This window comes from Pseudomonas sp. 6D_7.1_Bac1 (assembly GCF_025465945.1).
Taxonomy (GTDB): domain Bacteria; phylum Pseudomonadota; class Gammaproteobacteria; order Pseudomonadales; family Pseudomonadaceae; genus Aquipseudomonas.
In genome coordinates this window covers 56,725-114,395 of sequence record NZ_JANLNW010000006.1, presented here as the reverse complement: position 1 = coordinate 114,395, position 57,671 = coordinate 56,725, and the positions used below count along the sequence as shown (strand labels likewise).

Here is a 57,671-nt window from a genome sequence, read left to right as displayed (position 1 = left end):
GGCGGAACACTTGGCCAGCGAAGCGAACGACATCACCGTGGTCGACACCGACGGCGAACGCCTGCGCGACCTCGGTGACCGCCTCGACATCCGCACCGTGCAAGGACGCGGCTCGCTCCCGACAGTGCTGCGTCAGGCCGGCGCCGACGACGCTGACATGCTGGTGGCGGTGACCAACAGCGACGAAACCAACATGGTCGCCTGCCAGGTCGCCCACACCCTGTTCCACACGCCGACCAAGATCGCCCGGGTGCGCGAAGCCGCGTACCTGACCCGCGCCGGCCTGTTCGACAACGATGCGATTCCGGTCGACGTGTTGATCAGCCCGGAACAAGTAGTGACTCACTACATCAAGCGCCTGATCGAGCACCCCGGCGCCTTGCAGGTGATCGACTTCGCCGAAGGCAAGGCCCAACTGGTGGCGGTCAAGGCGTACTACGGCGGACCGTTGGTGGGGCAGCAACTGCGCCAGTTGCGCGAACACATGCCGAATGTCGACACCCGCGTGGCGGCGATTTTCCGTCGTGACCGGCCGATCCTGCCGCAAGGCGATACGGTGATCGAAGCCGACGACGAAGTGTTTTTCATCGCCGCCAAAGCGAACATTCGTGCGGTGATGAGCGAAATGCGCCGGCTCGACGAGAGCTACAAGCGCATCGTCATCGCCGGTGGCGGACAGATCGGCGAGCGCCTGGCCGAGGCCATCGAAAGCCGCTATCAGGTGAAGATCATCGAGATGAACCCGGCACGCTGCCGCTACCTCTCGGACACCCTCGACAGCACCGTGGTGTTGCAGGGCAGCGCCTCGGACCGTGATTTGCTGCTGGAAGAGAACATCGCCGACGCCGATATTTTCCTGGCACTGACCAACGACGACGAAGCCAACATCATGTCGTCGCTATTGGCCAAACGCCTGGGCGCAAAAAAGGTGATGACCATCATCAACAACCCGGCCTACGTCGACCTGATCCAGGGCGGTGACATCGACATCGCCATCAGCCCGCAACTGGCGACTATCGGCACCTTGCTGGCCCACGTGCGCCGTGGCGATATCGTCAGCGTGCACTCGCTGCGCCGCGGTGCGGCAGAAGCCATCGAGGCGATTGCCCATGGCGATGCGAAGTCGAGCAAGGTGATCGGCAAGGCCATCGAAAACATCGTCCTGCCGCCAGGGACTACCATTGGTGCGATCATTCGCGACGAAGAAGTGCTGATCGCCCACGACGACACGGTGATCGAGGCCGGCGACCATGTGATTCTGTTCCTTGTGGATAAAAAGCATATTCGCGATGTGGAGAAGTTGTTTCACGTGGGGTTGAGCTTTTTCTGATTCGGGCTCTGCGCTGGCCGGACGGGCCTCTTCGCGAGCAAGCCCGCTCCCACAGTGGATTTCTGCCGAACACAACATCTGGGTTCACTGAAGATCAACTGTGGGAGCGAGCCTGCTCGCAATAGCGGTCTCACTAAAACAGATCAATCCCTGACACCCCTCAACAAGGAATTCACCCATGCTCGAATCCCTCGAAAAAATGCTCGCCAAGGGTGTGGATAACTCACTGCTGCGCTTCGGTCTGGGCAAGGGTTATCTGGATCTTGGCGAAAACGCCAAGGCCGCCGAGCATTTCACCCGCTGCGTGGCGTTCGATCCGAAGTATTCGGCGGCCTGGAAGCTGTTGGGCAAGGCCCACCTGGCGTTGGCGGACCATGCCGCCGCCCGTCAGGCCTGGGAGCAGGGCCTGGAAGCCGCCCGCGCCCATGGCGACAAGCAGGCGGAAAAGGAAATGACGGTGTTTCTGAAGAAGCTTGACCGGCTGGGTAACTGATCAAAAAGCGCTCAATTCAAAGGTAACGCAGGCCGATGCCTTCGGCGTCGACCTGCACCACTTCCATGCGTACTCGCGGCGCGCCGCACGGTAAACCCTGCACCTGGCCATAGACCACCGCGCCTTCGGCCAATGCTGCCAGCGTCGGGTGCTTCACGTAGACGCCGCTGGCGGAAAGGTTGCGGGTCTGGCCCAGGCACTCGCCGAAGCTCTCGTGCTGGATCTTGATTCGAAATGACTTACGGTGTTCGGACATCTGCTGCGCCCTTGATTGAACGGTTGTGGATAACCCTTTGCCCAAAGTTATCCACAGATCGTGCCAAGTGGATCAATACCAGCGTTCTTCGCCCGGTGGGCGTTTCTTGAAACGCTTCATGCTCCACATGTATTGGCTCGGGTAAGCCCGAACGTACTTCTCGACGATCTGGCTCATGGCCGCGCAGGACGTCTCGGTATCGGTGCTGTACATATCCTGGGGCGCGGCTTCCAGGATCACTTTGTAGCCTGAACCGTCCGGCAGGCGCAGGGCGTGCAGGAACACCCCGACGGCTTTGCCGCCCGCGAGCATGTTCGGCACAAACTTGCTGGTCAGCGCCTGGGTGGCGAAGAAAGGCACGAAAATTCCAGCGGATTCGGCCGGTTCCGGGTCAGCGGGTATGCCCACTGCACCACCTTTGCGCACTTCCTTGATGACGCTGAGGATGCCTTCCTTGGTGGACGCCGCCACACGGTTGCCCAATTGCACGCGCTGCTTGCGCAGCAATTCATCCACAGCCTTGAGCTTGGGTGGACGGTAGAAAATGATCGGTTTGCACTGGCTGCAATAGAAGTGGTTCAACACTTCCCAGTTGCCCAGGTGGCTGGTGATGCCGACCACGCCTTTGCCCGAGGCCAATGCGTCTTTCAAAACATCGAGGCCTTCGACTTCACGCACCAGGTCGATCGAGCGCTGGGCCGGCCAGATCCAGGCGCAGGCGCTTTCGGTCAGCGATTTGCCGATGTCCATCAGGCTCTGCCCGACCAGACGCTCCCGCTCGGCGGCATCCATTTCGGGGAAACACTTGGCCAGGTTGATGCGCACCACGTCGCGGGAGCGGTTGGGGGTTTTCCACATGATCCAGCCAATCGCCGCGCCCACCGCTTGCACCGCCCGCCACGGGAGCAGGGCAAACAACCGCAGAGCACCTACCAGCAAGGCGCCTTTAAACTTATCCACAGGTCACTCCTGATCTTCTAATCCGACGTCATGATCCGTATCACGAGCCGGCTATTCTAACCGCCCACTGCTCAAGATGGCGTAGCGATCACAATCGGTGGTGTGATCCATGACCATGCCCGAGGCCTGCATCAGGGCATAGCAAATGGTCGGGCCGACAAAGGTGAAGCCGGCTTTTTTCAGACCTTTGCTCATCTCCACGGCGACCGGCGTCACGGCCGGCACTTCGCTGCGATCCTTGAAATGATTGATCATCGGGACGCCGCCGACATACGACCAGAGCAGCGCCACCGGATCTTCCAGCGCCTGCCAGGCTTGAGCGTTGCGCCGGGCGGCATTGAGTTTGAGACGGTTGCGGATGATCCCTGGGTCAAGCATCAAATCGTCGATTTCGGCGTCGCTCATCTGCGCCACGCGCTGCACGTCGAACTCGAACAATACCTTACGGTAATGCTCGCGTTTCCTCAGCACGGTGATCCACGACAGACCGGCCTGGAACCCTTCGAGCAAAAGCAACTCGAACAAGCGCTGCGCATCGCGTAGCGGTACGCCCCACTCTTGATCGTGATAAGCCATGTACAACGGATCTTCGGAACACCAAAAGCAGCGTGGCATAAGGCTCCAGGGGGCGTGCGGACCAACGAATCGGGTATACTCCCGCTCTTTAAATCGCAGCCCAAGAAACAGGTGAATTTCGTGAGCCAGCCTACGCCAGCCGTGCGTACCTTCCAAGACTTGATCCTCGCCCTCCAGCAATACTGGGCCGAGCAAGGTTGTGTGGTACTTCAGCCCTACGATATGGAAGTAGGCGCCGGCACTTTCCATACCGCCACGTTCCTGCGCGCCATCGGCCCGGAAACCTGGAACGCCGCTTATGTGCAGCCCAGTCGTCGCCCGACTGACGGCCGCTACGGCGAAAACCCGAACCGTCTGCAGCACTACTACCAGTTCCAGGTAGTCCTCAAGCCGAACCCGGACAACTTCCAGGAACTGTACCTGGGCTCCCTCAAGCACGTGGGCCTGGACCCATTGGTGCACGACATCCGTTTCGTCGAAGACAACTGGGAATCACCGACCCTCGGCGCCTGGGGTCTGGGCTGGGAAGTCTGGCTCAACGGTATGGAAGTGACGCAGTTCACCTACTTCCAGGCGGCGGGTGGCATCGAGTGCTACCCGGTGACCGGCGAAATCACCTACGGTCTTGAGCGTCTGGCCATGTACCTGCAAGGCGTGGACTCGGTTTACGACCTGGTCTGGGCTGACGGTCCGTTCGGCAAAGTGACCTACGGCGACGTGTTCCACCAGAACGAAGTGGAGCAGTCGACCTACAACTTCGAACACGCCAACGTCGAGAAGCTGTTCGAACTGTTCGACTTCTATGAAAGCGAAGCCAAGCGCCTGATCGAGCTCGATCAACCGCTGCCGTTGCCGAGCTATGAAATGGTGCTGAAGGCCTCGCACACCTTCAACCTGCTGGATGCACGCCGGGCGATCTCGGTGACGGCGCGTCAGCAATACATTCTGCGTGTCCGCACCCTGGCGCGTTCCGTTGCGCAAGCCTACCTGCTGGCGCGCGCCAAGCTGGGCTTCCCGATGGCGACCCCGGATTTGCGTGATGAAGTGTTGGCTAAGCTGGAGGCTGCACAATGAGTGCTCAAGATTTCCTGGTTGAACTGGGCACCGAAGAGCTGCCACCCAAGGCCCTGAACACCCTGGCCGACGCGTTCCTCGCCGGTATCGAGAAGGGCCTGCTGGCCGCTGGCCTGGGCTTTGAAGCCAAGCAGGTCTACGCCGCACCGCGTCGCCTGGCCGTGCTGATCACCAAACTGGCCACCCAACAGCCGGATCGCAGCATCAACCTCGACGGCCCACCACGTCAGGCCGCCTTCGATGCCGAAGGCAACCCGACCCAGGCTGCCCTGGGCTTCGCCAAGAAGTGCGGCGTAGAGCTGAGCGAAATCGATCAAAGCGGGCCGAAACTGCGTTACAGCCAAAGCATCGCCGGCAAGCCGACCGTCAGCCTGTTGCCGACCATCGTCGAAGACTCGCTGAACGACCTGCCTATCCCGAAGCGCATGCGCTGGGGCGCTCGCAAGGAAGAATTCGTTCGCCCAACCCAATGGCTGGTGATGCTGCTCGGCGACCAGGTGGTCGACTGCACCATCCTCGCCCAGAAGGCCGGTCGCGATTCCCGTGGTCACCGCTTCCATCACCCGGAAAGCGTACGCATCACCTCGCCAGCCAACTACCTGAACGACCTGCGCGCTGCCTACGTACTGGCCGATGCCAACGAGCGACGCGAGCTGATCAGCACCCGTACCGCTGAGCTGGCGACCCGTCAGGAAGGCACCGCGATCGTTCCGCCGGCCCTGCTCGACGAAGTGACCGCGCTGGTGGAATGGCCAGTGCCGCTGGTGTGCTCGTTCGAGGAGCGTTTCCTCGATGTGCCGCAAGAAGCCCTGATCACCACCATGCAGGACAACCAGAAGTACTTCTGCCTGCTGGATGCCGACGGCAAATTGCTGCCACGTTTCATTACCGTGGCCAACATCGAGAGCAAAGACCCGCAGCAGATCATCGACGGTAACGAGAAAGTGGTTCGCCCACGCCTGACCGATGCCGAATTCTTCTTCAAGCAAGACAAGAAGCAGAAACTCGAAGACTTCAACCTGCGCCTGCAGAACGTGGTGTTCCAGGAAAAACTCGGCAGCGTCTACGACAAGGCCGAGCGTGTTTCCAAACTGGCCGCATTCATCGCTCCACACATTGGCGGCAACGCTCAACGGGCGGCGCGTGCCGGCCTGCTGTCCAAGTGTGACCTGGCGACCGAGATGGTCGGTGAGTTCCCGGAGATGCAAGGCGTCGCCGGTTACTACTACGCCCTCAACGATGGCGAGCCAGAAGATGTCGCACTGGCGCTGAACGAGCAATACATGCCGCGCGGTGCCGGCGCTGAATTGCCGACTACCCTGACCGGCGCAGCCGTGGCGATCGCCGACAAGCTCGACACCCTGGTCGGGATCTTCGGTGTCGGCATGCTCCCAACCGGTAGCAAAGACCCGTATGCCCTGCGCCGTGCCGCGCTCGGCGTGCTGCGGATCCTGATCGACAAGAAGCTCGACCTGGACCTGACCGACGCCGTGGCCTTCGCCGTCGCCGCGTTCGGCGCCAAGGTCAAGGCTGTCGGCCTGGCTGATTCGGTGCTGGAGTTCATCTTCGACCGTCTGCGTGCCCGTTACGAAGACGAAGGCGTGGATGTCGCCACCTACCTGTCGGTACGTGCCCTGAAACCGGGTTCGGCCCTGGACTTCGATCAGCGCGTACAAGCCGTGGAAGCGTTCCGCAAACTGCCGGAAGCCGCCGCACTGGCCGCCGTGAACAAGCGCGTATCGAACCTGCTGAGCAAACTCGAAGGCAGCGTGCCGACCACCGTTGAAGCCAAGTACTTCGACAACGCCGCCGAGTTCTCCCTGTACTCGGCGATCCAGCAAGCGGATCAAGCGGTGCAGCCAATGGCTGCGGCCCGTCAGTACCGCGAATCGCTGGCGCGTCTGGCCGCCTTGCGCGAGCCTGTCGATGCGTTCTTCGAAGCGGTGATGGTCAACGCCGAAGACGCCAAGGTCCGTGCCAACCGTTATGCGTTGCTGGCACGTTTGCGCGGTCTGTTCCTCGGCGTTGCCGACATCTCGTTGCTGGGCTGAGGAGCTGCTGTTGAAACTGCTGATTCTCGATCGGGACGGAGTGATCAATTACGACTCCGACGCTTACATCAAGTCGGTGGAGGAGTGGATTCCGCTCCCCGGTTCGATCGAAGCCATCGCGCAGTTGAGCAAGGCCGGCTGGACGGTAGCCGTCGCTACCAACCAGTCGGGCATTGCTCGCGGCTACTACGATGTCGCCACCCTGGACGCCATGCACGAGCGCTTGCGCACGTTGGTGGCCGAGCAGGGTGGCGAGGTCGGGCTGATCGTCTACTGCCCGCATGGGCCGGACGAAGGCTGCGACTGTCGTAAGCCCAAACCCGGCATGCTTAAAACCATTGCCGCACATTACGACGTGGCGCTGACTGACCTGTGGTTTGTCGGCGACAGTCTCGGTGACCTGGAGGCGGCAAAAGCCGTCGACTGTCAGCCAGTTTTGGTAAAAACCGGGAAAGGCGAAAAGACGCAGGCCTTGACCCTTCCGGCAGGCACCTTGATTTTTGACGATCTGGCGGCGATTGCCGCAGAACTTATCAACAACTAGGCTCTTCTGACATCCTGATCAAGGACTGTTCGGGAAGCACTTTTAACAGGCGGGCACAGCCCCGCAACGGTAAATGCGGCCATGTCGATTTTGCAGGCAATCAGAACCTTTCTTTTTTACCTGCTGCTGGGCACCAGCTCGTTGCTCTGGTGCAGCCTGAGCTTTTTTATCGCGCCTTTCTTACCGTTCAAAGCGCGCTACCGATTCATCAACGTCTACTGGTGCCGCTGCGCACTGTGGCTGAGCAAGGTGTTCCTGGACATCCGCTATGAAGTCAAAGGCGCCGAGAACATCCCCGACCAGCCGTGCGTGATTCTGTCGAACCACCAGAGCACCTGGGAGACGTTCTTTCTGTCGGCCTACTTCGAGCCGTTGAGCCAGGTGCTCAAGCGCGAACTGCTCTATGTGCCGTTCTTCGGCTGGGCGATGGCCATGCTGCGACCGATCGCCATCGACCGCGACAACCCGAAAGCCGCACTCAAGCATGTGGCGAAGAAGGGCGATGAGCTGCTCAAGGACAATGTCTGGGTACTGATCTTCCCGGAAGGCACCCGCGTTCCATTCGGTACGGTGGGCAAGTTTTCGCGCGGTGGTACGGCGCTGGCGGTCAACGCGCAGTTGCCTGTACTGCCAATCGCCCATAACGCCGGCAAATTCTGGCCAAAAACCGGTTGGTTGAAAACGCCTGGCACCATCACCGTTATCATCGGTGCGCCGATGTATGCAGAAGGCAGCGGCCCACGGGCGATTGCCGAGCTCAACGACCGTGCCGCGGCCTGGAACGAGCAGACCCAACGGGACATGGGTTCGCTGCCACCACTGCCCGCGGCGGCGGATAAAGAGACTGTCTGAGATTCTGTGGATAACCTGTGTACCGTTTTTCTGAAAAGCGTCGTATTTGTTATCTAAATTTATGATTTATATAGATATTTCTTAAACTCATAAAACACAGAAAAACGTGCATAAGTTTTCACGGCGCTAAAAAAACCGGCTATTTGAGCCGGTTTTTTTATGCCTGTTTCAATCCCTGGATATCACACGATTCGTAGCAGCTGCCGAGCCTGCGAGGCTGCGTCCGAGGACGAAGTCCTCGCAAATCCTGTGTATGCGGTTTGCCTGAAAGAGTGCGTTGCCTGATTTTACGACTGCTTCGCAGCCGAACGCAGCCTCGCAGGCTCGACAGCTGCTACAAAAATATCGTTCACTCTTCCAGCAACGGCAGTTGAACGCTGAAGGTCGTGCCTTGCCCGATTAGGCTTTCACAGAAAATCCGTCCACCGTGGCGATCCACCACGGCTTTGACCATGGACAATCCCAGGCCCAATCCGTCACTGCCTTGAGACGATGCAAAGCGCCGGTACTGGCTGAACAACTCGGGCAGCTCCTCGGCCGTAATGCCTTTGCCCTGGTCGGTGATCTCGCAGGTCAGCCAACCCTGTGCACAACTCACCCGCACGCTGACCTGTGAACCGGCCGGACTGTACTTGATGGCATTTTCCAGCAGATTGAACAGTGCCCGGGTCAGCAATGACTGGTCGGCCAGGACCATGCCTTCAGCTTCTTCATCCAGATCATGAAACAGCTCGATCTGCTTGAGTTGCGCAATGCTCATCGCCTGATCGAACGCATCGAGCACCAGCATCGCAAACATGCTCGGCTCGAACTGGTACGCCTCGGACTCGGCTTTGGCCAGTTGCACAAAGGCCTCGGTCAGGCTCAAGGCTTTGCGCACTTGCAACTCGATCTGGCTGAACAGCTGCGTATCGCCCGTGCCTTGGTAATACTGGACGTCGAGCAAGGCCAGAATGGCCGAATGAGGCGCGCGCAGGTCATGGGAAAGGAACCGCAACAGCACCGCACGCTGTTCCTCGGCATCGCGCTCGAGGCTCAAATCCGTAAGGCTGAGCAGCCAGCCAATCGCCGCCCCACCCTCAGCCGGCAGCAACGGCGCCAAGTCCAGACGCAGGCTTCGCCCTTGAGTATCGCGAAACTCGCTGGTCTCAAGCGTCGACAACGCGGGACGTCCCTGCTCAAGCAGCCCCGGATAACCCAGATCCGAGAGCCGTTGCAGCAAGTCCTCACCGACCAGATCGCTGGCAAACAGACTTCGCGCATTGCGGTTGGCCAGCAGGATTCGATCGCCGGGATCGCTGATCAGTGTCGCCACCGGCAGATACTCCAGGCCGTCGGCGATGAACCGTCGGGTGTCGCGGGTCCGGCTCATGGCCTGTTCCAGCGCGACGATCTGTCCCTGCAATACATCGCCGGCCGGTGATGGTGTGCGGCGGCGCTCGGGGAACACTTTCGGCTCGTTATCGAGCCGCGCCAGTTCCCAGCCAAAATAGGCAAGCACCACGCTCAGACGTCGCCAGTTCCAGATCAGGTAACCCAACAGCATTCCGAGCAAACTGGCGGCAGGCGACCACCACCAACCTGCTCTCAACAGCAGAGCCGAGGCGAGCAGGGCAACTGCCATGCAACCCAGGGTCAACCACAAGGCGTGCCGTGGACGGAACAACAGCAAGGCCAGCAGCAACGCGACGATGGCCGTCGACAACCCGATCACCCAGCCATCGGCGAGCACCACGATGCTGCGTTGTTGCAGCAGACCGTTGAGGAGGTTGGCTTGAATCTCGATACCCGGTGTTGTGCCGATACTCTCCGATTGCGGTGTCACATAACGGTCGCCCAGCCCAGGCGCCGTGGAGCCAATCAGGATCAAGCGATCACGCAGCAACTCGGGCGGCACTTCACCGCGCAGCACGCTGACGTAGGGAACGCTGGGGAAACCCGCATTCGCGCTGATAAAGGGAATTCGAATGCCGTTGGTTCGTTGCCAGCCTTGAACCGTCAATGACGACGGCGAGCCGGGCAGGGTATCCGGGCGATCTGTGGTCATCTCGTAGAGCAACCAGGCTAGTTGCGCTCTCGGGTTGCGCTCAGGACCTTCGCGCAGGTACACGCTGCGCACGATGCCATCAGCGTCCGCTTCGGCGTTGATATGTCCGATACTTTTGGCACAGCGACTCAACGGTGCCACGGGTTCGATTTCACCCAGCGGCTGCCGAAAACGCGCAACCCCTTCGCGCAGCAAAGGCACGAACACGTTGCCGGCCCGGCACATCGCTTGTGCCAGCCGCAGGTCATTGTCGGGAAGCTTGTCGGGCTCGCTGAAGATGACGTCGAACAATACGCCCTTGACCTTCGCGGCCGTGAGCCGATCCAGCAGGTCAGCGTGCAAGGTCCGGGACCAGGGCCACTGACCGAGTTGCTGCAAGCTGTAATCGTCGATAGTGACGATGAGAATTCGCGGGTCGACCGGGAGCGGGCTCAGCCGACGCAGGTTGTCGTACAGCAGATTGCTCAGCGTCAGCCCATGGCTCAAGGACAGAATCGCGGTCAACGGCAGCAGGATCAGACTGACCCACAGCCATTCACGAACCATCCGACTAAACAGCCGCTGGGCCTGGGTCGGCTCGCGACCTTCCTTCCTTGGCCAGTGCTTCATCGGCAAATAGCCGAGGTGTTATTGGACACGCGTGGTCCTGGGGTAATAGAAGATGTCATATACCCCGGTCTCTCCCTCAAGCCCCTGCGCGTCATACGCCGAGAGTCGAACATGGTAGAAAAATGCCTTCAACCCACTGAAGTTGATCTCTGGCGTGCTGGAAAACTGTTCCTGCTTGATGTTCAGGAAAGCCGTGTCAGTCGCCACTTGCGCCCGGTAGCGTGTGGCCCCGTGCAAGGGTTTCATAATCAATTGCCAGACCGGGGCGGGGCCCGTCTGCCCCGTCTGCCCCAACAACTGCGGCGCGGGCAACAGCTCGATCGGCGTCAGCTTGCCTTCCTTCTGGATACGTAAACCCTGGCGAGCCATGACCTGTACTTCGTCATCGGCCGCTGCCTTTTCAGCTTTTTTGGCGAGCGGTTTGCCCGTGTGTTTTTTGGCGGGCGCGTCCGGGTCTTCACCACGATCGACGGCCACCTGGCCATTCAGCACTTCGATCAACGATTGCCCATTGTCGTCGTTGCGCACCCGAAAGTGTGTGCCACGGACCCCGAGCACGCCCACCGGCGTCACGATCTGAAAACGATCATAGTCGCTGGCGCGCTTGATTACATACGACTCGACCTGACCTTGCTCAAGAATCACCTGAGGGACAACGAGTTCTTCGTTCAAACGCAACGTGACCTGTGAGCTGGACGGCAGAACGATGCGTGATCCATCGCCCAGTGACAGACTGACAAACGCCGAAGGAGAGGTCTTCACGCCTTCCTGCTCGTCAATCGTCATCCCTTCTTCGAGCGCCACCTGCTTGCCCTTGCGGTCGAGCTTCCAGGCTTCGCCCGTCAGGTGCTCGACAGTGGCGGGCAGGGGTTGTCCACGGCATTGCTGATGGTCATCGATATACGGCAAGCGCTTTGAGTCGAGGAGCGCTGCGGATGCACTCTGCGTCAATGGGCTCACCAAACCAACGACTAGCAACAGGCAGGTACCCAGGTGGCGACAGTGCAAAGAAGTCATGTGGTTCATTGGATTCGCTTTTCACGCTTTTTCTTAGAATCTGGCCGACCAGCTGACTCATCAGCCTTACGCACCATACCTGACAGGACTCTGCGGCAGATAGCCCACGTCTATGCAAAACGCCATTACCGATTAGCCGTTGCGGCTTTCCATGAACGTAAACACATCAAAGATGGGTAGGAGGTGACACATCCATGTGTCGGAACCGAGTCAGCATCGATCCGGTTTTACAGCGTGAGCAGGCACTCCCTTTTTTCCCCTGAACTGCAGACCGCAAGCGAACCGGCGATCGGCGGTCCCGCCAGATTGGCGATGACACTCCCTGTGTCGGAGCACTTCCGAATGCTCCAGTGCCACTCAACGCTTGAGAATTTACCGACACCGACAGTCGATAAGGCAATTCTCCATATTTGTTCAGAATTGCCTGGGTCCATCGTTAAAACACCCAGCGCTGCTGCTCTTCACGAAGCAGCCGTGGAGCCGATTGCTCGCTGTCTTCGGGCGCGCTCACCGGTGCAAAGCCCCGTGAATCACTGAAGGCGACATTCACCACAGCGGGACTGAAGTAGCGCTGCGTCACAGGTTGATTCGGCGCCTCGCTACTTGAATTCACGACTAGCGAAGCGACCCCCGCATAGACCAGAAATGCCAACGACGGGCAACGTGTCAGTGCCATGCCCTTGGTCACCTTTGCGATCAGTGCACGAAGATTCAGCCTGTTCCCCATCGTTCCTTCCTCGAGTCTTCGAGCCGATATCCGCCGGTAAGCGGCCAACTGATATCAGCCTAACCAGACACAAAGAATCTGGAGAAAATCACCATAATTGTTCAGATTCAGACAATCAGCCTAAACTCGCACCGTAGGATCTTTTACCCCATCGCACTCTACGAGCTGAAGGAAACGCCCCGCATGCGTGTCGCAATACTGGATGACGAACCCGCCGAGCTGCGCCGGGTGGAACAGACACTGCGACAGATTCCCGGAACCGGGGAGCAAGCGTGGACCTTGCACAGCTTCGAGCGCGGTGAAGACCTGCTCCGCCAGCTTCGCCGCGAAACGTTCGACCTGTTGATACTCGACTGGCAGTTACCTGATCTGAGCGGTCTATCGCTCTTGCGCTGGACCCGCGAACACATGGAAGCGCCTCCCGCCGCCATCATGCTCACCAGTCGCGATGCCGAGAGTGACATCGTCCAGGCGTTGAACGCCGGCGCCGATGATTACGTCAGCAAGCCATTCCGTCCCAATGAGCTCAAGGCCCGCGTCAGTGCGGTACTGCGTCGACAGGGTTTGCAGCGCAACGCGGCCAGCGAAGTGCTGAGTTTCAACGATCTGAACTTCGACGACGCCGAACTGACGGTGACCCGCGCCGGCAACCCCATCAGCCTGACCGAACGTGAATACCGCCTGGCGCGCTGCCTGTTTGCCAACCTGGGCCGGCCGCTGTCACGGGAGTATCTCTACGAGCGTTTCTGGACCCATGAAGAAATGGTGTCTTCCAGGCCACTGGATACTCACATCTACCGCCTGCGCAACAAGCTCGGACTGACGGCCGATCGGGGTTGGCAGTTGCTGACGATCTACGGGTATGGGTATCGACTGGAAAGTGTCGCGGCGGCGATCGAGTAAACTTTCACAGGTTTCTCGTGAACAAAAAAAGGCCAACGCTTAAGCGTTGGCCTTTTTCATTACTGCAGGTTGAGCCGGGTGGGGGGGCTCAAAATTGATGCCCATTCAGCAGAAGCAAATTGGACTTAGCTACCAATCTGGTGGCTTACCGAATTTTCTTGCTGGTTAAGGCTCTTTTGCTCCTGCTTGGTGATGTGCCCTTTATTCTGGCTAGCCATGTCCCGTTCTTCCTGACGAATCTGGCGGTCTTCCTTATGCAGATTGGCCGCCTGTCCCTTGGTCATTTCACCCTCTTTGACTTCGTTATGGATTCGCTTGTTCTGGTTGGCCAGACGAGTATTTACTTCGGCTCGACGTGGGTGATCTTTTTTCCACTGGCCATCAGCAGCCATTGCATTACCGGCAACCATACCTACAACTGCGGACAACAAAACAGCAGCAAGCTTCTTAGACATGTTTGATTCCTACTGAACGCTTTAAGGGCTGGCCCGGTTGATTTGATCGCCACCGCCGGCCATGTAGTTACTGAATCGTCCCTGGTTTCATAGACACGATTCAGTCTCGGCAGTTCACTATCCCTGAAACCAAAGGGAAGCTGCGCGGCACAGGATCTCTAAGGAAGGTCGAGTCTCGATGTCCGAAAAATCCCCCTCAAAAAAAAGGCCAGCGCGGTGCGCTGGCCTTTTGTATGGTCTACCTCTCAGGGTGGGCCAGACTCATTTACTGGTGAAAATGTGCATCTTTTTTGCGAACCAACACCGGATCAGAAGTCCAGGTTAGACACTGCCAGGGCGTTGCTTTCGATGAAGTCACGACGTGGTTCGACCGCATCACCCATCAGGGTGTTGAAGATCTGGTCCGCGCCAATGGCGTCTTCGATGGTCACTTTGAGCATCCGGCGCGAGCCTGGGTCCATGGTGGTTTCCCACAGCTGATCCGGGTTCATCTCACCCAGACCTTTGTATCGCTGGATGGTGTGACGCTTGGTGCTTTCGGCCATCAACCACTCAAGGGCTTCCTTGAATTCGGTAACGGCTTTCTTGCGCTCGCCGCGCTGAATGTAAGCGCCTTCGTCCAGCAAGGTGCTCAGTTGAGCGCCCAGGGAGACAACGGTCTTGTAGTCGTTGCTACCGAAGAAGTCGCGGTTGAAGGTGACGTAGTTCGACAGACCGTGGGAGATCAACTCGACCTCTGGCAGCCAGACGTTACGTTCACGGTCCTCTCGCAGGCTGGCTTTGTAGACCAGGCCGGACTTCTCGACAGTGCGCAGGCGAACTTCGTACTGGGCCAGCCAATCCTGCATCGCTGCGTGATCGGACAGTTGATCCATGCTCACCGCTGGCAGGTATATGAAGTGCTCGGTCAGTTCCTGCGGGTACAGGCGCGACAGACGCTTGAGGGTCTTCATTACCAGACGGAAGTCATTCACCAGACGCTCGAGGGCTTCGCCGGAGATACCCGGCGCTTCCTCGTTCAGGTGCAGGCTCGCATCTTCCAGGGCCGACTGCGTCATGTACTCTTCCATGGCGTCGTCGTCTTTGATGTATTGCTCTTGCTTGCCTTTCTTCACTTTGTACAACGGTGGCTGAGCGATGTAGATGTAGCCACGCTCGATCAGCTCCGGCAGCTGACGGAAGAAGAAGGTCAGCAGCAGGGTACGGATGTGCGAACCGTCGACGTCAGCATCGGTCATGATGATGATGTTGTGATAACGCAGCTTGTCGATGTTGTACTCGTCGCGACCGATGCCGCAGCCCAGCGCAGTGATCAAGGTGCCCACTTCTTGCGAAGAGATCATCTTGTCGAAACGCGCCTTCTCGACGTTCAGGATCTTACCCTTGAGGGGCAGAATCGCCTGGGTCTTGCGGTTGCGTCCCTGCTTGGCGGAGCCGCCAGCAGAGTCACCTTCCACGAGGTACAGTTCGGACAGGGCAGGGTCTTTTTCCTGGCAGTCCGCCAGTTTGCCCGGCAGGCCGGCGATATCCAGCGCGCCTTTACGACGGGTCATCTCGCGAGCTTTACGCGCCGCTTCGCGAGCACGGGCCGCATCGATCATCTTGCCGACAACCAGCTTGGCTTCGTTCGGATTTTCCAGCAGGAAGTCGGAGAAGTACTTGCCCATTTCCTGTTCGACCGCGGTCTTCACTTCGGAAGAAACCAGCTTGTCTTTGGTCTGGGAGCTGAACTTCGGATCCGGTACCTTGACCGAAATGATCGCGGTCAGGCCTTCACGGGCATCGTCACCGGTGGTGGCGACTTTGTGTTTCTTCGCCAGGCCTTCCGCTTCGATGTAGGTGTTCAGGTTACGCGTCAGCGCGGAACGGAAACCCACGAGGTGAGTACCGCCGTCGCGCTGAGGAATGTTGTTGGTGAAGCACAACAGGTTCTCGTTGAAGCTGTCGTTCCACTGCAGGGCGATTTCCACGCCAATGCCGTCTTCACGCTGAATGTTGAAGTGGAACACCTGATTGACCGGGGTCTTGTTGGTGTTCAGGTATTCAACGAACGCACGCAGGCCGCCTTCGTACTTGAACAGCTCTTCCTTGCCGCTGCGCTCGTCCTTGAGGACGATACCAACACCGGAGTTGAGGAAGGACAGTTCACGAATCCGCTTGGCCAGAATGTCCCAGCTGAAGTGGATGTTCTTGAAGGTTTGATCAGACGGTTTGAAGTGAATCTGGGTACCGGTGGTTCCACTCTCACCAACGATCTTCATCGGTTCTTGCGGAACACCGTGAACGTAAGTCTGTTCCCAGATTTTGCCGCTACGGCGAACAGTCAGGACCAGTTCTTCGGACAGGGCGTTTACAACCGACACACCTACACCGTGCAGACCGCCGGATACTTTGTAGGAGTTGTCATCGAATTTACCGCCGGCGTGCAGCACGGTCATGATGACTTCGGCCGCCGAGACGCCTTCTTCTTTATGCACGTCTACCGGAATGCCACGACCGTTGTCGCGCACGGTGATGGATTCGTCCGGGTGGATGATGATGCTGATGTCGTCGCAATGGCCGGCCAAAGCTTCGTCGATCGAGTTATCGACCACCTCGAACACCATGTGGTGCAGACCGCTGCCATCGTCGGTGTCACCAATGTACATACCGGGACGTTTGCGTACGGCATCCAGGCCTTTCAGCACTTTAATGCTCGTTGAGTCGTACGTATTTTCTTCGCTCATGCCTTCACTCCCGATGGTCGTGGGTCTGGGTGATACGGCCCTGTTCCACGTGGAACAGGGCGACTGGCGTTTCCGTCTGCCAGCCTTCCCTCAATAATTCGTGATCTACACAGGTGATAAACACCTGGCAGCGTAAGTCTTCCAGCAAACGGCAAAGCGCACGGCGGTGCTGCTCATCCAGCTCGGACGGCAAGTCATCCACCAGATAAATACATTGGCCGCGCCGGGCCTGGCTGACCAAATGCCCTTGGGCAATCCGCAATGCACAGACCACCAACTTCTGCTGACCACGAGACAAGATGTCCGCGGCATTGTGTGCGCCCAATCTAAGACGCAAATCAGCGCGTTGTGGTCCGGCCTGGGTATGCCCCATTTGCTGATCCCGGTGAACGGACGCGGCGAGCACTGCACTCAGCTCTCGCTCTTTGTCCCAACCCCGGTAATAGCTAAGCGTTAAGCCCTCGAGTTCGACGAGTTCGCTCAAGGTCTGTTCAAAGACTGGTTTCAAGGCTTTGATATAAGCGCGGCGGTATTCATCAATTTCTGCGCTGGCCTGGCACAATTCTCTGTCCCAAACCGCTTGCGAAACGGCGTCAAGTGTACCATGCCGCAGCCAAGAGTTTCTCTGACGCAGGGCCTTCTGCAAGCGCTGCCAGGTGGACATGAAACGCGGTTCCACGTGGAACACACCCCAATCCAGAAACTGTCGGCGAATCTTCGGTGCGCCTTCCAACAGGCGGAAGCTGTCGGGGTTGATCAATTGCAGTGGCAGAATTTCTGCCAGTTGCGCAGCGCTGCGGGCGTTCTGCCCATCAATGCGAATCTGAAATTCCCCCTGGCGGTCTCGGGATATCCCCAAGGCGCTGTGCCCACCCTCGGCTAATTCGACCTGACCGAATACCGTGCACGCCAACTGCTCGTACTGGATGACCGGTAAAAGGCGGGTACTGCGAAACGAACGGGCGAGCCCCAGCAGATGGATGGCTTCCAGAACACTGGTTTTGCCGCTGCCGTTGGCGCCGTACAGGATGTTGATGCGGGGGGAGGGGGAGAAGGTCACCGGGTGCAGATTGCGCACCGCGGTGACCGAGACACGACTGAGGGACATCTAGCGTCTGCTAAGCATGTTTACAGGCGCATCGGCATGACAACGTAAGCCGAGTCGTCGTTGTCGGACTCTTGCACCAGCGCACTGCTGTTGGAGTCAGACAGGATCAAGCGCACTTGCTCAGTGGTCATCACGCCCAGCACGTCGAGCAGATAGCTCACGTTGAAGCCGATTTCCAGCGAGCCACCGTTGTACTCAACACCGACTTCTTCTTCCGCCTCTTCCTGCTCCGGGTTGTTCGCCTGGATCTTCAACTGACCGTTGGCCAGTTGCAGACGAATGCCGCGGTACTTCTCGTTGGACAGAATCGCGGTGCGGCTGAACGCTTCACGCAGTGCCTGACGATCACCCAGTACCAGTTTGTCGCCGCCTTTTGGCAGAACACGCTCGTAGTCCGGGAATTTGCCGTCGACCAGTTTCGAGGTAAAGGTGAACTCGCCAGTGGTGGCACGAATGTGGTGCTGGCCCAGAACGATGCTGACATTGCCGTCCGGCTCGGTCAGCAAGCGCGCCAGTTCCAGAATACCTTTACGTGGAACGATCACCTGGTGGCGATCCGGTTGGCCGATGTCAGCCTGCATCGAGCACATGGCCAGACGGTGACCGTCGGTGGCCACAGCGCGGATGATCCCGGCAGACACTTCCAGCAGCATACCGTTGAGGTAGTAGCGAACGTCCTGCTGAGCCATGGCGAAGCTGGTGCGCTCGATCAAGCGGCGCAGCTTGCTCTGCGCAAGACTGCAGGTCAGCGAGCCCGGGCCTTCTTCAACAGTCGGGAAGTCGTTGGCTGGCAACGTCGACAAGGTGAAGCGGCTACGGCCGGCTTTCACGACAAGCTTCTGCTCATCGACCTTGATGTCGATCAGCGCGTCGTTCGGCAGGCTCTTGCAGATGTCCATCAGCTTACGCGCCGGGACAGTGATTTCGCCCGGCTCGGCCGGCTCTTCGAGTTGCACACGACCGACCAGTTCGACTTCCAGGTCGGTACCGGTCAGCGACAACTGCTGGCCTTCTACAACCAGCAGCACGTTGGAAAGCACCGGCAAGGTCTGTCGGCGCTCGACGACGCCTGCGACCAGTTGCAGGGGTTTCAACAGGGCTTCGCGTTGAATGGTGAAATGCATGGTCTAGTCCCTTGCCTTAATAAGCTGCGCTGGTGTTCATCAAGTGGTCAGTGTACGCAGCAGGTTCTTGTAGTCCTCGCGGATGTCCGCGTCGGATTCCTTAAGTTCGTTGATCTTGCGGCATGCGTGCAACACCGTGGTGTGGTCGCGGCCGCCAAACACATCGCCGATTTCCGGCAGGCTGTGGTTGGTCAGTTCCTTGGACAGGGCCATGGCCACTTGCCGTGGACGTGCGACCGAACGCGAACGGCGCTTGGACAGCAGATCCGAAATCTTGATCTTGTAGTACTCGGCGACGGTGCGCTGAATGTTATCCACAGAGACCAGTTTGTCCTGAAGCGCCAACAAGTCCTTCAAGGATTCGCGAATCAACTCGATGGTGATATCGCGGCCCATGAAGTGTGAGTGGGCGATCACGCGTTTGAGCGCGCCTTCGAGTTCACGGACGTTGGAACGAATACGCTGGGCAATGAAGAACGCCGCGTCGTGCGGCAGGTCAACTTTAGCCTGGTCAGCTTTCTTCATCAGAATCGCGACGCGGGTTTCCAGTTCCGGCGGCTCGACGGCAACCGTCAGGCCCCAGCCGAAGCGCGACTTCAAGCGCTCCTCAAGGCCTTCGATTTCTTTCGGATAACGGTCACTGGTGAGGATGACCTGTTGGCCACCTTCAAGCAGGGCGTTGAACGTGTGGAAAAATTCTTCCTGGGAACGTTCCTTGCGGGCGAAGAACTGAATGTCATCGATGAGCAGCGCATCGACCGAACGGTAGAAGCGCTTGAACTCGTTGATCGCGTTCAGCTGCAAAGCCTTGACCATATCGGCCACGAAGCGCTCGGAATGCAGGTACACGACCTTGGCATTCGGGTTCTTCTTTAATAGGTGGTTACCCACAGCGTGCATCAAGTGGGTTTTACCCAAGCCTACGCCGCCATACAGGAACAGCGGGTTGTAGCCGTGCTTGGGATTGTCCGCTACCTGCCAGGCTGCCGCGCGGGCCAACTGGTTGGACTTACCTTCGACGAAGTTCTCGAAGGTAAAGGTGCGGTTCAGGTAACTGGTGTGCTTGAGCGCGCCCTCGACCTGCACCGTGCGCTGTTCGGCACGGACCGGGGCCTGTTGCGAGCTGGCGCCGGCCATTGGGTCGAAGCTGTCGCGGGACGGCTCTTCACTGACCTCGGCGACTTTTTGTGTTGCACGTTTGGTCGGCGCGGTGGACGCAGGAGCGCTGACCGGTGCCGGTGCGGCAGCTGCCTGGGCTTGAGACGCCGCCGCAGCCAACGGCGCATTCGGCGCAGCACGAGGGGCTGAACTGCGTTTGCTGCCTATTAATAAGGAAAGCGCCGGCGCCATGCCGTCGCCGTGCTCATCCAGCAGTTCGAGCACGCGGCTCAGGTACTTTTCGTTGACCCAGTCGAGAACAAAACGATTCGGTGCGTAGACACGCAACTCGTCGCCTTCGGCTTCGACCTGTAGTGGACGGATCCAAGTGTTGAATTGTTGGGCAGGCAGCTCATCGCGCAAAAGCTCCACGCACTGCTGCCAAAGTTCCACTGACACGGATATCCCCTAAGTTGAAAGCCGGTGAGGCAAAAACAAGCGGCCATTGTAGCGACCAGACGCCGACTTATCCACACGTAGGTTGCTCACGGGTGTCGAAGAATCAACGCTTTATACGTAAAAAAGACGACCAATGGTCTGTGCATAAGCTCTGTGGATAAGCCCACTTAAGGTCGTTGTACAAGTGAGGGGCAAACTCTGTGGGTAACCTGCCTGTGGATAACACCCCATTCCACACACAGCTTATCCGACAGCGCAGCACAGGCTGAACACCGTTTTCCACTGTAGTTGTCATTCTCTGTACAGCCCGTAGTAGAAGGCTTAAAGGTAGTTATCCACAGATGATCGTGTGCCTAGCTTTTATAAGCTTTACAGAAAAGCTTTAAATAATTCCCTTCTTTATTTTTATATCTAGCTGTCCACCTTTCAAGGACGAGCCTCCTGGATATCCATTTAAAGGAAACGTTGGTTGGAAATTGACCTAGAGGCTTGCTTTCTCTAGAATCCCCGGTCTCTTAAAACGGGGGCCATTCCGGCCCGTTGTGGACGAACCAGGTAACACGACATGAAACGTACTTTCCAACCAAGCACTATCAAACGCGCTCGTACCCACGGTTTCCGTGCTCGCATGGCTACCAAGAACGGCCGTGCCGTCCTGTCGCGTCGTCGCGCCAAAGGTCGTGCGCGTCTGGCAGTTTGATAATCCGGTACTGGAGGTGAGTCAGGACTTCAGTCGGGAAAAGCGTTTGCTTACCCCCCGGCATTTCAAGGCAGTCTTTGACTCCCCTACCGGCAAGGTTCCGGGGAAAAATCTCCTGCTCCTTGCACGCACCAACGATCTCGATCACCCCCGCCTAGGGCTGGTTATCGGGAAAAAGAGTGTGAAGCTCTCCGTTGAACGCAATCGCCTCAAACGTCTGATGCGCGAATCCTTTCGCCTCCACCAGGATTCTCTGGCTGGCTGGGATATCGTTATCGTCGCGCGCAAAGGTTTGGGCGACGTAGAAAACCCCGAATTGATTCAGCATTTCGGAAAACTCTGGAAACGTCTGGCACGCAGCACGCCGGTACCAGCAGTCAAAACCGAAACTGTAGGGGTAGACAGCACTGATGCGTAAACTGGCGCTCGTTCCGATCCAGTTTTATCGCTATGCCATTAGTCCTCTGATGGCCAGCCACTGTCGTTTCTACCCCAGTTGTTCCTGCTACGCGTATGAAGCCATTGAAAATCATGGCCTTCTGCGCGGTGGCTGGCTGACCTTTCGTCGTTTAGGTCGCTGTCATCCGTGGAATCCCGGTGGTTATGACCCGGTTCCGCCTATCCCTACCTCCCGTTCTTCTTCGATGGCCGAGTAATCATGGATATTAAACGCACGATCCTGATCGTCGCCCTGGCAATCGTGTCCTACGTTATGGTTCTGAAATGGAACCAGGACTATGGTCAGGCTGCCCTGCCGACTCAGAATGTTGCTGCCAATCAGGCTGCCCCGGCTATTCCGGACACGCCACTTGGTAACAATGCTGCCGCCAGTGCCGATGTACCCAGCGCGAATGCCGATACCAGCACCCCTACCGCAACTCCGGTAGTGGCCAACAAAGATCTCATCCACGTCAAAACGGATGTGCTCGAACTGGCTATCGATCCTCAAGGTGGTGATATCGCCCAGCTGATGCTGCCGCTGTATCCACGTCGTCAGGACCATCCGGAAATTCCGTTCCAGCTGTTTGATAACGGCGGCGAACGTACCTATCTGGCTCAAAGCGGCCTGACCGGTACCAACGGTCCGGATGCTCGCGCTACCGGTCGTCCGGTTTACTCGACCGAACAGAAGACTTATCAACTGGCTGATGGCCAGAACCAGCTCAACGTTGACCTGAAATTCAGCGACGCTGGCGTCAATTACATCAAGCGCTTCACCTTTACTCGCGGTCTGTACGATCTGAAAGTCACTTATCTGATCGACAACACCAGCGACAAGGCCTGGACTGGCAACCTGTTTGCCCAGCTCAAGCGCGATGCAAGTGCCGATCCTTCTTCCACGACAGCCACCGGTACTGCGACTTACCTGGGCGCTGCCCTGTGGACAAGTGCAGAGCCGTACAAAAAAGTGTCGATGAAAGATATCGACAAGGCTTCGCTGAAAGAAACCGTTAACGGCGGCTGGGTTGCCTGGCTGCAACACTACTTCGTGACCGCCTGGATTCCGGGCAAGAACGACAGCAACGTGGTGCAGACGCGTAAAGACAGCCAAGGCAACTACATCATCGGTTTCACTGGCCCGGCATTGTCCGTTGCGCCAGGTGCCAAGGCTGAAACCAGCGCTACTCTGTACGCCGGTCCAAAAAGCCAGGCAATACTGAAAGAGTTGTCCCCAGGTCTGGAACTGACTGTCGACTACGGCATTCTGTGGTTCATTGCCCAGCCGATTTTCTGGCTGCTGCAACACATCCACGCACTGGTCGGTAACTGGGGCTGGTCGATCATCTTCCTGACCATGCTGATCAAAGGGATCTTCTTCCCGCTGTCGGCTGCCAGCTACAAATCCATGGCACGCATGCGTGCAGTGGCTCCGAAACTGGCTGCGCTGAAAGAGCAGCATGGCGATGACCGGCAGAAAATGTCGCAAGCCATGATGGAGCTGTACAAGAAAGAGAAGATCAATCCGCTGGGTGGTTGCTTGCCAATCCTCGTGCAGATGCCGGTTTTCCTTTCGCTGTACTGGGTACTCCTGGAAAGCGTGGAAATGCGCCAAGCGCCGTTCATGCTGTGGATTACCGACCTGTCGATCAAGGATCCGTTCTTCATTCTGCCGATCATCATGGGCGCAACCATGTTTATCCAGCAGCAGTTGAACCCGACGCCTCCGGATCCGATGCAGGCCAAGGTGATGAAGTTGATGCCAATCATCTTCACCTTCTTCTTCCTGTGGTTCCCTGCGGGTCTGGTGCTGTACTGGGTTGTGAACAACTGCCTGTCGATCACTCAACAGTGGTACATCACTCGTAAGATTGAAGCGGCTACCAAAAAAGCCGCCGCATAACTTACTCTGTGGATAACCACTCAAAACGCCCCCTAGTGGGGCGTTTTGCTATCTGCCATTTTTATCTGGATATCGAATCATGAGCGCTCCTCGTGAAACCATCGCCGCCGTCGCCACCGCTCAAGGCCGTGGCGGTGTCGGTATCGTCCGCATTTCCGGACCGCTGGCAAGTAGCACGGCAAAAGCCATCAGTGGTCGCGAACTCAAACCGCGATTTGCCCATTACGGTCCGTTCCTCAGCGCCGAAGAAGAGGTGCTGGACGAAGGCATTGCCCTGTATTTCCCGGGGCCGAATTCATTCACCGGTGAAGATGTGTTGGAACTCCAGGGCCACGGTGGTCCCATCGTTCTGGATATGTTGCTGCAGCGCTGCCTGCAATTAGGTTGCCGTCTGGCCCGGCCGGGTGAATTCAGCGAACGCGCGTTCCTCAACGACAAACTCGACCTGGCCCAGGCCGAAGCCATCGCCGACCTCATTGAGGCAAGCTCTGCACAGGCGGCTCGTAACGCTTTGCGCTCGTTGCAAGGCGCTTTCTCCCTGCGTGTGCATAGCCTCACCGAGCAACTGATTGCGTTGCGGATCTACGTTGAGGCGGCAATCGACTTTCCTGAAGAAGAAATCGACTTCCTTGCCGATGGCCACGTACTGAAGATGCTCGATGCTGTACGCGATGAGTTATCCACCGTGTTGCGTGAAGCCGGGCAGGGCGCATTGCTGCGTGACGGCATGACCGTGGTGATTGCTGGTCGTCCGAATGCCGGTAAATCCAGCCTGCTCAACGCTTTGGCCGGCCGGGAAGCGGCAATTGTTACCGAGATTGCCGGCACCACTCGGGACATCCTGCGCGAACATATCCACATCGACGGCATGCCGCTGCATGTGGTCGACACGGCGGGCTTGCGCGATACCGATGACCAGGTCGAGAAAATCGGCGTGGAACGGGCATTGAAGGCCATCAGTGAGGCCGATCGGGTGTTGTTGGTGGTCGATGCCACTGCTCCTGAAGCGCTCGATCCTTTTGCCTTGTGGCCTGAATTCCTCGAGCAGCGCCCGGATCCGGCCAAAGTGACCTTGATCCGTAACAAGGCAGACCTCACGGGTGAGGCAATTGCTCTGGAGGTCAGTGACGATGGCCACGTGACTATCAGCTTGAGCGCCAGGTCGGCAGGCGAGGGGCTGGAGCTGCTGCGCGACCATCTCAAGGCCTGCATGGGCTATGAGCAGACCTCGGAAAGCAGCTTCAGCGCCCGCCGGCGTCACCTGGAAGCCCTGCGTCATGCCAGTGCCTCACTCGAACATGGCCGTGCACAGCTGACCTTGGCCGGTGCTGGAGAGCTACTGGCTGAAGATTTGCGTCAGGCGCAGCAGTCGTTGGGTGAAATTACCGGCGAATTCAGCTCCGACGACCTGTTGGGCAGGATCTTTTCCAGCTTCTGTATCGGTAAATAGCTTCACCTCTCCCTTTGTAGGAGCCGAGCTTGCTCACGAAACGGTTTGTTTGAGAAACCGCGTCGCTCAATCGCTGGCAAGCCAGGCTCCTACCCCCCACATTTTTCCACTTTCTTTAAGTAGCCGAGCGTCGTCAGACCGCTTCGGTGGTTTCCTCGTGGCTGGAATTTGCTCCGTTCAGCGCTTTTCTGTGGATTAAGCCCTGTGAATAACTGCCACTGAGCACAGTTGATAACAGGGCTTCAAAACTGAGGAAAACCACCTCTGTGGATAACCACCTCATTCATCCACAGGCTTACACCGGTTATCCAAGGGCCTCCTTGGCACATGACCACAGACTTTCAATCCTCTGTACACATTGAATATTAAGGGCTGTATCAATCTATCCACAGAAAGGTGCCTCAGTAGAAATAAACATAAAAACAAAGATTTAATAAATTTCTTTCTTTTTAATTTCTATTGTCCGTGACTTACCCACAACTGGTTAAATTTTGTGCAAAGGGTTCTTTAGGAAGGGTGAAGTCCCTATACTTGTCGACCAGGTCCAAAAACCTGAGCTCAAACTATTCCTGATTACCCAACTGAAGCAGGCACGAGGTGCGTGGTGGATTTCCCTTCCCGTTTTGAAGTGATCGTCATCGGCGGCGGTCATGCCGGTACCGAGGCAGCACTTGCGTCAGCACGTATGGGGGCAAAAACCCTGTTGCTGACGCATAACGTGGAAACCCTCGGAGCAATGAGCTGCAACCCCGCGATTGGCGGGATCGGCAAGAGCCATCTGGTCAAGGAAATCGATGCCCTTGGCGGCGCGATGGCCATGGCTACCGATAAAGGTGGTATTCAGTTTCGCGTCTTGAACAGCCGCAAAGGCCCAGCCGTGCGCGCTACTCGCGCACAGGCCGACCGCGTTCTGTACAAGGCCGCTGTGCGCGAGATTCTCGAGAACCAGCCGAACCTGTGGATATTTCAACAGGCGGCCGACGACCTGATCGTCGAACAGGAACAAGTGCGTGGTGTTGTCACCCAAATGGGCCTGCGTTTCTTCGCCGATTCCGTGGTGTTGACCACTGGCACCTTCCTCGGCGGACTTATCCACATCGGTATGCAGAACTATTCCGGCGGTCGTGCCGGCGATCCACCGTCGATCGCCCTGGCCCATCGTCTGCGTGAACTGCCTTTGCGTGTGGGCCGCCTGAAAACCGGTACGCCGCCGCGCATCGATGGCCGCTCCGTGGATTTCTCGGTCATGACCGAGCAACCCGGTGATACGCCGATTCCGGTGATGTCGTTCCTGGGTTCCAAAGAACAGCATCCCGCGCAGGTCAGCTGCTGGATTACCCACACCAACGCCCGTACTCACGAGATCATCGCCTCGAACCTCGACCGTTCGCCGATGTATTCCGGTGTGATCGAAGGCATTGGCCCGCGTTATTGCCCTTCGATCGAAGACAAAATCCACCGCTTTGCCGACAAGGAAAGCCATCAGGTCTTCATCGAGCCGGAAGGTTTGACCACCCACGAGCTGTACCCGAACGGGATATCCACATCCTTGCCGTTCGACGTCCAATTGCAGATCGTGCAATCGATTCGCGGCATGGAAAACGCCCATATCGTGCGCCCGGGCTACGCCATCGAGTACGACTACTTCGATCCGCGTGACCTGAAGTACAGCCTGGAAACCAAAGTCATCGGCGGTCTGTTCTTCGCCGGGCAAATCAACGGCACCACCGGTTACGAAGAAGCCGGCGCCCAAGGTTTGCTGGCCGGGGCCAACGCAGCATTGCGTGCCCAGGGCAAAGACAGCTGGTGCCCGCGTCGCGACGAGGCGTACATCGGTGTATTGGTCGACGACCTGATTACCCTGGGTACCCAGGAACCGTATCGGATGTTCACGTCCCGCGCCGAATACCGTTTGATCCTGCGCGAAGACAACGCCGACCTGCGTTTGACCGAAAAAGGTCGCGAATTGGGGCTGGTGGATGACGTGCGCTGGGCAGCTTTCTGCAAAAAACGCGAAAGTATCGAAGTGGAAGAGCAACGCCTGAAAAGCACCTGGGTTCGCCCCGGTACTGAACAGGGCGATGCAATCGCCGAAAAATTCGGCACGCCACTGACTCACGAATACAACCTGCTGAACCTGCTGACCCGTCCGGAAATCGACTACGCTGGTCTGATCTCGGTGACAGGCGCCGGTGCAGAAGATCCACAGGTCTCCGAGCAGGTCGAAATCAAGACCAAGTACGCCGGTTACATCGACCGCCAGCAAGATGAAATCGCTCGCCTGCGGGCCAGCGAAGACACCAAATTGCCTGTGGATATCGATTACACAAACATCTCCGGTCTCTCCAAAGAGATCCAGAGCAAGCTCGGTGCGACCCGTCCAGAGACCCTGGGCCAGGCATCGCGGATCCCGGGCGTGACCCCGGCAGCGATTTCGCTGTTGATGATTCACTTGAAAAAACGCGGCGCGGGCCGTCAGTTGGAGCAAAGCGCTTGAGTTCGATGGTCACCTCGCAACACGCCGAAGAGTTATCCACAGGTGCTCGCCAGCTCGGTGTCAACCTGACAGAAACCCAGCATGCACAGCTGCTGGGTTATCTGGCCCTGTTGATCAAATGGAACAAGGCTTACAACCTCACCGCCGTGCGTGATCCAGACGAAATGGTTTCACGGCATCTGCTCGACAGCCTGAGCGTGATGTCCTTCATCGAAAACGGTCGCTGGCTGGATGTTGGCAGCGGCGGCGGCATGCCGGGTATTCCACTGGCGATCCTGTTTCCCGAGTCGCAAGTGACCTGCCTGGACAGCAACGGCAAGAAAACCCGCTTCCTGACCCAGGTCAAACTCGAACTCAAACTGGATAACCTGCAAGTTATCCACAGTCGCGTCGAAGCCTTCACGCCTGAGCTGCCGTTCAACGGGATCATTTCCCGGGCGTTCAGCAGCATGGAGAACTTCAGCAACTGGACTCGCCACTTGGGCGATAGCGATACACGTTGGCTGGCAATGAAGGGCGTTCATCCCGCCGATGAGCTGGTAGCATTGCCGGCAGACTTCCACCTCGATAGCGAACACGCCCTGGCCGTACCCGGTTGCCAAGGCCAACGCCATCTGCTGATACTGCGCCGCACGGCATGATTGGGAACACAAGCAAGAATGGCTAAGGTATTCGCGATAGCGAACCAAAAGGGTGGTGTGGGCAAGACCACCACCTGCATCAACCTCGCAGCATCCCTGGTCGCGACCAAGCGCCGGGTGTTGTTGATCGATCTTGATCCACAGGGCAACGCCACCATGGGTAGCGGTGTGGATAAACACGGCCTGGAAAACTCGGTCTACGACCTGTTGATCGGTGAATGCGACCTGGCCCAGGCCATGCACTTCTCCGAACACGGTGGTTACCAGTTGTTGCCGGCCAACCGCGATTTGACTGCGGCTGAAGTCGTTCTGCTGGAAATGCAGATGAAGGAAAGCCGTCTGCGAAGCGCCCTGGCGCCGATCCGTGAGAACTACGATTACATTTTGATCGACTGCCCACCGTCGCTGTCGATGCTCACGCTCAATGCCCTGGTTGCATCCGACGGGGTGATTATCCCCATGCAGTGCGAGTACTTCGCGCTCGAAGGGTTGAGCGACCTTGTGGATAACATCAAGCGCATCGCTGAATTGCTGAATCCGAACCTGAAAATCGAAGGCTTGCTGCGGACCATGTATGACCCGCGCCTGAGCCTGATGAACGACGTGTCGGCGCAGCTCAAGGAACACTTCGGTGAGCAACTGTATGACACCGTGATTCCGCGCAACATCCGTTTGGCCGAAGCTCCCAGTTATGGCATGCCGGCGTTGGCCTATGACAAACAATCCCGTGGCGCACTGGCCTATCTGGCCCTGGCGGGCGAGATGGTTCGTCGTCAACGCAAAAATTCACGCATTGCCGCTGCTCAGGCAACTTAAGGAATCCCCATGGCCGTCAAGAAACGAGGTCTCGGACGTGGACTGGATGCACTGCTGAGTGGTCCGACCATCAGCTCGCTTGAAGAACAAGCGGTGCAGGCCGATCAGCGTGAGCTGCAACACCTGCCGCTGGACCTGATTCAGCGCGGCAAATACCAGCCGCGTCGGGACATGGACCCCCAGGCACTGGAGGAACTGGCGCAATCGATCAGGGCTCAAGGTGTGATGCAGCCAATCGTGGTTCGCCCGATCGGTGCTGGCCGCTTTGAAATCATCGCCGGTGAACGCCGCTGGCGTGCCAGCCAGCAGGCTGGTCAGGAAACCATTCCGGCGATGGTTCGCGATGTGCCGGATGAAACCGCGATCGCCATGGCGCTGATCGAGAACATCCAGCGTGAAGACCTCAATCCGATCGAAGAGGCGGTAGCCCTGCAGCGTTTGCAGCAGGAATTCCAGCTGACTCAGCAGCAAGTCGCCGAGGCTGTGGGTAAATCCCGCGTGACCGTCGCCAACTTGTTGCGCCTGATTGCATTGCCGGAAGTCATCAAGACCATGCTGTCCCACGGCGACCTGGAAATGGGTCATGCCCGTGCTTTGCTCGGTTTGCCGGAAAATCAACAGGTTGAGGGGGCGCGACATGTTGTCGCACGTGGCCTCACCGTGCGCCAGACTGAGGCACTGGTTCGCCAGTGGTTGAGTGGTAAACCAGCGGTCACCGAACCCGCCAAACCGGACCCGGATATCGCTCGCCTCGAACAGCGCCTGGCAGAGCGCCTAGGCTCTGCGGTGCAGATCCGCCACGGGAAGAAGGGCAAAGGGCAGTTGGTGATCGGTTACAATTCCCTCGATGAGCTTCAAGGTGTGCTCGCGCATATCCGCTGAAACATTTCCTCATGTAGCGTGCAATCGGAAATCACTACCTGACAGTTGAATAGGGGCAGAACCGCCCCTATACTCTGCGCGCATTTTGTCGGCACAAATTATGCCAAGTTATTGAATTCTGGCAGCCGGCCTTTGAGGAGTAAAAGTGATGGAAACCCGCACGCCAAACCGCTTGCCGTTCCATCGCTTGGCGGTTTTCCCCGTGTTATTGGCGCAATTTGTCGTTTTGCTGCTTGCCGCTTTGGCGCTCTGGCAATGGCATGGAGTCGTAGCCGGATACTCAGGACTCTGCGGAGGCCTGATAGCCTTGCTTCCCAATGTTTATTTCGCTCACAGGGCATTTCGGTTTTCCGGCGCCCGAGCAGCTCAAGCCATCGTCCGGTCTTTTTATGCCGGCGAGGCGGGCAAACTGATTTTGACGGCAGTGCTCTTTGCATTGACGTTTGCAGGTGTGAAGCCATTGGCGCCGCTAGCTGTATTCGGCGTCTTCGTGCTGACCCAACTGGTCAGCTGGTTCGCACCCCTGCTTATGAAAACAAGACTTTCGAGACCTTAGGGCGTTTGAGGCAACCATGGCAGCAGAATCCGCTTCGGGCTATATCCAGCACCACTTGCAGAACCTGACCTTCGGTCAGTTACCTACCGGCGGGTGGGGTTTTGCCCACACCGCAGCAGAAGCCAAGGCAATGGGCTTCTGGGCATTCCACGTCGATACCCTCGGCTGGTCTGTTGCGTTGGGTCTGATCTTCGTTCTTCTTTTCCGCATGGCGGCGAAGAAGGCGACTTCCGGTGTGCCGGGTGCTTTGCAGAACTTCGTTGAAGTATTGGTCGAATTCGTCGATAGCAGCGTGAAAGACAGCTTCCATGGCCGTAGCCCAGTGGTTGCACCACTGGCACTGACCATCTTCGTCTGGGTGTTCATGATGAACGCCATCGACCTGGTACCGGTCGACTGGATCCCGCAACTGGCCGCGGCCATTTCCGGCAACCACGAGATCCCGTTCCGTGCCGTATCGACCACCGACCCGAACGCAACGCTGGCCATGGCCTTCTCGGTGTTCGCGCTGATCATTTTCTACAGCATCAAGATCAAGGGCATCGGCGGCTTTATCGGCGAACTGACCCTGCACCCGTTCGGCAGCAAGAACATTTTCCTTCAAGCCCTGCTGATTCCGGTGAACTTCCTGCTGGAGTTCGTGACGCTGATTGCCAAGCCAATTTCGCTGGCACTGCGTCTGTTCGGCAACATGTACGCTGGCGAGCTGGTGTTTATCCTGATCGCCGTGATGTTCGGCAGCGGCCTGCTCTGGCTTAGCGGCCTGGGCATTGTGCTGCAGTGGGCGTGGGCTGTGTTCCACATCCTGATCATCACCCTGCAGGCGTTTATCTTCATGATGCTGACCATCGTCTACCTGTCGATGGCGCACGAAGAGAACCATTAAGACCAGTTTCGGCTGGTCTGATGTCCCTCTTGCCTCGGCGAGAGGGGGCCCGTACCGGGCTCGATGAAACGATTTGTTTTACCGCTTTAATCTAAAAAACCTAAACCATACGACGTAAAAGTCGGGAGGAAAGATGGAAACTGTAGTTGGTCTAACCGCTATCGCTGTTGCACTGTTGATCGGCCTGGGCGCACTGGGTACCGCAATTGGTTTCGGCCTGTTGGGCGGCAAGTTCCTGGAAGGCGCAGCGCGTCAGCCAGAAATGGTTCCAATGCTGCAAGTCAAAATGTTCATCGTTGCCGGTCTGCTCGACGCCGTAACCATGATCGGCGTTGGTATCGCTCTGTTCTTCACCTTCGCGAACCCTTTCGTTGGTCAACTCGCTCACTAATCACTCGGATTTTCGAGTTGAGCAAGTCTGATGGACAACGAACGAGCGAGGTGTTGGCGTGAACATTAATGCAACCCTGATTGGCCAGTCCGTTGCGTTCTTCATTTTTGTACTGTTTTGCATGAAGTTCGTGTGGCCTCCGGTCATCGCGGCTTTGCACGAACGTCAGAAGAAGATCGCGGATGGACTGGACGCTGCCGCCCGAGCAGCTCGCGACCTGGAATTGGCCCAAGATAAAGCGGGTCAACAACTGCGCGAAGCAAAAGCTCAGGCAGCCGAAATCATTGAGCAGGCCAAGAAACGCGGTAATCAGATCGTCGAAGAGGCTGTTGATAAAGCCCGTGTCGACGCTGAACGTGTGAAGGTGCAGGCTCAGGCCGAGATCGAGCAGGAACTGAACAGTGTCAAAGACGCGCTGCGTGCCCAACTGGGTGCTCTGGCCGTTGGCGGCGCCGAGAAGATCCTGGGTGCCACAATCGATCAAAACGCGCACGCGGAGCTGGTTAACAAACTGGCTGCTGAAATTTAAGCGAGGGCGATCATGGCAGAACTGACCACGTTGGCCCGACCTTACGCTAAGGCAGCCTTCGAGCACGCCCAGGCCCACCAGCAACTGGCCTCTTGGTCAGCCATGCTCGGCCTGGCTGCAGCAGTGTCGCAAGACGACACCATGCAGCGCGTGCTCAAGGCCCCGCGACTGACGAGCGCAAACAAGGCCACCACGTTTATTGACGTGTGTGGCGACAAGTTCGATGCCAAGGCACAGAATTTCATCCACGTCGTTGCTGAAAACGACCGTCTCCCGCTTTTGCCGGAGATCGCCGCTCTGTTTGACCTGTACAAGGCCGAACAAGAGAAATCGGTAGATGTGGATGTCACCAGTGCTTTTGCATTGAACCAAGAACAGCAAGACAAACTCGCCAAGGTTCTCAGTGCACGGCTCGGCCGGGAAGTGCGACTGCACGCTGCGGAGGATGCCACCCTTATTGGTGGTGTCATCATCCGCGCCGGCGACCTGGTAATCGATGGCTCGATTCGCGGCAAACTCGCGAACCTTGCCGAAGCATTGAAATCTTGAGTTTGAAGGGGCAGCAGAGCAATGCAGCAACTCAATCCTTCCGAAATAAGTGAAATTATCAAGGGCCGCATCGAAAAGCTCGATGTGACCTCCCAAGCCCGTAACGAAGGCACTGTCGTCAGCGTATCTGACGGCATCGTGCGGATTCACGGTCTGGCCGACGTTATGTACGGCGAGATGATCGAGTTTCCGGGCGGCGTCTACGGTATGGCCCTCAACCTGGAGCAAGACTCTGTAGGTGCCGTTGTATTGGGCTCTTACCAGACTCTGGCTGAAGGCATGAGCGCCAAGTGCACTGGCCGCATCCTCGAAGTTCCGGTAGGTAAGGAACTGCTGGGTCGCGTAGTCGACGCACTGGGTAACCCAGTTGACGGCAAAGGTCCGCTGAACAACACCGAGACCGATGCGGTCGAGAAAGTTGCTCCAGGCGTGATCTGGCGTAAGTCGGTAGACCAGCCTGTACAGACTGGCTACAAGGCTGTCGATGCCATGATCCCTGTCGGCCGTGGCCAGCGTGAGCTGATCATCGGTGACCGTCAGATCGGTAAAACCGCTCTGGCAATCGACGCGATCATCAACCAGAAAGACAGCGGCATCTTCTGCGTCTACGTAGCAATCGGTCAGAAACAATCGACCATCGCCAACGTGGTTCGCAAGCTGGAAGAAAACGGCGCCCTGGCTAACACCATCGTCGTAGCTGCCAGTGCTTCGGAATCGGCTGCACTGCAATTCCTGGCACCGTACTCCGGTTGCACCATGGGCGAATACTTCCGCGACCGCGGTGAAGACGCGCTGATCGTCTATGACGATCTGTCCAAGCAAGCAGTGGCTTACCGCCAGATTTCCCTGCTGCTGCGCCGTCCACCAGGCCGTGAAGCCTACCCAGGCGACGTGTTCTATCTCCACTCCCGTCTGCTGGAGCGCGCATCCCGCGTTTCGGAAGAATACGTAGAGAAGTTCACTAACGGTGCCGTGACTGGCAAGACCGGTTCCTTGACCGCTCTGCCAATCATTGAAACTCAGGCTGGCGACGTTTCCGCGTTCGTTCCGACCAACGTGATTTCCATCACCGACGGTCAGATCTTCCTGGAATCCGCCATGTTCAACTCCGGGATCCGTCCTGCAGTGAACGCCGGTGTTTCGGTATCCCGTGTGGGTGGTGCCGCTCAGACCAAGATCATCAAGAAGCTTTCCGGTGGTATCCGTACCGCTCTGGCTCAGTACCGTGAACTGGCTGCATTCGCCCAGTTCGCTTCTGACCTGGACGAAGCCACTCGCAAGCAGCTTGAGCACGGTCAGCGCGTTACCGAGCTGATGAAGCAGAAGCAATATGCGCCGATGTCCATTGCCGACATGTCGTTGTCCCTGTATGCCGCTGAACGTGGCTTCCTGGTCGACATCGAGATTCCAAAAATCGGTAGCTTCGAGCAGGCCATGATTGCTTACTTCAACCGCGATCACGCCGAATTGATGGCGAAGATCAACGTGAAGGGTGACTTCAATGACGAAATCGACGCTGGCCTGAAAGCCGGTATCGAGAAGTTCAAAGCCACCCAAACCTGGTAAGCCGCAGCGGGGGCCGAGAGGCTCCCGCTTGCTAACCTGATAGGTGTTACATGGCAGGCGCAAAAGAGATTCGCAGTAAGATTGCGAGCATCAAAAGCACGCAAAAGATTACCAGCGCCATGGAAAAAGTGGCGGTCAGCAAAATGCGCAAGGCACAAATGCGCATGTCGGCTAGCCGTCCTTACGCGGAGCGCATCCGCCAGGTTATTGGTCATCTGGCCAACGCCAACCCGGAATATCGCCACCCGTTCATGATCGACCGTGCTATCAAGCGCGTTGGTTATGTCGTCGTGAGCAGTGACCGTGGTCTGTGTGGTGGCTTGAACACCAACCTGTTCAAGGCTTTGGTCAAGGACATGGCGGTAAACCGCGAACAAGGCGTCGAGATCGATCTGTGTGTGATTGGTAGCAAAGGTGCGGCTTTCTTCCGCAACTTCGGCGGTAACGTCGTTGCAGCTATCAGCCACCTGGGTGAAGAGCCGTCGATCAATGATCTGATCGGCAGCGTCAAGGTGATGCTGGATGCCTACCTGGACGGCCGTATTGACCGCCTGTGCGTGGTGTCCAACAAGTTCATCAACACCATGACGCAACAGCCTACCGTGGAGCAATTGATTCCACTGGTGGCGACCCCGGATCAAGAACTCAAGCACCACTGGGACTATCTCTACGAACCGGATGCCAAGGAGCTGCTTGACGGCTTGATGGTCCGCTACGTGGAGTCGCAGGTGTACCAGGCGGTGGTCGAGAACAACGCAGCTGAACAAGCGGCGCGGATGATCGCAATGAAGAACGCTACCGACAACGCCGGTGATTTGATCAGCGATTTGCAGCTGATCTACAACAAGGCGCGTCAGGCTGCGATCACCCAAGAGATCTCGGAAATCGTCGGCGGCGCTGCCGCGGTTTAACGGTTCAAATATTCAGAGGATCCAGCTATGAGTAGCGGACGTATCGTTCAAATCATCGGCGCCGTTATCGACGTGGAATTTCCACGCGACAGCGTACCGAGCATCTACAACGCGCTGGAAGTACAAAGCGCGGCCGGAACTACGCTTGAAGTTCAGCAGCAGCTGGGCGACGGCGTGGTTCGTACCATTGCGATGGGCTCCACCGAGGGCTTGAAGCGTGGTCTGGAAGTCAAGGACTCCGGCGCAGCCATCTCCGTACCGGTCGGTAAAGCGACCCTGGGCCGGATCATGGACGTACTGGGCAACCCGATCGACGAAGCTGGCCCGATTGACACCGAAGAACGTTGGGGCATTCACCGTCCTGCGCCGTCCTTCGCTGAACAAGCTGGCGGCAACGACCTGCTGGAAACCGGCATCAAGGTTATCGACCTGGTTTGCCCGTTCGCCAAGGGCGGTAAAGTCGGTCTGTTCGGTGGTGCCGGTGTAGGCAAAACCGTAAACATGATGGAACTGATCCGTAACATCGCCATCGAGCACAGCGGTTATTCCGTGTTCGCCGGTGTGGGTGAGCGTACTCGTGAGGGTAACGACTTCTACCACGAGATGAAGGATTCCAACGTTCTGGACAAAGTGGCACTGGTTTACGGTCAGATGAACGAGCCGCCGGGAAACCGTCTGCGCGTAGCTCTGACCGGCCTGACCATGGCCGAGAAGTTCCGTGACGAAGGTAACGACGTTCTGCTGTTCGTCGACAACATCTATCGTTACACCCTGGCCGGTACTGAAGTATCCGCACTGCTGGGCCGTATGCCTTCGGCAGTAGGTTACCAGCCGACCCTGGCTGAAGAGATGGGCACTCTGCAAGAGCGCATCACTTCGACCAAAAACGGTTCGATCACTTCGATCCAGGCGGTATACGTACCTGCGGATGACTTGACTGACCCGTCGCCAGCGACCACTTTCGCCCACTTGGACGCCACCGTCGTTCTGTCCCGTGACATCGCTTCCCTGGGTATCTACCCGGCGGTAGACCCACTGGACTCGACTTCGCGTCAGCTGGACCCGAACGTGATCGGTCAGGACCACTACGACACCGCTCGCGGCGTACAGTATGTTCTGCAGCGTTACAAAGAACTGAAGGACATCATTGCGATCCTGGGTATGGACGAGCTGTCGGAAACTGACAAGCAGTTGGTATCCCGCGCTCGTAAGATCCAGCGCTTCTTGTCGCAGCCGTTCTTCGTGGCTGAAGTCTTCACCGGTGCTTCGGGTAAATACGTTTCCCTGAAAGACACCATTGCTGGCTTCAAAGGCATCCTCAACGGTGACTACGACCACCTGCCAGAACAAGCGTTCTACATGGTCGGCGGCATCGAAGAAGCGATCGAGAAAGCCAAAAAACTGTAATCCAGGCGCCCGGCGACGGGCGCTAATTTAGGTTGAGGCAAGCAGATGGCTATGACAGTCCATTGCGACATCGTCAGCGCGGAAGGGGAAATCTTCTCCGGTCTGGTCGAGATGGTGATTGCGCACGGTGAGCTGGGTGATCTTGGTATCGCTCTGGGTCACGCTCCGCTGATCACTAATCTGAAACCAGGTCCGATCCGCTTGATCAAGCAGGGCGGGGAAGCCGAGGTGTTTTACATCTCCGGTGGTTACCTCGAGGTTCAGCCGAACATGGTCAAGGTTCTTGCCGACACTGTGCAACGTGCTGCCGACCTGGACGAAGCCTCCGCTCAGCAAGCCGTAAAGGCTGCCGAGAAGGCCTTGCATGATAGAGGCGCCGAGTTCGACTACGGTTCCGCTGCCGCTCGTCTGGCCGAGGCGACAGCTCAGCTGCGCACCGTCCAGCAAATCCGCAAAAAGTTCGGCGGCTAACCGCCATCCGCTTTTTGTGTGATTGATTAAAAAGGGTAGCCTCGGCTACCCTTTTTCTTTTCCTGCAATTCATCTCTTGGTCGCAGCCGCTGACCACCCAGGATTGGTAGCCAGTCATGTCACTTGAAATCGTTATTCTCGCTGCCGGTCAAGGCACTCGCATGCGTTCGGCGTTGCCGAAAGTTCTTCACCCGGTGGCGGGCAATTCCATGCTTGGCCATGTTATCCACAGCGCCCGCCAACTTGATCCACAGCGCATTCACGTGGTGATTGGCCACGGTGCCGATGCAGTCCGCGAGCGTCTGGCTGCAGACGACTTGAACTTCGTTTTGCAGGACAAGCAACTCGGCACCGGTCACGCAGTGGCCCAGGCTGTGCCGTTCATCACCGCCGATACCGTGTTGATTCTTTACGGTGATGTGCCGCTGATTGAAGTTCCAACCCTGCAACGCTTGCTCAAGCTTGTGGCGCCGCAGCAGATGGGGCTGTTGACCGTCGAACTTGATGACCCGACGGGTTACGGTCGCATTGTGCGCAACGCTGACGGTCGGGTGACCGCTATCGTCGAGCATAAAGATGCCAGCGAAGCCGAGCGTACGATCACTGAAGGCAATACCGGTATTCTTGCGGTGCCGGCCAATCGTCTGGAGGACTGGATGAGCCGGCTCTCCAACAACAACGCTCAGGGCGAGTACTACCTGACAGACGTGATTGCCATGGCAGTCAGCGACGGCCTGATAGTAGACACCGAGCAACCTCACGACGCGATGGAAGTGCAGGGCGCCAACGACCGCAAACAGCTCGCAGAGCTTGAGCGTCACTATCAGTTGCGCGAAGGCCGTCGTCTGATGGCACAGGGCGTGACGCTGCGCGATCCGGCGCGTTTTGATGTGCGCGGTGAAGTGACAGTCGGCCGTGACGTGCTGATCGATATCAACGTGATTCTCGAAGGCCGCGTGGTCATCGAAGACGACGTGGTCATTGGTCCGAACTGCGTGATCAAGGACAGCACCCTGCGCAAAGGCGTGGTGATCAAGGCCAACAGCCATATTGAAGGCGCGGTATTGGGCGAGGGCAGCGATGCGGGTCCGTACGCTCGCTTGCGTCCGGGGACTGTGCTGGAAGCCCGTGCCCATGTGGGTAACTTTGTCGAACTGAAGAATGTCCATCTCGGTGAAGGCGCCAAGGCCGGCCACTTGACCTACCTGGGCGACGCCGAGGTCGGTGCGCGGACCAACATTGGCGCTGGCACCATTACCTGCAACTATGATGGCGTCAACAAGTGGAAAACGGTCTTGGGGGAAGACGTATTCATTGGCTCCAACAACTCGTTGGTAGCGCCTGTGGATATCTCGGACGGTGCGACCACTGCGGCAGGTTCGACGATTACCTCGAATGTGGATAAATCCCAGTTGGCCGTTGGTCGGGCTCGGCAGAAGAATATCGATGGCTGGAAGCGGCCGGTGAAAATCCACAAGAGCTGAGTTATCCACAGGTCAAACGATCGCAGTCTGCGGCAACTCCTACATTGATCGTTGTAGGTGCTGCCACAGGCGGCGATCTTTTTTATGGGTTATCCACAGATATATTTTTCATGCGCTGGCTTGACGAAGTTTCGCCGATAGGTTTTGATTGCTTCCGTTATCTTTCGAATCGAAACTTAAAAGTCATGTCGAAGCGCAATACACCACAACGTCGCCACAATATCCTTGCCCTGCTCAACGAGCAGGGCGAAGTCAGTGTGGATGAATTGGCCAAGCGTTTTGAAACCTCGGAAGTTACAATTCGCAAAGATCTGGCGGCTCTTGAAAGCAATGGCCTGCTGCTACGCCGTTACGGCGGTGCGATCACCATGCCGCACGAGTTGGTCAGTGATCCGAGCCAATCCGTCTCCCAGTACAAGCAAGCCATTGCTCGAACTGCGGTGATGCGGATTCGCGAACACGCGCGGATTATCATCGACAGCGGCAGCACGACCGCCGCGATGATTCCGCAACTGGGTCAACAGCCGGGGCTGGTCGTCATGACCAACTCCCTGCACGTTGCCAATGCGCTGAGCGAACTTGAGCATGAACCGGTGCTGTTAATGACCGGTGGCACCTGGGACCCGCATTCGGAGTCATTCCAGGGGCAGGTCGCCGAGCAGGTCCTGCGCTCTTACGATTTCGATCAGTTGTTCATCGGTGCCGATGGCATTGATCTGATGCGCGGTACCACAACTTTCAACGAACTGCTCGGTCTTAGCCGTGTGATGGCCGACGTGGCTCGTGAAGTGATCGTGATGGTCGAATCCGACAAGATCGGCCGCAAGATTCCAAACCTGGAGCTGCCATGGAGCAGCGTCCATACCCTTATTACCGATGATCGCTTGCCGCAAGAGGCACGCGACCAGATTCAGGCCCGCGGCATTAACGTGATTTGCGCGGCAGTCAGCCAGGAGATATAGCATGTGTGGAATTGTCGGCGCAGTCGCGGAACGTAACATCACCGCCATTTTGCTCGAGGGTCTCAAGCGCCTCGAATACCGCGGCTACGACAGCGCCGGTGTGGCGGTTTACACCAACGGCGAAAAACTCGAGCGCATGCGTCGCCCGGGCAAGGTCAGCGAGTTGGAACAAGCGCTGAGCGCCGAGCCGCTGCCCGGCCGTCTGGGTATTGCCCACACCCGTTGGGCGACTCACGGTGCGCCTTGTGAGCGTAACGCTCACCCGCATTTCTCCGGCGATCTGGCGGTGGTGCACAACGGCATCATCGAAAACCATGAAGCCCTGCGTGAGCAGCTCAAGGCCCTGGGTTACGTGTTCACCTCGGACACCGATACTGAAGTCATTGCCCACCTGCTGAACCATAAACTCAAGGACCACAGTGACCTGACCGTCGCCCTCAAGGCCACTGTCAAAGAACTGCACGGTGCCTACGGCCTGGCCGTTATCAGCGCGCAACAACCGGATCGTCTGGTTGCCGCTCGCAGTGGTAGCCCGTTGGTGATCGGCCTGGGTCTGGGCGAGAACTTCCTGGCGTCCGACCAACTGGCACTGCGTCAGGTCACCGACCGCTTCACGTACCTGGAAGAAGGCGATATCGCCGAAATCCGCCGCGACAGCGTGAAGATCTGGGATGTCGACGGCAAAGTGGTCGAGCGCGAAGCGGTGCAGTACCGCGATAACACCGAATCCGCCGAAAAGGGCGAGTTCCGCCACTTCATGCTCAAGGAAATCCACGAGCAACCATCGGTTGTGCAACGCACCCTGGAAGGCCGCCTTGGCCCGAACCAGGTGCTGGTTCAGGCGTTTGGTCCCAAAGCCGCCGAGTTGTTCGCCAAGGTCCGCAATGTGCAGATCGTTGCCTGCGGCACCAGCTACCACGCCGGTATGGTCGCGCGTTACTGGCTGGAAGAACTGGCCGGGATCCCGTGCCAGGTCGAAGTCGCCAGCGAATTCCGTTATCGCAAAGTGGTCGTGCAGCCAGATTCGCTGTTCGTGACCATCTCCCAGTCCGGCGAAACCGCCGACACCCTGGCCGCACTGCGTAACGCCAAAGAGCTGGGTTTCCTCGCCAGCCTGGCCATCTGCAACGTTGGCATCAGCTCGCTGGTGCGTGAGTCCGACCTGACCCTGCTGACCCAGGCCGGTCGCGAAATCGGGGTGGCATCGACCAAAGCCTTTACCACTCAACTGGTGGGTCTGTTGCTGTTGACCCTGTCTCTGGGCCAGGTGCGTGGCACTTTGGCCAAAGACGTGGAAGCCGAACTGGTGGAAGAGCTGCGTCGCTTGCCGGCTCGTCTGGGTGAAGCGCTGGCTATGGACAGCACCGTCGAAAAAGTCGCCGAGCTGTTCGCCGACAAGCATCACACGCTGTTCCTGGGCCGTGGCGCGCAATACCCGGTGGCAATGGAAGGCTCGCTCAAGCTCAAGGAAATCTCCTACATCCACGCCGAAGCCTACCCGGCCGGTGAGCTCAAGCACGGCCCGCTGGCACTGGTCGACGACGACATGCCGGTGGTGACGGTGGCACCGAACAACGAGTTGTTGGAGAAGCTGAAATCCAACCTGCAGGAAGTTCGTGCCCGTGGCGGTCAGCTGATCGTGTTTGCTGACGAGAAAGCCGGCATGAGCAATGGCGAAGGCACGCATGTGATCAACATGCCGCACATCCACGACATCCTGTCGCCGATCCTCTACACCATTCCGCTGCAGCTGCTCTCGTACTACGTCGCCGTGCTCAAAGGCACCGACGTTGACCAGCCGCGTAACCTGGCGAAGTCGGTGACGGTGGAGTAAGTCTTTGCGGCGATCCGGGTCTCAGCCCGGATCGCTTTTTTGACTGAACGAAAGACCCCCAACCCTGGGGGCTTTTCGTTTCTGGCTGTTCTGCTTTGGCACTGATTCAGTCAAAGGAAGGATGGCCATTCACAAATGCGTAAAAAATACGTCAAGTTTATGTTTCTGTAACATTTAGAAACGTACAATCCGCCCCGGAAAAGCTGCGTGTCGGCATCAATCTCGATTGCGTATGCCGCATTCAAAGTCTACCGGCCGGATGACGTCGTGCTTTTCCTGTCCAAATGTCCTTTTCACTCCCGTTCAGGAGACTCCAGCCATGGATCCTGCTGATTCTCGGCGGGCCACCCATTGGGATGCCAAGTGAGGCGCAGAGGGTAAATGGTGTGTTCGGATCTCCCGGATTTCTGAGCCACAGAACCATTTTCTGCATCGCCCCCGTAGCGTTCGTTTGTGTGGCCTCCCCCGTTGTTTTATTACCCCGCTAGAGTGTACTTAGCTGTGCTTCAACTGCTTATTGAGCCGTTCTTTGCGCGGTCGCTCTAGAAACTGTCGATCGGTGGTCAACGATCACCTCCAGAACGCTACTGGAATCTCTGAACATGAATAGGGTATTGCGTCATTACATTCCGGCAACGGCCCAGCGGTTGCTTCCCAATCGCTGGGACCTTATCGCCATGCCGCTGGTGATTGGCTTCTTGCTGTTCTTCTCCATTGGCGCGCATGAGACCTGGGCCCCGATCTCGACGTTGCAGACGCAAGTCATCTCTCTGGACCCGGCTGATTTGCCTGAATATGCGATTCGCACGACCTTGCGCATGCTTGCGGCCATGGTGGCGTCACTGATCTTTACCCTGGTTTACGGAACGTTGGCGGCCAAGAGCCGGCGGGCCGAGAAGCTGCTGGTGCCGGTGCTGGATATCCTGCAATCGGTGCCTGTTCTGGGCTATATCTCGTTCACCGTGACATTTTTCCTGCTGCTGTTTCCAGGACGTGTGCTGGGCGCGGAGTGCGCGGCAATCTTTGCCATCTTCACCGCCCAGGCCTGGAACATGACGTTCAGCTTCTATCAGTCGCTGCGCACGGTGCCTCGGGATCTGGAAGAGGTGTCCAGCAACCTGCAGCTTTCCGGCTGGCAGAAGTTCTGGAAGCTGGATGTGCCGTTCGCCATTCCAGGCCTGGTCTGGAACATGATGATGAGCATGTCCGGAGGCTGGTTCTTCGTGGTGGCCTCGGAAGCGATCACTGTGGGCGACAAGACGATCACCTTGCCGGGTGTCGGTTCCTACCTGGCGACGGCCATTGAGCAGCGCGACCTGCACGCCGTGGGTTACGTTATTCTGGCGATGATCGTGGTCATCCTGATTTACGACCAATTCCTGTTCCGTCCGCTGGTGGCCTGGGCTGACAAGTTCCGGATGGAAGACACCGCTTCACAGGCCGGGGCCCCCGAGTCCTGGGTACTGAATCTGATCCAGCGCACCCGGGTCGTTCAGCGCCTGTTGCGGCCTTTTATCCGTGCCGTCGTGCGCATCACCAACATGCGCCTGAGCCTGCCACGCTCTAAAACGGTGGTGGTTCATCAGGCCAGCCCGACGGTTTCAAGGGCTATCGATTGGGTCTGGGCTGCGGCGATTGCGGCGATGACTCTTTACGCGCTGTATCACATCGTGATCTACGTCGGCAGCGAAGTGACGCTGGACGAACTGTGGCATGTGATTGGTTTGGGAGCGATTACCCTGCTGCGGGTGGCCCTGTTGATTCTGTTGGCCTCACTGGTCTGGGTACCGCTGGGCGTGATGATCGGCTTGCGTCCGCATCTGGCGGAGAAGATCCAGCCGCTGGCCCAGTTTCTGGCGGCGTTCCCGGCGAACCTGTTGTTTCCGGTGTTTGTCATTGTGATTCTGCACTATCAGTTGAACCCGGACATCTGGCTCAGCCCGCTGATCGTGCTGGGGACGCAGTGGTACATCCTGTTCAACGTGATCGCCGGTGCCAGTGCATTTCCCAACGATTTTCGCGAGGCTGCGGCCAATTTCCATATTCGCGGCTGGCAGTGGTGGCGCAAGGTAATGCTACCCGGCATCTTCCCGTATTACGTGACGGGGGCGATTACCGCCTCGGGTGGGGCGTGGAACGCCAGTATCGTTTCCGAATTCGTTTCCTGGGGGCAGGATAAAGTGGTCGCTCACGGTTTGGGGGCCTATATCGCCCAGACCACGGCGGCTGGCGACTTTCCAAAAATTACGCTGGGCGTGGTAGTGATGTCGTTCTTTGTCGTGGCCTTCAATCGCGTGCTGTGGCGGCCGATGTACGCCATCGCTGAAAACAAACTCCGTCTGAATTAACAGGTGTCGATCTGATGAATGGCCAATCCGAAAAAACAGGCGCGCGCTCCGAAATTTACGCACTGAACAAAGTGAGTCGGGGGTTCGGCAAGGGCAAGGACGAGTTACAGGTACTCAGCGATGTCGATCTGTCTCTTCGCGAGGGCGAAATCGTCGGCATGCTGGGTCGCTCCGGCTCCGGCAAATCGACGCTGCTGCGGATCATCGCCGGCCTTATCCAGCCCTCTTCGGGCGAGGTTCACTACAACGGTTCATTGCTCACCGGACCTGCCAAAGGCGTGGCCATGGTCTTTCAGACCTTTGCCCTGTTTCCGTGGCTGACGGTACTGGAAAACGTAGAAGCCGGTCTTCAGGCGTTGCAGGTCGAACCCAAGGAAGCGCGCAAGCGTGCACTGGCGGCGATCGACCTGATCGGCCTCGACGGATTTGAAAACGCTTACCCACGGGAATTGTCGGGTGGCATGCGCCAGCGAGTGGGCTTTGCCCGGGCGCTGGTGGTCAATCCGACCTTGCTGCTGATGGATGAGCCTTTCTCGGCGCTGGATGTGCTGACGGCAGAAACCCTGAGAACCGATTTGCTGGACCTGTGGAGCGGCGGCCAGTTGCCGATCAAGTCCATCCTGATCGTGACCCACAACATCGAAGAAGCGGTGTTGATGTGCGACCGCGTACTGGTCCTGTCGTCGAACCCTGGCCGTGTGGTGGCGCAAATCAACGTGCCGTTCCCACACCCACGCAACCGTCTGGACCCGACCTTTCGCAAAATGGTCGATGACATCTATGCCTTGATGACCAACCGACGCAGTGCCGACGCCAAAACCGGCAAGGCCGAACTGCAATTGGGCAGCCCGTTGCCCGAAGTCTCGACCAACCTTATGGCCGGTTTGATCTCGGCGCTGGCGGCCGAGCCGTATTATGGGCAGGACAGCCTCTCCAATGTCGCCGAACGTCTGTTGCTGGAGGTCGATGACCTGTTTCCGGTGGCGGAGATGCTCGAGCATCTGGGATTTGCCGAGCTCAAGGGCGCCGACATCAAGCTGACCGACGCGGGCAAGCTGTTCGATGAATACGGCACCCAGGAACGCAAAACCATTTTTGCCGACCATCTGCTCCGGTATGTGCCATTGGCCTCGCGTATTCGCCAGGTGCTGCAGGAACGTCGCGGACACTGGGCGCCGCGTGTCCGCTTCGAGCAGGAGCTGGGGGACTCGCTCAATGATGCAGCGGTGGAAGAAACCCTGGAAAACGTGATCAGTTGGGGCCGGTACGCTGAAATATTCTCCTATGACGACAACACCGAGACCTTCAGTCTGGAAGATGTCGAAGGCAGTCTGTAACCGGCTCATTCACGGTCGGGCACGACATAGGTAGCCGATGGACAGACTCCAGGAAATGCAGGTATTCGTCGCCGTGGCGCAAGAGCAGGGTTTCTCTGCGGCGGCGCGGCGCCTGGGGTTGTCGGCGGCCAGCGTGACGCGGGCGGTGGCGGCGCTGGAGGCGCGGCTAGGCACTCAACTGCTGACGCGTACCACGCGCAGTGTGCATCTGAGCGAAGCTGGTCAGCGTTACCTGGAAGACTGCCGACGCATACTGGCGGACATTCAGGAAGCCGAGGCTTCAGTCGCTGGCAGTCACGCACAGCCACGCGGGCAACTGACGATCACCGCACCGGTGCTGTTCGGTGAGCTGTTCGTCACGCCGGTGATGGTTGGCTACCTTGAGCAGTTTCCCGATATCAGCATCAATGCGCTGCTGGTCGACCGGGTGGTGAGCATGGTCGAGGAGGGCATCGATGTCGCCGTGCGCATCGGTGATCTGCCTGACAGCAGCCAGCACGCCATTCTGGTGGGCGAGGTGCGGCGGGTTATCTGCGGGTCTCCCGATTATCTGCGGCAACAGGGTCGGCCATTGCATCCCAATGATCTGAGTCGGGCGCGGATCGTCGCCACCTCATCCATTGGGCAACAAAGGAACTGGCCCTTCATTGCGGCTGGCGAGTCGTTCAGTGTTCACCCTGAACCGCGTCTGGTGGTGACCGCGAATCAGGCGGCAATCACCGCCGCTTGCCTGGGGTTGGGGTTGACCCGGGTCCTGTCCTATCAGGTGGCTAGCAAGGTCGCCGCCGGTGAGCTGGAAATCGTCCTGCAAGACTTCGAACTTCCTCCATTGCCCATCCATGTGGTGTATCAGGGCGGGCGCAAGGCGCCGGCGCGGGTACGCAGTTTCGTGGACTATGCAGTGAAGGCGTTGCGTGAACATCCGGCATTACGCACTTGAGGCATTATTGCATTGGGTGAAATTATCGATTGTCTTTTCTGGTTATTCTGTTGTTTTGGTAGCAGGTGGAAGATAGCGCCACTCAGCGCGATTCTCTCCTGAACCGCGTAATCCACCCGCGGAGTCGACCATGCACGCCATCAAACTCTACAACTTCCCGCGTTCCGGCCACGCTCACCGCGTGGAGTTGATGCTGTCCTTGCTTGAGCTGCCAACGGAACTGATCTTCGTTGATCTGGCGAAAGGCGCGCATAAACAACCGGACTTTCTCGCACTCAACCCCTTCGGCCAAGTCCCGGTAATCGATGACCAAGGCGTGGTGCTGACGGATTCCAATGCGATTCTGGTGTACCTGGCGCAGAAATACGGCAAGGGCCGCTGGTTGCCCACCGACCCGGTCGGTGCGGCGAAGGTTCAGCGCTGGTTGTCGGTAGCGGCTGGGCCGATTGCCTTCGGCCCCGCCATTGCACGGCTGATCACGGTGTTCGGTGCGCCTTACAACGCCGAAGAAGTGATCACCCGCTCGCACAACCTGCTCAAGGTGGTGGATCAGGAACTGGCCAAGTCCGCCTACCTCGCCGGTGATCAGCCGACCATCGCCGATGTTGCTGCCTATAGTTACATCGCCCATGCGCCGGAAGGCAACGTGTCGCTGGCCGACTATGCCAACGTGCGAGCCTGGCTGGCACGGATCGAGGCGTTGCCCGGCTTTGTCGGCATGCCACGCACCGTGGCCGGTTTGCAAACCGCCTGAAGCACTTACGGCCCGGCATTGCCGGGCCGTTCACACTGCGCCGTGTGCGCAGGGGAGAACCGTGATGGAGCTTTCACCTTGGCATGCTGGCGAGAAACAGCTGCAGGCCCATGTCGGTGTTGCCGAGCGTATGGAAGCGCACGGGCGCAAGGTGATCCGCGGCGAAATGCCGGATCAACATCGGCAGTTCTATCGGCAACTGCCGTTCATGCTGTTTGGTGCAGTGGACGCCGACGGCAACCCTTGGGCGAGCATCCTCGAAGGCCAACCGGGTTTTGCCCATTCGCCCGAACCTGCTCTGTTGCAACTGGACAGCCTGCCCACCACCGATGACCCGGCGCAATTGCAGGTCGGGGCGGCGATTGGCTTGCTGGGGATCGAGTTGCACACCCGGCGGCGTAACCGGATCAACGGCCGGGTCAGCACAATGGGGGCACAAGGTCTGAGCGTCGCGGTTGAACAGGCCTTCGGCAATTGTCCGCAGTACATTCAATTACGTCAGTTCCAGTCGGTGCCATTGGCCGATCCATCGACCCGCATCGCCCAGCGTCTGAATTCGCTGGATGACGCGGCCACGGCGATGATTCGGGGCGCCGACACCTTCTTTGTCGCCAGCTACGTGGATGTGGATAACTCGCGCTCTGTGGATGTTTCTCACCGCGGTGGTCAGGCGGGTTTCGTTCAGGTCGAGGGCGACTGCCTGACCATCCCTGATTTTGCCGGCAACCTGCATTTCAATACCTTGGGCAACCTGCTGCTCAATCCGCGCGCCGGGTTGCTGTTTATCGATTTCACCACGGGCGATCTGCTGCAGGTCAGCGGTCGTACCGAAATCATCCTTGAAGGCCCGCAAGTCGAAGCGTTTCAAGGCGCCGAACGGTTATGGAGACTGCACGTGCAGCATGTCGTACGTCGGCCCGCTGCGTTGGCGTTGCGTTGGCGCTTCGACGGGGTTTCGCCCAACAGCCTGATGACCGGCACCTGGGAACAGGCGGCTGCCAGGTTGCAGGCCGCGGCATTGGGTGATCACTGGCGGCCCTTGCGGGTCAGCCGGATCGAGCAGGAAAGCCGGAACATTCGCTCGATCTATCTGCAACCGGCTGACGGCGCCGGGTTACCGCTGTTCCAGGCGGGGCAGCACTTGCCGGTGCGCTTTACCCTCGATGGCCAGGTGCACATCCGTACGTACAGCCTGTCGAGTGCGCCGTCCGATGAATTCTTCCGCATTAGCTTGAAACGTGAAGGGTTGGTCTCTACACACCTGCACCAACAGATTCGGGTCGGTGACCTGATTGAAGCCCGTGCGCCGCAAGGGCATTTCACGGTGGCCGCCCATGAACGCCGGCCACTGGTGCTGTTGGCGGCCGGGGTCGGCGTCACGCCGTTGTTGTCGATGCTGCGTGAAGTGGTTTACCAGGGCCAGCGCACCCGGCGTACCCGGCCGAGCTGGTTGATCCAGAGTTCGCGCAGCCTGGCCGATCAGCCGTTTCGCGCTGAGCTTGAGCGCTTGCTGGACGGTGCGGATGACGCCGTGCGGGTCGTACGCCTGCTCAGCCAACCGGAAAGCGAGGCCCGGGAGGGCGAGGATTTTGACCTGAGCGGGCGTATCGACCTCGCGCTGCTTCAAACCATCCTGCCGGTGGAAGACTACGATCAGGTGGATTTTGTCTTGTGTGGCCCGAGCAGTTTCACTCAAGGGCTGTACGACGGCTTACGTGGGTTGGACATCCGCGATGAACGGATTCACGCCGAGACCTTCGGTCCTTCAACGTTACGTCGGCTGCCGGATCCTGAAGCACCGGTTATCGAACAGCCTCCAGCGGCCACCACGTCGGTGGCGGTGGTGTTCCAGCGTTCGGCCATCGATGCGCGCTGGCAGCCGGACGGCGGCAGTTTGCTGGCGTTGGCGGAAAGTCGGGGGCTGCGGCCAGAGTTCAGCTGCCGCGGCGGTTCCTGTGGCACCTGCAAGACCCGTTTGATCAGCGGCCAGGTGAGTTATCCACAGCCCCCGGCGGAGTTACCTGGTGCGGGGGACGTGCTGATTTGCTGTGCGGTGCCGGCTCAGGACCAAGAGCCGCTGGTGCTCGACCTGTAATCAGTGTGGGAGCGGCTTGCTCCCACCAAAGGCGGTTACGCGTAGGACAGCGATTTTTCTTCCAGCAGTTCCTGATACAACTCGGTCCACTTGCGGCCCATTTCGTCAGCGGTGAACAACTGCCGGTAACGCGCTTCAGCCTTCATGCCCATTTCCGCTGCGCGGACAGGGTTTTCCCACAGCGTGCGCATGGCTTCGCGAAACGCCTGTGGATGACTTGGGGGCACCACCAGTCCGGTCTCTCCGTGAATATTGATGTAACTGGTGCCGGTGCCGATTTCGCTGGAGATCATCGGTTTGCCGTACATCGCCCCTTCGAGCAGGGAGATGCCAAACGCCTCCGAGCGCAGGTGTGACGGGAAGACAATCGCGTAGCTCAATTGCAGCAGTGCAGCTTTGTCTTCGTCGTCCAGGCGTCCGAGGAACTGCACGTTGCGCAGGCCCAGCGCGGCGGCCTGGGCGTGTAGCTCGTTCTCCAGAGGCCCGGCACCGACGATCACCACCGGATAATCGACGTCTTTGAGCGCATCGAGCAGGATGTGCAGGCCCTTGTAGTAACGCATGACGCCGACGAACAGAAAGAAACGCTCACCCAGGCGCTGGCGCCAATGGGCCATGCGCTCGGTGTCGGGTTTTGGATAAGCGGACTTGTTCAGGCCATAAGGAATGACCCGGGTTTTGTCCGGGAAGTTTTTTAGAACTTCACTGGTATGCAGGTAGTTCGGCGATGCCGCGACAATCCGATCGGCGCTGGCCAGAAAACGCGTCATCAACGGTCGGTAGAGTTTGAGCAGGTGCTTTTGCCGGATGATGTCCGAGTGGTACGTCACCACGCTGGGTTTGTTTATTCCACTGACGAAATGCACCACATCCATGAAAGGCCAGGGGAAGTGATAGTTGATGACGTCGGCTTCTGCGGCCAATTCCCGAAACTGTTTGAAGACGCTGTAGGAAAACCCGGTGGACGCGAATTGCACATCGAGTTTGGCGCGATGGACTTCGTGCTGACCAAACGGGATGACCGTAGGCGTCGGGTTGGCGCTTAACGTCAGAACCTGGCTTTCAATGCCATGCTGCGCGCCGCTTTCGCAGAGCTCAAACATGACATGTTCGATACCGCCGACGGTTTCTGACAAGTACGTTTTGTAGAAATGAAGAACACGCATTCAACCTCCCAAAGCCTGGCGGTAGGCGCGAACGGTCAGCTTCGCGCAACGCCCCCAGGAAAAAAGCTTCGCCCGTTGCAATCCCGCTTCCCGGCATACCTGCCAATGCGCTTCATCGTCGGCCAGACGGCTCATGGCCTCGCACAAACCGTGCACATCATCAGGCTCGATATAGTTGCCCGCGGCGCCCGCGACTTCGGGCATGGCCGAGCGTCGGGTCAATATCACGGGTGTGCCACTGGCCATGGCCTCCAGAACCGGAAGGCCGAAACCTTCATACACGGAGGGGAAAACCAGCGCCCGGGCGCCAGCCAACAACTGTGCGACCTGCTCATCAGGCAGATACCCCAGCAGGCGGACATGGCCGGCCGCCAAGGCCTTGTGCAGGTCATCACCGAGTGGGTTACCCCGCCACCCGGCCATGCCGACCACGAGCAAAGGAAAACGCTGACGCAGCGCCAGCGGCAGTTGCGTGTGGGCGCGCAACGCCAGCGAGAGATTCTTGCGCGGCTCCAGGGTTCCGACACACAGGAAGTAGCCCTGGGGATTTACGCCATGCGGGTGCAATGCCTGCTGCAATGATTCGTGGGTGCGCGGGTGGAAACGCGCCGCGACCCCCAGCGGCGCAACGACAAAACGCTCAGGCCCAAGGCCGAAATAACGCTGAGCCTCGTCGGCGACAAACTGCGAGTCGGTCAGGATCAGGCGCGCCTGTTGTACGCCCTGGCCCAGCCGCCGCTCAATCTCCCGCAACCGTGCTGCTGGCTGGGTCGACGGGTAGTGCAGATGGGTCAGGTCGTGCAGGGTGATGACGGTCGGGCCCTTGAATGCAAAGGGCCACAGACTCGGTTCGTGGTAGAGGTCGATGGCCGCAGAGCGCCCTCGGTCGAAGCGCCGTTGTTCCAGCCAGCGACGCGCCTGATAGGCCCCAGGGATCTGCCGCAAAAAAGGAGTCAGCCGCGAGTAACCGGGCATCACCGCCGTTGGCAGCGACGAGCTCCAGCCACGACCGTGGAACAACGACAGTTCCAGGCCCGGTTCATGAGTCAGGGCGCTGACCAGTTCGGCCAGGTAGTGGCCAATACCGGTTCGGGGTACCTGGAGAATTCGCGCGTTAAGGGCAATCCGCATGCTGCCTCTCAACGGTCACTGGGGTCTTCTTCAGGTTGCGCAGGACTCGCTTGACCAATTGCGCACTGGCTTCGCGCCAACCGAGCCAGCGCCATTCGCTCACTGTGCGTGCGGCCGGGAAGGTCCCGGTGTTTTCCATGTGGGTGACCAGATCGACCAGACTTTGCGGGGACGCGAGATCGAAATAGGCCATGAACTCACCGCCAATCTCGCGGAATACCGGAATGTCGCTACCCATCGCCGGCAAACCGCGCTGCATCGCTTCCACCAGCGGCAGGCCAAAACCTTCGACGTGGGACGGAAACACCAATGCACTGGCGTGGGAGTAGGCATGTTCGAGGCTGGTGTCGCTCAGGTCGTTAAACATGAACAGCCGTCGGTTCAGCTCCGGGTGTTCACGCACGCGGGCGAGCAGGGCGTCGCACTTCCAGCCGATTCGGCCGGCAATGCACAGTCGGGCCTTGGAGCCTGCGGCCCAGGCCAGCTCGAAGGCGTCCAGCAGATAGTCGTGGTTCTTGCGCGGCTCGATGGTGCTGACCATCAGGAACACCGGTTCCGGTGTTTCGAACATTCGCGTCAGGCGCGGTTCGACGGCGGCGGTCGCTTCGCTCAGGTCCAGTTCGGAGCCGAGGTGGAAATAGTCGAACCACAACCTGTCGGCTTTCGCCGGGCCGACCCGGCGATGCAATTCCTCACGCACCTGATCGCGCACCGTGGCGGAAATCGTCATGTAGCCGTCGGCAGTTTGGGTGATCCAGTCGAACCACTCGTTAAAGATCTGCACCAGCCGTGTGTCGTAGAACTGCGGGTGGGTCAGGGGAATCAGGTCGTAGATCACCGAAACAATACCCACGCCGTCGCGTTTGAGTTGTTCGGCAAACGGGAAAAAGTCGGTATGCCAGGACGAGTCCAGCAGCACCAGTTGATCCCCCGGCTGATGCTGCAGCGGCGAGCAACGCTTGGGCAGTTGATACTGGTTGAGGCCCTCGATCAGACGCAGCGGAATACTGAAACAGGCTATCGCCGTGACGCGGTAGGCCACGTGCAGCAAACGCTTGGCAATTCGCGAACGACTGCGCTTGTGGAGGCGTTGATGCAGTTGCCAGAAACGATGAGCCAACCGCCCCAGCCGCCCACCAAAGATCATCAACCCATCGAAAAGCGGAATGTTCAAAGGGGCCAGCTTCAGCACTCGGTAGAGCTTGCCGTTGAGCATCACTACGGGAATGCATTCCACGCCGTCGATGTTTTCCGACAGTTGATTGATGACGTTGCGCACCACCCGCTGAATGCCCGAATTGACCTTGGGATGCTGGAACACATGGGTGCATTCCACCAGCAGGCGAGTCATGGCGTGGTCTCCGAAACAGTCTGTGCGGTGGTGCGGGTGATGGTGGTTTTCGCGCCCAGCCACGAGCAGCCGACGAAGTCTTCATGGCGGTTATTGATGACGTGGAACACCAGGCCGTAGTCGCGCCATTCGAAATTGCGGTCCAGGTGCGAGTCCAGCCGAGACAAGCTCAGGGCCACGGAATAGTTGCCCTTGCCCAGGCCCATGACGAAGGCAAAGCGGTAGGTGACCCGCTCAAAGGCCTGCAGGTCGGTCAGCGCCTGATCCTGGCGATGGGTGTTGATCCCGTACATGGCCTGGCCCAGGCGATCCTTGATCATGAAGCCCAACACCAGCCGTTCGATGTCCTGGCGGACTTCGACCTGCACCTCCAGCACCACGGGCTGACCGACTTCGGCGGCGTCGATGGTGCGCTCGCGCTCGTCCAGCAAACGCACGCTGAGAATGCCGGCTTCGCCAGTGCCGGAAACGGTTTGCACTTGCCCGCCGGCGAGCATTTCCTGACGCACGGTCTGGCCTTCCCGTTCGGCGAGCAAGGCGTTGTAGTAATCCATGACCGCTTCGGGTTTGCCGTGCATGGCCATGCGGCCGCTTTCCAGGAGGATCGCCGAGTCGCATATCGACTGGATGGCCGAACGGTCGTGGGACACGATCAGCAGGGTGGTACCGGCTTTGCGAAAGCTGCGGATGCGGTCGAAGCTCTTGTGCTGGAAGTAGGCGTCGCCCACCGACAGGGCTTCATCGACGATCAGGATGTCCGGGCGCCGGGCGGTGGCCACGCTGAAGGCCAGGCGCATCTGCATGCCGCTTGAATAGGTGCGTACGGGGTGATCGATGGCTTCGCCGATTTCCGCGAAACGTTCGATCTCGGGCATCAGGGCTTCGATCTCTTCGATCGGCATGCCCAGCAGCTGCCCGGCCATGACCGCGTTCTGCCGGCCGGTGAAATCCGCATGAAACCCCATGCCCAGCTCCAGCAGCGCGGCAACCCGGCCTTCGAGCTGAATCTGTCCACAGGTCGGTTGGGTGGTGCCGGTGATCATCTTCAGCAAGGTACTTTTGCCGGCGCCGTTCACCCCGACGATACCTACCGCTTCACCGGGGGCAATCTCGAATTCCACACCTTGCAGCACCCAATGCTGGCGATGGCGGATCGGTGAAAACGGGATCAGCCATTCGGCCAGCCGGCTCCAGCGGGTGGGGTACTGCTTGTAAGCCTTGCCCAGGCCGGTAACGCGTATGTGTCCCATCAGAGTTCATCCACCATTTCGCCGACCCGCTGGCGAAACAGCCGCAGCCCGATCACACAGAACAACACACCGATCACCAGGATCGGCAGCAGGGAACTCCAGACCGGCCATTGGCCGTAGAGAAACACGTTCTGATAACTGGTGATCAGGTTGGTCAGGGGATTGAGTTGCAGCAGACGCTGGACCCACTCGGGCAGGATGCTCATCGGGTACACGATTGGCGTCAGCCAGAACCAGAATTGCAGGCAGATGCCGAAGAACTGCCCGACATCGCGAAAGAATACGTTCAGCACGCCAAGAATCATCCCCAGCCCGGCGCAGAAGATCACCTGCAAGGCCACCAGCGGCAGCAGCGCCAGCAAGGCCATGCCCGGCAGGCGCCCGGTGATCAGTAAGAAGCCCAGGAACAACCCGATGATGATCGCGAAGTTGATGCCGGCATTGAACAGCACGATCACCGGCAAACAGACTCTCGGGAAACTGATTTTCTTCAGCAGATTGGCGTTTTCCAGAAACATGTTCTGGCTGCGCAAGGTGATTTCCGAGAACAGGCCCCAGGTCAGCAATCCGGCACAGAGGTAGACGCTGTAGGCCATGCCGTCATCCACCCCCGGCAAGCGGGCGCGCATGATGTGGGAAAAGACCACCGTATAGACGACGATCATCGACAGCGGGTTGAGCACGGTCCACAAGGCACCGAACAGCGAGTTGCGATAACGCGATTGGAACTCTCGCTTGACGCTACCGAGGATGAAACCCCGGTAGCTCCACAGCGAGCGCAGATTGAGCAACATTCAGACCGTCCTGCCGTACTGATCTTCGAAGCGGACGATATCGTCTTCTCCCAGATACTCACCGCTTTGCACTTCAATAATGACCAGGTCGATCACCCCCGGGTTTTCCAGACGATGCTTGTGCCCGGCGGCAATGAAGGTGGACTCGTTCTTGGCCACCAAGTGCGACCCCGAGCCATTGTTGGTGACCTTGGCCATGCCTTCGACCACCACCCAATGTTCGTTGCGGTGATGGTGCATTTGCAGCGATAGCTTGGCGCCCGGTTTGACCACGATGCGTTTGATCTTGAAGCGCGGACCTTCTTCCAGCACGGTGTACGTGCCCCACGGACGACTGACGGTGCGGTGCAGGCGATAGCTTTCGTGCTCTTTTTCCTTGAGCTGTTTGACCACCTTGCGCACGTCTTGTGCGCGGTCGGCATGAGCGACCAGCACCGCGTCGGCGGTGTCGATGACGATCAGGTTATCCACGCCGACGGTCGCGACCATACGGCCATCGCTCTGGACGAAGTTGTTGTGGCTGTCGATGAACAGCGCATCGCCGCTGGCGCGGTTGTTCTGCGCGTCGGCTGGAACCAGGGCACTGACGGCGCCCCATGAACCGATGTCGCTCCAGTCGAAACCGGCAGGCACCACCACCACCTTGTCGGAACGCTCCATCAAGGCGTAGTCGATGGAGATATCGCTCATCTCGGCGAAATGCGTCGCCGATAACTCCTGTTGCAGGCAGCCGCCAGTCTCGACCGCGGCGCTGGCCGCCAGGCATGCGTCGGCCTGTTCGAGCAATTGCGGGGCATGGATCTGCAACTCCGCCAGCAAGGTGCCGATCGAGAAGCAGAACATGCCCGAGTTCCACAGGAAGTTACCGCTTTCCAGGTAATGTGTGGCGGTTTGCAGGTCGGGCTTTTCGACGAAGCGTGCGACCTTGGTCGCTCCCTGCTCGTCCAGTGGCTCACCGCGTTCGATGTAACCGAAACCGGTCTCCGGCGCCGTCGGGATCACACCGAAGGTCACCAGATGCCCGGCCTCGGCCAGTTTCACGGCATGCGTGATGGCGGTCTTGAAGGCGTCTTCGTTCTGGATCAGGTGGTCAGCGGGCATCACCACCAAAATCGCTTCGTTGCCGTGTAAAGCCTGCAGCGCCAGGGCGGCGGCGGCGATGGCCGGGGCGGTGTTGCGGCCCACCGGCTCCAGCACGAAGTGTCCGCGGTGATGACCCAGATGAGCGTCCTGGTAGTGATCCTTGCTTTGGAAGTAGTAGTCACGGTTGGTTACCGTGACGATATCACCGTGTGTGCCGAGCAGCCCGGCGGCGCGTTGATAGGTCTTGCCCAGCAGCGTCTGGCCGTCGGGCAAGGTCATGAACGGCTTGGGATGACCTTCACGCGAAACCGGCCACAGCCTTGTTCCGGCACCACCAGAAAGAATCACGGGAATCAGCATGGCCTACTCCTTGGCGACGCGTTTCATGTCCGCATCCATCATCATGCGGATCAGGGTCTGCAAATCTGTTTTTGGCTTCCAGCCCAATAGTCGTTGCGCCTTGGCCGGATTACCCAGCAGCACATCGACTTCGGCCGGGCGGAAAAACGCCGGGTCGATTTTCACGAAGTCGCGGTAGTTGAGGCCGACGTGTTCAAAGGCGATCTGGCACATCTCGCGTACCGTGGTGGTGACACCCGTGGCGACCACGAAATCATCGGCCTTGTCCTGTTGCAGCATCAGCCACATGGCTTCGACGTAGTCGCCGGCAAAGCCCCAGTCGCGCTTGGCGTCGATGTTGCCCAGGCGCAATTCCTGCTGCTTGCCCTGTTTGATGCGGGCGGCGGCGTCGGTCACTTTGCGGGTCACGAATTCGATCCCGCGCAGCGGTGATTCGTGGTTGAACAGGATGCCGCTACTGGCGTGCAGGTTGAAGCTTTCGCGGTAGTTCACGGTGATCCAGTGGCCATAGAGCTTGGCCACGCCGTACGGGCTGCGCGGATAGAACGGGGTGTTTTCGTCCTGCTGTTCGGCCTGGATCAGGCCAAACATTTCGCTGGTCGAAGCCTGGTAAAAACGGGTGTGCGGACTGAACTGACGAATGGCTTCGAGCAGGTGGGTCACGCCCAGCCCATCGACAATCCCGGTGGTCACGGGTTGGTCCCAGGACGCCGCGACAAAGCTTTGCGCGGCCAGGTTATAGACTTCGTCAGGGGCCGACTTGATGACTGCGCGCTGCACAGAGCAGGCGTCGGCCATGTCACCGTCCAGGTAGACGATGTCGCCCTCGACGCCCATTTCGCGCAGACGCCAGCGTGAGTCGCTGCTGCGCCGCGCTACCATACCGTGGACTTTATAGCCCTTGTCGAGCAGCAGCTTGGCCAGGTAGGCGCCGTCTTGACCGGTGATCCCCGTGATCAATGCACTTTTTGTCATTGTTGTCTTACCCGTGACTCCCAGTCGGACAGGATCGCCCGCAAGGATTGTTGTGTTGTAAGTTCAGGCGCCCATCCTGTGGTCTGGTGCAGCTTGGCATGGCTGCCACAGACACGACGCTGTTCTGCGCGGCGAAGGCGCGCGGGGTCTTGAATCAGTTGCATATCGACCTGGGCCAGATCCGCCAACTGCTCGATCAGGGAACGAATGCTCTGCTCGACCCCGGAGCAAATGTTGTAGACCTGTCCGGGCGCACCGCGTTCAAGCAAGGCCAGGTAGGCGGAGACGACATCGCTGACATCGAGAAAATCGCGCGTCACATCGATATCACCCACTTCAAGCTCAGGCGCTTGCAGACCCTGCTTGATCCGACAGATCTGCCGGGCGGCGCTGGCAATGACGAAGCTGTCCAGCTGTCCGGCGCCGATGTGATTGAAGGGCCGTGCGACCAGCACACGCCAGCCTTCGGTCATGCCCCATTGCAGGCACAGCATTTCCGCTGAAAGCTTGCTCACGGCATAAGGGTTGCGCGGGCAGGGCGGCTGGTGTTCGTCGATCGGCAAGGCGCTTTCGTTGACCTGACCGTAGACATCGCCGGAGCTGACATACAGGAAAGTACCGTTGAAGCCTCGTGCCTTGAGCGCTTGCAGCAGGTTCAGGGTGCCCAGCAGGTTGACCTGAAACGTCTTCGCCGGGTCACGAAAGGCTTCGGGGACGAAGGTTTGCCCTGCCAGGTGAATCACGGCGTCGGGTACGTGCGGCCACAGACCGTCGAGGCTTTTGGGTTCGCAAAGGTCATAACGGG

The 57,671-nt window shown here is 58.4% G+C and carries 52 protein-coding genes (2 of these 52 only partly in view); 33 read left to right on the top strand and 19 right to left on the bottom strand.

Features of this window, described 5'->3' with window-relative positions; genetic code table 11:
- Nucleotides 1-1,330, top strand: the 3' portion of a protein-coding gene (gene trkA / locus NTD87_RS01800) for a Trk system potassium transporter TrkA (protein WP_262111441.1). It extends 44 nt beyond the left edge of the window; only the last 1,330 of its 1,374 coding nucleotides appear in the window; its start codon lies beyond the left edge, outside the window; its stop codon occupies nucleotides 1,328-1,330.
- A 178-nt stretch (nucleotides 1,331-1,508) separates the two neighbouring features.
- Nucleotides 1,509-1,823, top strand: coding sequence for a tetratricopeptide repeat protein (locus NTD87_RS01795; RefSeq protein WP_262111440.1), 315 nt, complete (start codon nucleotides 1,509-1,511; stop codon nucleotides 1,821-1,823).
- Nucleotides 1,824-1,839: 16 nt separating this feature from the next.
- Here the strand turns inward: NTD87_RS01795 and NTD87_RS01790 are convergent, their stop codons facing one another.
- The 3 genes from NTD87_RS01790 to NTD87_RS01780 form a co-directional block, all read right to left on the bottom strand.
- Nucleotides 1,840-2,079 (bottom strand): PilZ domain-containing protein, encoded by a 240-nt coding sequence (locus NTD87_RS01790; protein ID WP_262111439.1) that lies wholly within the window; start codon nucleotides 2,077-2,079, stop codon nucleotides 1,840-1,842.
- Between the two features lie 72 nt (nucleotides 2,080-2,151).
- On the bottom strand, nucleotides 2,152-3,039 hold the full coding sequence (locus NTD87_RS01785; RefSeq protein WP_262111438.1) for a lysophospholipid acyltransferase: 888 nt from the start codon (nucleotides 3,037-3,039) through the stop codon (nucleotides 2,152-2,154).
- A 51-nt stretch (nucleotides 3,040-3,090) separates the two neighbouring features.
- Nucleotides 3,091-3,654, bottom strand: coding sequence for a DNA-3-methyladenine glycosylase I (locus NTD87_RS01780; protein WP_262111436.1), 564 nt, complete (start codon nucleotides 3,652-3,654; stop codon nucleotides 3,091-3,093).
- Between the two features lie 81 nt (nucleotides 3,655-3,735).
- Here NTD87_RS01780 and glyQ point away from each other — a divergent pair, with 81 nt between their 5' ends.
- The 4 genes from glyQ (at nucleotide 3,736) to NTD87_RS01760 (ending at nucleotide 8,136) form a co-directional block, all read left to right on the top strand.
- Nucleotides 3,736-4,689 (top strand): glycine--tRNA ligase subunit alpha, encoded by a 954-nt coding sequence (gene glyQ / locus NTD87_RS01775; RefSeq protein ID WP_031319418.1) that lies wholly within the window; start codon nucleotides 3,736-3,738, stop codon nucleotides 4,687-4,689.
- The gene (gene glyS, locus NTD87_RS01770) at nucleotides 4,686-6,740 is read left to right on the top strand and encodes a glycine--tRNA ligase subunit beta (RefSeq protein ID WP_262111433.1); all 2,055 of its coding nucleotides are present in this window, start codon (nucleotides 4,686-4,688) and stop codon (nucleotides 6,738-6,740) included. Before glyQ ends, glyS begins: the two co-directional genes overlap by 4 nt.
- Before the next feature lie 4 nt (nucleotides 6,741-6,744).
- The gene (gmhB, locus tag NTD87_RS01765) at nucleotides 6,745-7,284 is read left to right on the top strand and encodes a D-glycero-beta-D-manno-heptose 1,7-bisphosphate 7-phosphatase (RefSeq protein ID WP_262111584.1); all 540 of its coding nucleotides are present in this window, start codon (nucleotides 6,745-6,747) and stop codon (nucleotides 7,282-7,284) included.
- A gap of 81 nt (nucleotides 7,285-7,365) precedes the next feature.
- Entirely contained in the window at nucleotides 7,366-8,136 is a 771-nt protein-coding gene (locus NTD87_RS01760) for a lysophospholipid acyltransferase family protein (protein ID WP_262111431.1), read from the top strand.
- Nucleotides 8,137-8,485: 349 nt separating this feature from the next.
- Here the strand turns inward: NTD87_RS01760 and NTD87_RS01755 are convergent, their stop codons facing one another.
- The 3 genes from NTD87_RS01755 to NTD87_RS01745 all read right to left on the bottom strand — a co-directional run bounded on the left by NTD87_RS01755 (nucleotide 8,486) and on the right by NTD87_RS01745 (nucleotide 12,536).
- Nucleotides 8,486-10,792, bottom strand: a complete 2,307-nt coding sequence (locus tag NTD87_RS01755) for a CHASE2 domain-containing protein (protein WP_262111430.1) — start codon at nucleotides 10,790-10,792, stop codon at nucleotides 8,486-8,488.
- Nucleotides 10,793-10,810: 18 nt separating this feature from the next.
- Entirely contained in the window at nucleotides 10,811-11,818 is a 1,008-nt protein-coding gene (locus tag NTD87_RS01750) for a FecR domain-containing protein (protein WP_410017448.1), read from the bottom strand.
- 427 nt (nucleotides 11,819-12,245) lie between these two features.
- Nucleotides 12,246-12,536 (bottom strand): hypothetical protein, encoded by a 291-nt coding sequence (locus tag NTD87_RS01745; protein ID WP_262111428.1) that lies wholly within the window; start codon nucleotides 12,534-12,536, stop codon nucleotides 12,246-12,248.
- Between the two features lie 183 nt (nucleotides 12,537-12,719).
- Here NTD87_RS01745 and NTD87_RS01740 point away from each other — a divergent pair, with 183 nt between their 5' ends.
- Entirely contained in the window at nucleotides 12,720-13,439 is a 720-nt protein-coding gene (locus NTD87_RS01740; RefSeq protein ID WP_262111425.1) for a response regulator transcription factor, read from the top strand.
- Between the two features lie 125 nt (nucleotides 13,440-13,564).
- On the opposite strand, the gene NTD87_RS01735 is transcribed toward NTD87_RS01740, so the two are convergent.
- From NTD87_RS01735 to dnaA, 5 genes are all read right to left on the bottom strand, one after another.
- The gene (locus NTD87_RS01735; protein WP_262111424.1) at nucleotides 13,565-13,894 is read right to left on the bottom strand and encodes a hypothetical protein; all 330 of its coding nucleotides are present in this window, start codon (nucleotides 13,892-13,894) and stop codon (nucleotides 13,565-13,567) included.
- 308 nt (nucleotides 13,895-14,202) lie between these two features.
- Entirely contained in the window at nucleotides 14,203-16,620 is a 2,418-nt protein-coding gene (gene gyrB, locus NTD87_RS01730) for a DNA topoisomerase (ATP-hydrolyzing) subunit B (protein ID WP_262111422.1), read from the bottom strand.
- 4 nt (nucleotides 16,621-16,624) lie between these two features.
- Nucleotides 16,625-17,728 (bottom strand): DNA replication/repair protein RecF, encoded by a 1,104-nt coding sequence (recF, locus tag NTD87_RS01725; protein ID WP_019694407.1) that lies wholly within the window; start codon nucleotides 17,726-17,728, stop codon nucleotides 16,625-16,627.
- A gap of 20 nt (nucleotides 17,729-17,748) precedes the next feature.
- Nucleotides 17,749-18,852, bottom strand: coding sequence for a DNA polymerase III subunit beta (gene dnaN / locus NTD87_RS01720; RefSeq protein ID WP_262111420.1), 1,104 nt, complete (start codon nucleotides 18,850-18,852; stop codon nucleotides 17,749-17,751).
- Between the two features lie 39 nt (nucleotides 18,853-18,891).
- Entirely contained in the window at nucleotides 18,892-20,409 is a 1,518-nt protein-coding gene (dnaA, locus tag NTD87_RS01715; protein ID WP_262111419.1) for a chromosomal replication initiator protein DnaA, read from the bottom strand.
- A 565-nt stretch (nucleotides 20,410-20,974) separates the two neighbouring features.
- Between dnaA and rpmH the strand changes: the two genes are divergently transcribed.
- From rpmH to NTD87_RS01585, 26 genes are all read left to right on the top strand, one after another.
- The gene (gene rpmH / locus NTD87_RS01710; protein ID WP_003213577.1) at nucleotides 20,975-21,109 is read left to right on the top strand and encodes a 50S ribosomal protein L34; all 135 of its coding nucleotides are present in this window, start codon (nucleotides 20,975-20,977) and stop codon (nucleotides 21,107-21,109) included.
- Between the two features lie 16 nt (nucleotides 21,110-21,125).
- A complete protein-coding gene (gene rnpA, locus NTD87_RS01705; RefSeq protein WP_262111582.1) occupies nucleotides 21,126-21,527 on the top strand; it encodes a ribonuclease P protein component in 402 nt (133 codons plus the stop codon).
- Nucleotides 21,520-21,765, top strand: coding sequence for a membrane protein insertion efficiency factor YidD (yidD, locus tag NTD87_RS01700; protein WP_010465488.1), 246 nt, complete (start codon nucleotides 21,520-21,522; stop codon nucleotides 21,763-21,765). The genes rnpA and yidD overlap by 8 nt, the downstream gene beginning before the upstream one ends.
- Before the next feature lie 2 nt (nucleotides 21,766-21,767).
- A complete protein-coding gene (yidC, locus tag NTD87_RS01695) occupies nucleotides 21,768-23,450 on the top strand; it encodes a membrane protein insertase YidC (protein ID WP_262111416.1) in 1,683 nt (560 codons plus the stop codon).
- A gap of 79 nt (nucleotides 23,451-23,529) precedes the next feature.
- Nucleotides 23,530-24,900, top strand: coding sequence for a tRNA uridine-5-carboxymethylaminomethyl(34) synthesis GTPase MnmE (mnmE, locus tag NTD87_RS01690; protein ID WP_262111415.1), 1,371 nt, complete (start codon nucleotides 23,530-23,532; stop codon nucleotides 24,898-24,900).
- A 604-nt stretch (nucleotides 24,901-25,504) separates the two neighbouring features.
- Nucleotides 25,505-27,397 carry a tRNA uridine-5-carboxymethylaminomethyl(34) synthesis enzyme MnmG gene (mnmG, locus tag NTD87_RS01685; protein ID WP_262111413.1) on the top strand — a complete coding sequence of 631 codons (1,893 nt, stop codon included), beginning with the start codon at nucleotides 25,505-25,507 and terminating at the stop codon, nucleotides 27,395-27,397.
- 5 nt (nucleotides 27,398-27,402) lie between these two features.
- Nucleotides 27,403-28,038 (top strand): 16S rRNA (guanine(527)-N(7))-methyltransferase RsmG, encoded by a 636-nt coding sequence (gene rsmG / locus NTD87_RS01680; protein ID WP_185015445.1) that lies wholly within the window; start codon nucleotides 27,403-27,405, stop codon nucleotides 28,036-28,038.
- A gap of 18 nt (nucleotides 28,039-28,056) precedes the next feature.
- Nucleotides 28,057-28,854 carry a ParA family protein gene (locus NTD87_RS01675; protein ID WP_019694399.1) on the top strand — a complete coding sequence of 266 codons (798 nt, stop codon included), beginning with the start codon at nucleotides 28,057-28,059 and terminating at the stop codon, nucleotides 28,852-28,854.
- Between the two features lie 9 nt (nucleotides 28,855-28,863).
- Nucleotides 28,864-29,736, top strand: a complete 873-nt coding sequence (locus NTD87_RS01670; protein ID WP_262111410.1) for a ParB/RepB/Spo0J family partition protein — start codon at nucleotides 28,864-28,866, stop codon at nucleotides 29,734-29,736.
- 148 nt (nucleotides 29,737-29,884) lie between these two features.
- Entirely contained in the window at nucleotides 29,885-30,292 is a 408-nt protein-coding gene (locus NTD87_RS01665; protein ID WP_262111408.1) for a F0F1 ATP synthase subunit I, read from the top strand.
- A 16-nt stretch (nucleotides 30,293-30,308) separates the two neighbouring features.
- Nucleotides 30,309-31,178, top strand: coding sequence for a F0F1 ATP synthase subunit A (gene atpB, locus NTD87_RS01660; RefSeq protein ID WP_123427106.1), 870 nt, complete (start codon nucleotides 30,309-30,311; stop codon nucleotides 31,176-31,178).
- 133 nt (nucleotides 31,179-31,311) lie between these two features.
- Complete coding sequence (gene atpE, locus NTD87_RS01655) at nucleotides 31,312-31,569, top strand: F0F1 ATP synthase subunit C (RefSeq protein WP_019694395.1); 258 nt, start codon at nucleotides 31,312-31,314, stop codon at nucleotides 31,567-31,569.
- A gap of 58 nt (nucleotides 31,570-31,627) precedes the next feature.
- On the top strand, nucleotides 31,628-32,098 hold the full coding sequence (locus NTD87_RS01650; protein ID WP_019694394.1) for a F0F1 ATP synthase subunit B: 471 nt from the start codon (nucleotides 31,628-31,630) through the stop codon (nucleotides 32,096-32,098).
- A gap of 12 nt (nucleotides 32,099-32,110) precedes the next feature.
- Nucleotides 32,111-32,647, top strand: a complete 537-nt coding sequence (locus NTD87_RS01645; RefSeq protein ID WP_033059683.1) for a F0F1 ATP synthase subunit delta — start codon at nucleotides 32,111-32,113, stop codon at nucleotides 32,645-32,647.
- A 21-nt stretch (nucleotides 32,648-32,668) separates the two neighbouring features.
- A complete protein-coding gene (atpA, locus tag NTD87_RS01640; protein WP_054594853.1) occupies nucleotides 32,669-34,213 on the top strand; it encodes a F0F1 ATP synthase subunit alpha in 1,545 nt (514 codons plus the stop codon).
- A gap of 50 nt (nucleotides 34,214-34,263) precedes the next feature.
- The gene (gene atpG, locus NTD87_RS01635) at nucleotides 34,264-35,124 is read left to right on the top strand and encodes a F0F1 ATP synthase subunit gamma (protein ID WP_019694392.1); all 861 of its coding nucleotides are present in this window, start codon (nucleotides 34,264-34,266) and stop codon (nucleotides 35,122-35,124) included.
- Nucleotides 35,125-35,151: 27 nt separating this feature from the next.
- Nucleotides 35,152-36,531 carry a F0F1 ATP synthase subunit beta gene (gene atpD / locus NTD87_RS01630; protein ID WP_019694391.1) on the top strand — a complete coding sequence of 460 codons (1,380 nt, stop codon included), beginning with the start codon at nucleotides 35,152-35,154 and terminating at the stop codon, nucleotides 36,529-36,531.
- A 45-nt stretch (nucleotides 36,532-36,576) separates the two neighbouring features.
- Nucleotides 36,577-37,002 (top strand): F0F1 ATP synthase subunit epsilon, encoded by a 426-nt coding sequence (locus NTD87_RS01625; RefSeq protein ID WP_262111406.1) that lies wholly within the window; start codon nucleotides 36,577-36,579, stop codon nucleotides 37,000-37,002.
- 116 nt (nucleotides 37,003-37,118) lie between these two features.
- A complete protein-coding gene (gene glmU / locus NTD87_RS01620; RefSeq protein ID WP_262111405.1) occupies nucleotides 37,119-38,486 on the top strand; it encodes a bifunctional UDP-N-acetylglucosamine diphosphorylase/glucosamine-1-phosphate N-acetyltransferase GlmU in 1,368 nt (455 codons plus the stop codon).
- 185 nt (nucleotides 38,487-38,671) lie between these two features.
- Nucleotides 38,672-39,448, top strand: a complete 777-nt coding sequence (locus NTD87_RS01615) for a DeoR/GlpR family DNA-binding transcription regulator (RefSeq protein WP_262111403.1) — start codon at nucleotides 38,672-38,674, stop codon at nucleotides 39,446-39,448.
- Between the two features lies 1 nt (nucleotide 39,449).
- Nucleotides 39,450-41,282 carry a glutamine--fructose-6-phosphate transaminase (isomerizing) gene (gene glmS / locus NTD87_RS01610; protein ID WP_262111402.1) on the top strand — a complete coding sequence of 611 codons (1,833 nt, stop codon included), beginning with the start codon at nucleotides 39,450-39,452 and terminating at the stop codon, nucleotides 41,280-41,282.
- Between the two features lie 602 nt (nucleotides 41,283-41,884).
- Nucleotides 41,885-43,630 carry an ABC transporter permease gene (locus tag NTD87_RS01605; RefSeq protein ID WP_262111400.1) on the top strand — a complete coding sequence of 582 codons (1,746 nt, stop codon included), beginning with the start codon at nucleotides 41,885-41,887 and terminating at the stop codon, nucleotides 43,628-43,630.
- Between the two features lie 14 nt (nucleotides 43,631-43,644).
- Nucleotides 43,645-44,967, top strand: coding sequence for an AAA-associated domain-containing protein (locus NTD87_RS01600; RefSeq protein ID WP_262111398.1), 1,323 nt, complete (start codon nucleotides 43,645-43,647; stop codon nucleotides 44,965-44,967).
- A gap of 37 nt (nucleotides 44,968-45,004) precedes the next feature.
- Entirely contained in the window at nucleotides 45,005-45,907 is a 903-nt protein-coding gene (locus tag NTD87_RS01595; RefSeq protein ID WP_262111397.1) for a LysR family transcriptional regulator, read from the top strand.
- 130 nt (nucleotides 45,908-46,037) lie between these two features.
- Complete coding sequence (locus NTD87_RS01590) at nucleotides 46,038-46,661, top strand: glutathione S-transferase family protein (protein ID WP_262111396.1); 624 nt, start codon at nucleotides 46,038-46,040, stop codon at nucleotides 46,659-46,661.
- 64 nt (nucleotides 46,662-46,725) lie between these two features.
- Nucleotides 46,726-48,756: a pyridoxamine 5'-phosphate oxidase family protein gene (locus NTD87_RS01585; protein ID WP_262111395.1), complete on the top strand. Its 2,031-nt coding sequence runs from the start codon at nucleotides 46,726-46,728 to the stop codon at nucleotides 48,754-48,756.
- Nucleotides 48,757-48,791: 35 nt separating this feature from the next.
- Here the strand turns inward: NTD87_RS01585 and NTD87_RS01580 are convergent, their stop codons facing one another.
- The 8 genes in view from NTD87_RS01580 to NTD87_RS01545 are tightly spaced (at most 3 nt apart) and all read right to left on the bottom strand, a layout consistent with a single transcriptional unit that may run on beyond the window.
- Nucleotides 48,792-49,922 carry a glycosyltransferase family 4 protein gene (locus NTD87_RS01580; protein WP_262111394.1) on the bottom strand — a complete coding sequence of 377 codons (1,131 nt, stop codon included), beginning with the start codon at nucleotides 49,920-49,922 and terminating at the stop codon, nucleotides 48,792-48,794.
- Nucleotides 49,923-51,053: a glycosyltransferase family 4 protein gene (locus tag NTD87_RS01575; RefSeq protein ID WP_262111393.1), complete on the bottom strand. Its 1,131-nt coding sequence runs from the start codon at nucleotides 51,051-51,053 to the stop codon at nucleotides 49,923-49,925.
- The gene (locus NTD87_RS01570; protein ID WP_262111392.1) at nucleotides 51,037-52,404 is read right to left on the bottom strand and encodes a glycosyltransferase family 4 protein; all 1,368 of its coding nucleotides are present in this window, start codon (nucleotides 52,402-52,404) and stop codon (nucleotides 51,037-51,039) included. Before NTD87_RS01570 ends, NTD87_RS01575 begins: the two co-directional genes overlap by 17 nt.
- Nucleotides 52,401-53,654, bottom strand: coding sequence for an ABC transporter ATP-binding protein (locus tag NTD87_RS01565; protein ID WP_262111391.1), 1,254 nt, complete (start codon nucleotides 53,652-53,654; stop codon nucleotides 52,401-52,403). The genes NTD87_RS01570 and NTD87_RS01565 overlap by 4 nt, the downstream gene beginning before the upstream one ends.
- Nucleotides 53,654-54,448 (bottom strand): ABC transporter permease, encoded by a 795-nt coding sequence (locus NTD87_RS01560; protein ID WP_262111390.1) that lies wholly within the window; start codon nucleotides 54,446-54,448, stop codon nucleotides 53,654-53,656. Before NTD87_RS01560 ends, NTD87_RS01565 begins: the two co-directional genes overlap by 1 nt.
- Complete coding sequence (locus NTD87_RS01555; RefSeq protein WP_262111389.1) at nucleotides 54,449-55,891, bottom strand: mannose-1-phosphate guanylyltransferase/mannose-6-phosphate isomerase; 1,443 nt, start codon at nucleotides 55,889-55,891, stop codon at nucleotides 54,449-54,451. It lies immediately after the preceding gene.
- Nucleotides 55,892-55,894: 3 nt separating this feature from the next.
- Nucleotides 55,895-56,866, bottom strand: coding sequence for a GDP-mannose 4,6-dehydratase (gene gmd, locus NTD87_RS01550; protein WP_262111388.1), 972 nt, complete (start codon nucleotides 56,864-56,866; stop codon nucleotides 55,895-55,897).
- Nucleotides 56,863-57,671, bottom strand: partial view of a GDP-mannose 4,6-dehydratase gene (locus NTD87_RS01545; RefSeq protein WP_262111386.1) — the 3' portion only. Its footprint extends 106 nt past the window's final position; only the last 809 of its 915 coding nucleotides appear in the window; the start codon falls outside the window, past its right edge; it ends in the stop codon at nucleotides 56,863-56,865. Before NTD87_RS01545 ends, gmd begins: the two co-directional genes overlap by 4 nt.

Excerpts from the sequence above, each read along its gene's own strand:
- NTD87_RS01795 (WP_262111440.1), top strand. The coding sequence starts at position 1,509 with ATGCTCGAATCCCTCGAAAAAATGCTCGCCAAGGGTGTGGATAACTCA.
- NTD87_RS01790 (WP_262111439.1), bottom strand. The coding sequence starts at position 2,079 with ATGTCCGAACACCGTAAGTCATTTCGAATCAAGATCCAGCACGAGAGC.
- NTD87_RS01780 (WP_262111436.1), bottom strand. The coding sequence starts at position 3,654 with ATGCCACGCTGCTTTTGGTGTTCCGAAGATCCGTTGTACATGGCTTAT.
- glyS (WP_262111433.1), top strand. The coding sequence starts at position 4,686 with ATGAGTGCTCAAGATTTCCTGGTTGAACTGGGCACCGAAGAGCTGCCA.
- NTD87_RS01760 (WP_262111431.1), top strand. The coding sequence starts at position 7,366 with ATGTCGATTTTGCAGGCAATCAGAACCTTTCTTTTTTACCTGCTGCTG.
- NTD87_RS01755 (WP_262111430.1), bottom strand. The coding sequence starts at position 10,792 with ATGAAGCACTGGCCAAGGAAGGAAGGTCGCGAGCCGACCCAGGCCCAG.
- NTD87_RS01750 (WP_410017448.1), bottom strand. The coding sequence starts at position 11,818 with ATGAACCACATGACTTCTTTGCACTGTCGCCACCTGGGTACCTGCCTG.
- NTD87_RS01745 (WP_262111428.1), bottom strand. The coding sequence starts at position 12,536 with ATGGGGAACAGGCTGAATCTTCGTGCACTGATCGCAAAGGTGACCAAG.
- NTD87_RS01740 (WP_262111425.1), top strand. The coding sequence starts at position 12,720 with ATGCGTGTCGCAATACTGGATGACGAACCCGCCGAGCTGCGCCGGGTG.
- NTD87_RS01735 (WP_262111424.1), bottom strand. The coding sequence starts at position 13,894 with ATGTCTAAGAAGCTTGCTGCTGTTTTGTTGTCCGCAGTTGTAGGTATG.
- gyrB (WP_262111422.1), bottom strand. The coding sequence starts at position 16,620 with ATGAGCGAAGAAAATACGTACGACTCAACGAGCATTAAAGTGCTGAAA.
- recF (WP_019694407.1), bottom strand. The coding sequence starts at position 17,728 with ATGTCCCTCAGTCGTGTCTCGGTCACCGCGGTGCGCAATCTGCACCCG.
- dnaN (WP_262111420.1), bottom strand. The coding sequence starts at position 18,852 with ATGCATTTCACCATTCAACGCGAAGCCCTGTTGAAACCCCTGCAACTG.
- rpmH (WP_003213577.1), top strand. The coding sequence starts at position 20,975 with ATGAAACGTACTTTCCAACCAAGCACTATCAAACGCGCTCGTACCCAC.
- yidD (WP_010465488.1), top strand. The coding sequence starts at position 21,520 with ATGCGTAAACTGGCGCTCGTTCCGATCCAGTTTTATCGCTATGCCATT.
- yidC (WP_262111416.1), top strand. The coding sequence starts at position 21,768 with ATGGATATTAAACGCACGATCCTGATCGTCGCCCTGGCAATCGTGTCC.
- mnmE (WP_262111415.1), top strand. The coding sequence starts at position 23,530 with ATGAGCGCTCCTCGTGAAACCATCGCCGCCGTCGCCACCGCTCAAGGC.
- rsmG (WP_185015445.1), top strand. The coding sequence starts at position 27,403 with ATGGTCACCTCGCAACACGCCGAAGAGTTATCCACAGGTGCTCGCCAG.
- NTD87_RS01675 (WP_019694399.1), top strand. The coding sequence starts at position 28,057 with ATGGCTAAGGTATTCGCGATAGCGAACCAAAAGGGTGGTGTGGGCAAG.
- NTD87_RS01670 (WP_262111410.1), top strand. The coding sequence starts at position 28,864 with ATGGCCGTCAAGAAACGAGGTCTCGGACGTGGACTGGATGCACTGCTG.
- NTD87_RS01665 (WP_262111408.1), top strand. The coding sequence starts at position 29,885 with ATGGAAACCCGCACGCCAAACCGCTTGCCGTTCCATCGCTTGGCGGTT.
- atpB (WP_123427106.1), top strand. The coding sequence starts at position 30,309 with ATGGCAGCAGAATCCGCTTCGGGCTATATCCAGCACCACTTGCAGAAC.
- atpE (WP_019694395.1), top strand. The coding sequence starts at position 31,312 with ATGGAAACTGTAGTTGGTCTAACCGCTATCGCTGTTGCACTGTTGATC.
- NTD87_RS01645 (WP_033059683.1), top strand. The coding sequence starts at position 32,111 with ATGGCAGAACTGACCACGTTGGCCCGACCTTACGCTAAGGCAGCCTTC.
- atpA (WP_054594853.1), top strand. The coding sequence starts at position 32,669 with ATGCAGCAACTCAATCCTTCCGAAATAAGTGAAATTATCAAGGGCCGC.
- atpG (WP_019694392.1), top strand. The coding sequence starts at position 34,264 with ATGGCAGGCGCAAAAGAGATTCGCAGTAAGATTGCGAGCATCAAAAGC.
- atpD (WP_019694391.1), top strand. The coding sequence starts at position 35,152 with ATGAGTAGCGGACGTATCGTTCAAATCATCGGCGCCGTTATCGACGTG.
- NTD87_RS01625 (WP_262111406.1), top strand. The coding sequence starts at position 36,577 with ATGGCTATGACAGTCCATTGCGACATCGTCAGCGCGGAAGGGGAAATC.
- glmU (WP_262111405.1), top strand. The coding sequence starts at position 37,119 with ATGTCACTTGAAATCGTTATTCTCGCTGCCGGTCAAGGCACTCGCATG.
- NTD87_RS01615 (WP_262111403.1), top strand. The coding sequence starts at position 38,672 with ATGTCGAAGCGCAATACACCACAACGTCGCCACAATATCCTTGCCCTG.
- glmS (WP_262111402.1), top strand. The coding sequence starts at position 39,450 with ATGTGTGGAATTGTCGGCGCAGTCGCGGAACGTAACATCACCGCCATT.
- NTD87_RS01605 (WP_262111400.1), top strand. The coding sequence starts at position 41,885 with ATGAATAGGGTATTGCGTCATTACATTCCGGCAACGGCCCAGCGGTTG.
- NTD87_RS01600 (WP_262111398.1), top strand. The coding sequence starts at position 43,645 with ATGAATGGCCAATCCGAAAAAACAGGCGCGCGCTCCGAAATTTACGCA.
- NTD87_RS01595 (WP_262111397.1), top strand. The coding sequence starts at position 45,005 with ATGGACAGACTCCAGGAAATGCAGGTATTCGTCGCCGTGGCGCAAGAG.
- NTD87_RS01590 (WP_262111396.1), top strand. The coding sequence starts at position 46,038 with ATGCACGCCATCAAACTCTACAACTTCCCGCGTTCCGGCCACGCTCAC.
- NTD87_RS01585 (WP_262111395.1), top strand. The coding sequence starts at position 46,726 with ATGGAGCTTTCACCTTGGCATGCTGGCGAGAAACAGCTGCAGGCCCAT.
- NTD87_RS01580 (WP_262111394.1), bottom strand. The coding sequence starts at position 49,922 with ATGCGTGTTCTTCATTTCTACAAAACGTACTTGTCAGAAACCGTCGGC.
- NTD87_RS01575 (WP_262111393.1), bottom strand. The coding sequence starts at position 51,053 with ATGCGGATTGCCCTTAACGCGCGAATTCTCCAGGTACCCCGAACCGGT.
- NTD87_RS01570 (WP_262111392.1), bottom strand. The coding sequence starts at position 52,404 with ATGACTCGCCTGCTGGTGGAATGCACCCATGTGTTCCAGCATCCCAAG.
- NTD87_RS01565 (WP_262111391.1), bottom strand. The coding sequence starts at position 53,654 with ATGGGACACATACGCGTTACCGGCCTGGGCAAGGCTTACAAGCAGTAC.
- NTD87_RS01560 (WP_262111390.1), bottom strand. The coding sequence starts at position 54,448 with ATGTTGCTCAATCTGCGCTCGCTGTGGAGCTACCGGGGTTTCATCCTC.
- NTD87_RS01555 (WP_262111389.1), bottom strand. The coding sequence starts at position 55,891 with ATGCTGATTCCCGTGATTCTTTCTGGTGGTGCCGGAACAAGGCTGTGG.
- gmd (WP_262111388.1), bottom strand. The coding sequence starts at position 56,866 with ATGACAAAAAGTGCATTGATCACGGGGATCACCGGTCAAGACGGCGCC.